Origin of the sequence: Pseudomonas sp. B21-019 (assembly GCF_024749225.1) — a bacterium.
Taxonomy (GTDB): Bacteria; Pseudomonadota; Gammaproteobacteria; order Pseudomonadales; family Pseudomonadaceae; genus Aquipseudomonas.
In genome coordinates this window covers 5,487,844-5,543,399 of sequence record NZ_CP087193.1, presented here as the reverse complement: position 1 = coordinate 5,543,399, position 55,556 = coordinate 5,487,844, and the positions used below count along the sequence as shown (strand labels likewise).

Annotated in this window: 54 protein-coding genes (2 of these 54 only partly in view); 31 read left to right on the top strand and 23 right to left on the bottom strand. The window is 60.1% G+C overall.

What is annotated here, in order from left to right:
* The 4 genes from LOY36_RS24875 to LOY36_RS24860 all read left to right on the top strand — a co-directional run.
* Positions 1 to 980, top strand: the 3' end of a protein-coding gene (locus LOY36_RS24875) for a hybrid sensor histidine kinase/response regulator (RefSeq protein ID WP_258671237.1). It extends 1,402 nt beyond the left edge of the window; only the last 980 of its 2,382 coding nucleotides appear in the window; the start codon falls outside the window, past its left edge; it ends in the stop codon at positions 978 to 980.
* 75 nt (positions 981 to 1,055) lie between these two features.
* Positions 1,056 to 2,705, top strand: coding sequence for an acyl-CoA dehydrogenase family protein (locus LOY36_RS24870; protein ID WP_258671236.1), 1,650 nt, complete (start codon positions 1,056 to 1,058; stop codon positions 2,703 to 2,705).
* Positions 2,706 to 2,823: 118 nt separating this feature from the next.
* On the top strand, positions 2,824 to 4,323 hold the full coding sequence (amn, locus tag LOY36_RS24865) for an AMP nucleosidase (RefSeq protein ID WP_018925774.1): 1,500 nt from the start codon (positions 2,824 to 2,826) through the stop codon (positions 4,321 to 4,323).
* 71 nt (positions 4,324 to 4,394) lie between these two features.
* Complete coding sequence (locus LOY36_RS24860; protein ID WP_258671235.1) at positions 4,395 to 5,030, top strand: pseudouridine synthase; 636 nt, start codon at positions 4,395 to 4,397, stop codon at positions 5,028 to 5,030.
* Here the strand turns inward: LOY36_RS24860 and LOY36_RS24855 are convergent.
* On the bottom strand, positions 5,025 to 5,234 hold the full coding sequence (locus tag LOY36_RS24855) for a DUF2788 domain-containing protein (RefSeq protein WP_007937369.1): 210 nt from the start codon (positions 5,232 to 5,234) through the stop codon (positions 5,025 to 5,027). The two genes, LOY36_RS24860 and LOY36_RS24855, sit on opposite strands and share 6 nt — an antisense overlap.
* A 279-nt stretch (positions 5,235 to 5,513) precedes the next feature.
* Entirely contained in the window at positions 5,514 to 5,993 is a 480-nt protein-coding gene (locus LOY36_RS24850) for an Lrp/AsnC family transcriptional regulator (protein WP_007937367.1), read from the bottom strand.
* A 448-nt stretch (positions 5,994 to 6,441) separates the two neighbouring features.
* Between LOY36_RS24850 and LOY36_RS24845 the strand changes: the two genes are divergently transcribed.
* Positions 6,442 to 7,539: a DUF6515 family protein gene (locus LOY36_RS24845; RefSeq protein WP_258671234.1), complete on the top strand. Its 1,098-nt coding sequence runs from the start codon at positions 6,442 to 6,444 to the stop codon at positions 7,537 to 7,539.
* On the opposite strand, the gene LOY36_RS24840 is transcribed toward LOY36_RS24845, so the two are convergent.
* Both LOY36_RS24840 and LOY36_RS24835 read right to left on the bottom strand, forming a co-directional pair.
* Complete coding sequence (locus LOY36_RS24840) at positions 7,533 to 8,429, bottom strand: cation diffusion facilitator family transporter (RefSeq protein WP_258671233.1); 897 nt, start codon at positions 8,427 to 8,429, stop codon at positions 7,533 to 7,535. The two genes, LOY36_RS24845 and LOY36_RS24840, sit on opposite strands and share 7 nt — an antisense overlap.
* Positions 8,430 to 8,458: 29 nt before the next feature.
* Positions 8,459 to 8,878 (bottom strand): polyribonucleotide nucleotidyltransferase, encoded by a 420-nt coding sequence (locus tag LOY36_RS24835; RefSeq protein WP_258671232.1) that lies wholly within the window; start codon positions 8,876 to 8,878, stop codon positions 8,459 to 8,461.
* 97 nt (positions 8,879 to 8,975) lie between these two features.
* Between LOY36_RS24835 and hrpB the strand changes: the two genes are divergently transcribed.
* Positions 8,976 to 11,495, top strand: coding sequence for an ATP-dependent helicase HrpB (hrpB, locus tag LOY36_RS24830; RefSeq protein ID WP_258671231.1), 2,520 nt, complete (start codon positions 8,976 to 8,978; stop codon positions 11,493 to 11,495).
* Between the two features lie 124 nt (positions 11,496 to 11,619).
* Here the strand turns inward: hrpB and LOY36_RS24825 are convergent, their stop codons facing one another.
* Together LOY36_RS24825 and LOY36_RS24820 are read right to left on the bottom strand one after the other, a co-directional pair.
* Positions 11,620 to 12,699: an endonuclease/exonuclease/phosphatase family protein gene (locus LOY36_RS24825; protein WP_258671230.1), complete on the bottom strand. Its 1,080-nt coding sequence runs from the start codon at positions 12,697 to 12,699 to the stop codon at positions 11,620 to 11,622.
* Between the two features lie 74 nt (positions 12,700 to 12,773).
* Complete coding sequence (locus LOY36_RS24820; protein ID WP_019581325.1) at positions 12,774 to 13,448, bottom strand: YciC family protein; 675 nt, start codon at positions 13,446 to 13,448, stop codon at positions 12,774 to 12,776.
* 177 nt (positions 13,449 to 13,625) lie between these two features.
* On the opposite strand from LOY36_RS24820, the gene LOY36_RS24815 reads away from it, so the two are divergent.
* The 3 genes from LOY36_RS24815 (at position 13,626) to LOY36_RS24805 (ending at position 15,765) form a co-directional block, all read left to right on the top strand.
* A complete protein-coding gene (locus LOY36_RS24815; protein ID WP_258671229.1) occupies positions 13,626 to 14,399 on the top strand; it encodes a DUF2076 domain-containing protein in 774 nt (257 codons plus the stop codon).
* Positions 14,400 to 14,651: 252 nt separating this feature from the next.
* Positions 14,652 to 15,131, top strand: a complete 480-nt coding sequence (locus LOY36_RS24810; RefSeq protein WP_018925783.1) for an NYN domain-containing protein — start codon at positions 14,652 to 14,654, stop codon at positions 15,129 to 15,131.
* Positions 15,132 to 15,153: 22 nt separating this feature from the next.
* On the top strand, positions 15,154 to 15,765 hold the full coding sequence (locus tag LOY36_RS24805) for a PolC-type DNA polymerase III (RefSeq protein ID WP_018925784.1): 612 nt from the start codon (positions 15,154 to 15,156) through the stop codon (positions 15,763 to 15,765).
* A 153-nt stretch (positions 15,766 to 15,918) separates the two neighbouring features.
* On the opposite strand, the gene LOY36_RS24800 is transcribed toward LOY36_RS24805, so the two are convergent.
* The gene (locus LOY36_RS24800; RefSeq protein WP_258671228.1) at positions 15,919 to 16,371 is read right to left on the bottom strand and encodes an Lrp/AsnC family transcriptional regulator; all 453 of its coding nucleotides are present in this window, start codon (positions 16,369 to 16,371) and stop codon (positions 15,919 to 15,921) included.
* 164 nt (positions 16,372 to 16,535) lie between these two features.
* On the opposite strand from LOY36_RS24800, the gene yedA reads away from it, so the two are divergent.
* Both yedA and LOY36_RS24790 read left to right on the top strand, forming a co-directional pair.
* Entirely contained in the window at positions 16,536 to 17,468 is a 933-nt protein-coding gene (yedA, locus tag LOY36_RS24795) for a drug/metabolite exporter YedA (protein WP_258671227.1), read from the top strand.
* Between the two features lie 65 nt (positions 17,469 to 17,533).
* Positions 17,534 to 18,868: a DEAD/DEAH box helicase gene (locus tag LOY36_RS24790; protein ID WP_258671226.1), complete on the top strand. Its 1,335-nt coding sequence runs from the start codon at positions 17,534 to 17,536 to the stop codon at positions 18,866 to 18,868.
* Between the two features lie 36 nt (positions 18,869 to 18,904).
* Here LOY36_RS24790 and LOY36_RS24785 read toward each other — a convergent pair whose 3' ends face one another.
* Positions 18,905 to 20,146: a TIGR03862 family flavoprotein gene (locus tag LOY36_RS24785; RefSeq protein WP_258674220.1), complete on the bottom strand. Its 1,242-nt coding sequence runs from the start codon at positions 20,144 to 20,146 to the stop codon at positions 18,905 to 18,907.
* A gap of 185 nt (positions 20,147 to 20,331) precedes the next feature.
* A complete protein-coding gene (locus LOY36_RS24780) occupies positions 20,332 to 21,252 on the bottom strand; it encodes a histone deacetylase (protein ID WP_096479508.1) in 921 nt (306 codons plus the stop codon).
* Positions 21,253 to 21,342: 90 nt separating this feature from the next.
* On the opposite strand from LOY36_RS24780, the gene LOY36_RS24775 reads away from it, so the two are divergent.
* From LOY36_RS24775 to LOY36_RS24765, 3 genes are all read left to right on the top strand, one after another.
* Positions 21,343 to 21,912: a GNAT family N-acetyltransferase gene (locus LOY36_RS24775; protein WP_258671225.1), complete on the top strand. Its 570-nt coding sequence runs from the start codon at positions 21,343 to 21,345 to the stop codon at positions 21,910 to 21,912.
* A gap of 106 nt (positions 21,913 to 22,018) precedes the next feature.
* Positions 22,019 to 22,888, top strand: coding sequence for an acyl-CoA thioesterase II (gene tesB, locus LOY36_RS24770; RefSeq protein ID WP_028938855.1), 870 nt, complete (start codon positions 22,019 to 22,021; stop codon positions 22,886 to 22,888).
* A complete protein-coding gene (locus tag LOY36_RS24765; RefSeq protein ID WP_258671224.1) occupies positions 22,885 to 23,478 on the top strand; it encodes an HAD family hydrolase in 594 nt (197 codons plus the stop codon). Before tesB ends, LOY36_RS24765 begins: the two co-directional genes overlap by 4 nt.
* A gap of 32 nt (positions 23,479 to 23,510) precedes the next feature.
* Here LOY36_RS24765 and LOY36_RS24760 read toward each other — a convergent pair whose 3' ends face one another.
* From LOY36_RS24760 to LOY36_RS24750, 3 genes are all read right to left on the bottom strand, one after another.
* Positions 23,511 to 24,473, bottom strand: a complete 963-nt coding sequence (locus LOY36_RS24760; RefSeq protein WP_258671223.1) for an alpha/beta fold hydrolase — start codon at positions 24,471 to 24,473, stop codon at positions 23,511 to 23,513.
* Positions 24,473 to 25,366, bottom strand: coding sequence for a neutral zinc metallopeptidase (locus LOY36_RS24755; protein WP_018925794.1), 894 nt, complete (start codon positions 25,364 to 25,366; stop codon positions 24,473 to 24,475). Before LOY36_RS24755 ends, LOY36_RS24760 begins: the two co-directional genes overlap by 1 nt.
* A gap of 195 nt (positions 25,367 to 25,561) precedes the next feature.
* Complete coding sequence (locus LOY36_RS24750; RefSeq protein WP_258671222.1) at positions 25,562 to 27,274, bottom strand: FAD-dependent oxidoreductase; 1,713 nt, start codon at positions 27,272 to 27,274, stop codon at positions 25,562 to 25,564.
* 173 nt (positions 27,275 to 27,447) lie between these two features.
* Between LOY36_RS24750 and LOY36_RS24745 the strand changes: the two genes are divergently transcribed.
* The 4 genes from LOY36_RS24745 (at position 27,448) to LOY36_RS24730 (ending at position 31,239) form a co-directional block, all read left to right on the top strand.
* The gene (locus LOY36_RS24745; protein WP_018925796.1) at positions 27,448 to 28,224 is read left to right on the top strand and encodes an IclR family transcriptional regulator; all 777 of its coding nucleotides are present in this window, start codon (positions 27,448 to 27,450) and stop codon (positions 28,222 to 28,224) included.
* Positions 28,225 to 28,369: 145 nt separating this feature from the next.
* Positions 28,370 to 29,425 (top strand): Gfo/Idh/MocA family protein, encoded by a 1,056-nt coding sequence (locus LOY36_RS24740; protein WP_258671221.1) that lies wholly within the window; start codon positions 28,370 to 28,372, stop codon positions 29,423 to 29,425.
* Positions 29,426 to 29,427: 2 nt separating this feature from the next.
* Positions 29,428 to 30,243 carry a sugar phosphate isomerase/epimerase gene (locus LOY36_RS24735; protein ID WP_258671220.1) on the top strand — a complete coding sequence of 272 codons (816 nt, stop codon included), beginning with the start codon at positions 29,428 to 29,430 and terminating at the stop codon, positions 30,241 to 30,243.
* A gap of 117 nt (positions 30,244 to 30,360) precedes the next feature.
* Positions 30,361 to 31,239 (top strand): DMT family transporter, encoded by an 879-nt coding sequence (locus LOY36_RS24730; RefSeq protein ID WP_019650921.1) that lies wholly within the window; start codon positions 30,361 to 30,363, stop codon positions 31,237 to 31,239.
* Between the two features lie 6 nt (positions 31,240 to 31,245).
* Here LOY36_RS24730 and LOY36_RS24725 read toward each other — a convergent pair whose 3' ends face one another.
* Both LOY36_RS24725 and LOY36_RS24720 read right to left on the bottom strand, forming a co-directional pair.
* A complete protein-coding gene (locus LOY36_RS24725; protein WP_258671219.1) occupies positions 31,246 to 32,868 on the bottom strand; it encodes a methyl-accepting chemotaxis protein in 1,623 nt (540 codons plus the stop codon).
* Between the two features lie 97 nt (positions 32,869 to 32,965).
* On the bottom strand, positions 32,966 to 34,303 hold the full coding sequence (locus LOY36_RS24720) for an MFS transporter (RefSeq protein WP_018925801.1): 1,338 nt from the start codon (positions 34,301 to 34,303) through the stop codon (positions 32,966 to 32,968).
* Between the two features lie 490 nt (positions 34,304 to 34,793).
* On the opposite strand from LOY36_RS24720, the gene quiC reads away from it, so the two are divergent.
* Entirely contained in the window at positions 34,794 to 36,695 is a 1,902-nt protein-coding gene (gene quiC / locus LOY36_RS24715) for a 3-dehydroshikimate dehydratase QuiC (RefSeq protein ID WP_258671218.1), read from the top strand.
* A 103-nt stretch (positions 36,696 to 36,798) separates the two neighbouring features.
* A complete protein-coding gene (locus LOY36_RS24710; RefSeq protein ID WP_258671217.1) occupies positions 36,799 to 37,476 on the top strand; it encodes a TetR/AcrR family transcriptional regulator in 678 nt (225 codons plus the stop codon).
* Between the two features lie 108 nt (positions 37,477 to 37,584).
* Here LOY36_RS24710 and LOY36_RS24705 read toward each other — a convergent pair whose 3' ends face one another.
* The 3 genes from LOY36_RS24705 to LOY36_RS24695 all read right to left on the bottom strand — a co-directional run bounded on the left by LOY36_RS24705 (position 37,585) and on the right by LOY36_RS24695 (position 39,927).
* Positions 37,585 to 38,439, bottom strand: a complete 855-nt coding sequence (locus tag LOY36_RS24705; protein WP_258671216.1) for a shikimate dehydrogenase — start codon at positions 38,437 to 38,439, stop codon at positions 37,585 to 37,587.
* 5 nt (positions 38,440 to 38,444) lie between these two features.
* On the bottom strand, positions 38,445 to 38,885 hold the full coding sequence (aroQ, locus tag LOY36_RS24700) for a type II 3-dehydroquinate dehydratase (protein WP_007937291.1): 441 nt from the start codon (positions 38,883 to 38,885) through the stop codon (positions 38,445 to 38,447).
* Between the two features lie 130 nt (positions 38,886 to 39,015).
* Positions 39,016 to 39,927: a LysR family transcriptional regulator gene (locus LOY36_RS24695; RefSeq protein WP_258671215.1), complete on the bottom strand. Its 912-nt coding sequence runs from the start codon at positions 39,925 to 39,927 to the stop codon at positions 39,016 to 39,018.
* 285 nt (positions 39,928 to 40,212) lie between these two features.
* Here LOY36_RS24695 and LOY36_RS24690 point away from each other — a divergent pair, with 285 nt between their 5' ends.
* The gene (locus LOY36_RS24690; RefSeq protein WP_026346000.1) at positions 40,213 to 40,641 is read left to right on the top strand and encodes a hypothetical protein; all 429 of its coding nucleotides are present in this window, start codon (positions 40,213 to 40,215) and stop codon (positions 40,639 to 40,641) included.
* Entirely contained in the window at positions 40,638 to 41,084 is a 447-nt protein-coding gene (locus tag LOY36_RS24685; protein ID WP_258671214.1) for a DUF2442 domain-containing protein, read from the top strand. The genes LOY36_RS24690 and LOY36_RS24685 overlap by 4 nt, the downstream gene beginning before the upstream one ends.
* Positions 41,085 to 41,136: 52 nt before the next feature.
* Here the strand turns inward: LOY36_RS24685 and trmA are convergent, their stop codons facing one another.
* On the bottom strand, positions 41,137 to 42,216 hold the full coding sequence (trmA, locus tag LOY36_RS24680; protein WP_019650932.1) for a tRNA (uridine(54)-C5)-methyltransferase TrmA: 1,080 nt from the start codon (positions 42,214 to 42,216) through the stop codon (positions 41,137 to 41,139).
* The gene (locus LOY36_RS24675; RefSeq protein WP_019650933.1) at positions 42,213 to 43,508 is read right to left on the bottom strand and encodes an NCS2 family permease; all 1,296 of its coding nucleotides are present in this window, start codon (positions 43,506 to 43,508) and stop codon (positions 42,213 to 42,215) included. The genes trmA and LOY36_RS24675 overlap by 4 nt, the downstream gene beginning before the upstream one ends.
* A gap of 226 nt (positions 43,509 to 43,734) precedes the next feature.
* On the opposite strand from LOY36_RS24675, the gene LOY36_RS24670 reads away from it, so the two are divergent.
* A complete protein-coding gene (locus LOY36_RS24670) occupies positions 43,735 to 44,190 on the top strand; it encodes a YolA family protein (RefSeq protein WP_258671213.1) in 456 nt (151 codons plus the stop codon).
* A 67-nt stretch (positions 44,191 to 44,257) separates the two neighbouring features.
* Positions 44,258 to 44,809 carry a DJ-1 family glyoxalase III gene (locus tag LOY36_RS24665; protein ID WP_018925811.1) on the top strand — a complete coding sequence of 184 codons (552 nt, stop codon included), beginning with the start codon at positions 44,258 to 44,260 and terminating at the stop codon, positions 44,807 to 44,809.
* Positions 44,810 to 44,818: 9 nt separating this feature from the next.
* Here the strand turns inward: LOY36_RS24665 and LOY36_RS24660 are convergent, their stop codons facing one another.
* Positions 44,819 to 46,057: an MFS transporter gene (locus tag LOY36_RS24660; RefSeq protein ID WP_258671212.1), complete on the bottom strand. Its 1,239-nt coding sequence runs from the start codon at positions 46,055 to 46,057 to the stop codon at positions 44,819 to 44,821.
* A gap of 526 nt (positions 46,058 to 46,583) precedes the next feature.
* On the opposite strand from LOY36_RS24660, the gene LOY36_RS24655 reads away from it, so the two are divergent.
* From LOY36_RS24655 to LOY36_RS24645, 3 genes are read left to right on the top strand one after another with little or no spacing between them, the layout of a single operon-like run.
* Positions 46,584 to 48,023: a cytochrome ubiquinol oxidase subunit I gene (locus tag LOY36_RS24655; protein ID WP_258671211.1), complete on the top strand. Its 1,440-nt coding sequence runs from the start codon at positions 46,584 to 46,586 to the stop codon at positions 48,021 to 48,023.
* Between the two features lie 3 nt (positions 48,024 to 48,026).
* On the top strand, positions 48,027 to 49,034 hold the full coding sequence (gene cydB / locus LOY36_RS24650; protein ID WP_018925814.1) for a cytochrome d ubiquinol oxidase subunit II: 1,008 nt from the start codon (positions 48,027 to 48,029) through the stop codon (positions 49,032 to 49,034).
* A gap of 57 nt (positions 49,035 to 49,091) precedes the next feature.
* Positions 49,092 to 49,259, top strand: coding sequence for a DUF2474 domain-containing protein (locus LOY36_RS24645; RefSeq protein ID WP_081625770.1), 168 nt, complete (start codon positions 49,092 to 49,094; stop codon positions 49,257 to 49,259).
* Positions 49,260 to 49,330: 71 nt separating this feature from the next.
* Here LOY36_RS24645 and LOY36_RS24640 read toward each other — a convergent pair whose 3' ends face one another.
* Complete coding sequence (locus LOY36_RS24640; RefSeq protein WP_258671210.1) at positions 49,331 to 50,455, bottom strand: class I SAM-dependent methyltransferase; 1,125 nt, start codon at positions 50,453 to 50,455, stop codon at positions 49,331 to 49,333.
* 172 nt (positions 50,456 to 50,627) lie between these two features.
* Positions 50,628 to 51,338 carry an autoinducer binding domain-containing protein gene (locus tag LOY36_RS24635; RefSeq protein ID WP_258671209.1) on the bottom strand — a complete coding sequence of 237 codons (711 nt, stop codon included), beginning with the start codon at positions 51,336 to 51,338 and terminating at the stop codon, positions 50,628 to 50,630.
* Between the two features lie 294 nt (positions 51,339 to 51,632).
* Here LOY36_RS24635 and LOY36_RS24630 point away from each other — a divergent pair, with 294 nt between their 5' ends.
* Positions 51,633 to 52,409 (top strand): ferredoxin--NADP reductase, encoded by a 777-nt coding sequence (locus tag LOY36_RS24630; protein ID WP_019650941.1) that lies wholly within the window; start codon positions 51,633 to 51,635, stop codon positions 52,407 to 52,409.
* Positions 52,410 to 52,453: 44 nt separating this feature from the next.
* On the opposite strand, the gene mscL is transcribed toward LOY36_RS24630, so the two are convergent.
* The gene (mscL, locus tag LOY36_RS24625) at positions 52,454 to 52,867 is read right to left on the bottom strand and encodes a large-conductance mechanosensitive channel protein MscL (RefSeq protein WP_019650942.1); all 414 of its coding nucleotides are present in this window, start codon (positions 52,865 to 52,867) and stop codon (positions 52,454 to 52,456) included.
* 285 nt (positions 52,868 to 53,152) lie between these two features.
* Here mscL and katB point away from each other — a divergent pair, with 285 nt between their 5' ends.
* The 3 genes in view from katB to radA are tightly spaced (at most 57 nt apart) and all read left to right on the top strand, a layout consistent with a single transcriptional unit that may run on beyond the window.
* On the top strand, positions 53,153 to 54,694 hold the full coding sequence (katB, locus tag LOY36_RS24620) for a catalase KatB (protein ID WP_258671208.1): 1,542 nt from the start codon (positions 53,153 to 53,155) through the stop codon (positions 54,692 to 54,694).
* Positions 54,695 to 54,751: 57 nt separating this feature from the next.
* Positions 54,752 to 55,306 (top strand): ankyrin repeat domain-containing protein, encoded by a 555-nt coding sequence (locus LOY36_RS24615; protein ID WP_258671207.1) that lies wholly within the window; start codon positions 54,752 to 54,754, stop codon positions 55,304 to 55,306.
* A gap of 45 nt (positions 55,307 to 55,351) precedes the next feature.
* On the top strand, positions 55,352 to 55,556 hold the start of the coding sequence (gene radA, locus LOY36_RS24610; protein WP_019581287.1) for a DNA repair protein RadA. It continues 1,163 nt past the right edge of the window; the window shows 205 of its 1,368 coding nt (coding positions 1–205); the start codon lies at positions 55,352 to 55,354; its stop codon lies off the right edge, out of view.

Sequence of the window (55,556 nt, the reverse complement as noted above, 5' to 3'; positions counted from 1 at the left end):
GCATGGTCAACGGCATCCTCACCCTGACCGAATTGCAGGCCGGCAAGCTCAAGGTCTATCCGGACACGTTCAGCTTGCGCAGTATGGTCGAGTCTTTGCGCGGGCAGTTCGACGGCAATGCGTCGGGCAAGTCGCTGGACTTCAAGGTCGAGGTAACGCCCGGGTTGCCGGATCGTTTGTTCGGCGACAGCGGCAAGCTGGCGCAATGCCTGGAATGCTTGCTGGACAACGCAATCAAATTCACCCGAGTCGGTGGTCTGGCGCTGCGGGTGACGGGTAAACCGGCGGCGGAGCCCGGTCGTCTGGCGCTGTCTTTTGCGGTGATCGACACCGGCATCGGTTTTACCGATTTGGGGGAGGCGACGCTGTACCAGCGCTTCTTCCAGCTCGACGGCTCGATGACCCGCGAATATGGCGGCCTAGGCGTTGGCTTGGCGATTTGTCAGCAGTTGGTCGACTTGCTCGGCGGCCGCCTGAGCCATCGTTCGGAACTGGGCCGTGGAAGCCGCTTCCAGCTCGACGTCGAATTCGAGCTGTCGGTGGTGGATCCCACCCCCTCGATCACCCGGCAAACCACCGGCCTGCGCTTGCCCCAGGAGTGCACGGTATTGCTGGTCGATGACAACAGCATCAATCAATTGGTGATGCGCGGCATGTTGCTCAAGCTTGGGTTCCGGGTACGCACCGCTGACAGTGGCCTTGCTGCGCTCGATCAATTGCAGTGTGAAGCCGTTGACGCGGTAGTGCTCGATTGCCAGTTGCCGCCAGTGGACAGCGCCTCCATCTTCCGCCGGATCCGTGCGTTGCCGGGTTGCGCCGAATTACCCGTGTTCATGATTGCCCTGAGTGCGGACCGAGTGCACTGCTCGAGTGACACCTTGGTCGACTACCTGAACAAACCGGTGAAATTCGAGGACTTGCAGGCCGCGCTCTATCGACGGGTGCTCTGTTCTGGACAAGGCGAAAGCGCCGACAGTTAGGCAGATATGCCACTTTGTTCAGCCTCGGGGCGGTGCTTAACTGAAAATCCCTTGGCTGACCAAAGGAGTCCCGTCATGAACCTGCATCAGTTCGCCGAAACCCACGAAGTCACCAACCAGCCACCGTCGCTGGACGGCACCAACCTCTATCGCATCGACCTGCCTTTGCAGGAGTGGTCGCGGCGGTTCGATGCTGGTTGGGCCGAGTCGCGGATCGACGCTTACGGCGCATTGGCCGGCGGGCCGCTGATGGAGGCCGGGTTTGCGGCCAATCAGAACAAACCGGTGTTCGTCAGCCATGACCGTTACGGCCATCGCATCGACCTGGTGGAGTTTCACCCGGCTTATCACCAGTTGATGCGCACGGCGGTGGAGCATGGCCTGACAGGGTTGCCCTGGACCGATCCGCAACCGGGCGCCCATGTGGCTCGCGCGTCCATGACGTATTTGCACAGTCAGGCTGAGGCCGGTAGCGGTTGCCCATTAACCATGACTTTCGCCAGCGTCCCGGCGATGCGCCTGCAAGCGGATTTGGCCCGGCAATGGCTGCCGAAAATCCTCGCCACCGAATACGACCCGCGCAATGTTGGTATGGCCCATAAGGCCGGGGTCACTATCGGCATGGCGATGACCGAGAAACAGGGCGGCACCGACGTGCGGGCCAACACCACCAAGGCCTATCCGGTGGGTGCCGGAGGGCCGGGCCAGGCGTATGAACTGGTGGGCCACAAATGGTTCTGCTCGGCGCCAATGTGTGACGCCTTCCTGACCCTGGCCCAGACCGACAAAGGGCTGACCTGTTTCCTGCTGCCGCGTCATCGCCCGGATGACACGCGCAATCAGTTCTACATACAGCGGCTGAAAAACAAACTCGGCAACTGGTCCAACGCCTCCAGCGAGGTGGAGTTCCGTGGCGCCCTGGCCTGGATGGTCGGCGAAGAGGGCCGGGGCGTTCCGACCATTATCGAAATGGTCGCCATGACCCGTTTCGATTGCATGGTCGGCTCCAGCGCGCTGATGCGCCAGGCCTTGACCCAGGCCAGCCATCACTGCGCCCACCGCAAGGTCGGTGGCAAGTTGCTCAGCGAACTACCCTTGATGCAAAACGTGCTGGCCGACCTGGCCCTGGAAAGCGAAGCCTCCCTGGCGTTGAGCCTGCGAATGGGGCGAGCGCTGGATCATCTGGATGACGAGCACGAAGCGAAATTCGCTCGGTTGGTGACGGCAGTGGGCAAGTACTGGATCTGCAAACGCGCGCCCGCGATGATCAACGAAGCGGCCGAATGCATGGGCGGCGCCGGTTACGTCGAAGAAAGCATCTTGCCGCGACTGTACCGTGAGGCACCGGTCAACTCGACGTGGGAAGGTTCCGGCAACGTGCAATGCCTCGACGTGTTGCGCGCGTTGTCGAAAGAACCGGGCGTGCTCGATGTGCTGTTCAACGAGTTGGGCGATGGCCATGGCGACAAACGCCTGGCCACACACATCGGCCAGTTGCAGAAGGCGTTCAAGGACACCGACGACATTCAATACCGCGCCCGCCAGCTCACCGAAGACATCGCCTTGGGGCTTCAGGCCAGGCTGTTGCTGGAGGCTGGCAATGCGGCGGTTAGTGATGCGTTCATCGCCAGCCGGCTCGGTTCGGCCGGTCGGGTGTATGGAACGTTGCCACGTGGGCTGGATGTGGAAGCGATTGTGGCCCGCTCGACACCGCAGGGCTTCTGAAGGGCGAAAAGATCGCAGCCTTCGGCAGCCTCTTACAGGTGTACGACGACCCTCTGTAGGAGTTGCCGAAGGCTGCGATCTTTTTTCACTGTTCCCGTGAAGCGATGATGCAGGCAAGATGAAGGTCTGCAAGTCAGAACACAGGAAGCTGATCGTGACCGAAGCGTTTATTGTCGTTCAAACCGCCGAGCAAGCCGTTGACCGGCTTGCTGTCTTGCACGAGCGTGCAACCACAGCGCTGAATCAAGCGCTCAAGCGTTATCTCAAGGATCGCGTCGAGCCGGACGCTGAACAGCGTGCCCTGTTTCGTTATCCCGAGTTGCGTCTGACCTACCTCTGCCAGGGCGAAGTCCCACAGACCACTCGCGCCTATGCCAAGGTTCAATTGCCGGGGACCTACAGCGTCACCGTCACTCATCCGGCAGCCTTTCGCAAATACCTGCTGGAACAACTCGTTCCGTTGATGCACGACTTCACCGTGACCGTGGAAGTCGGCGTCAGCCAGCAGAACATTCCTTATCCGTACGTGGTCGAGCAGGGCGATGAACTGGCCGGCTCCGGCGTCACGGCGGCGGTACTGGCGCGGGTGTTCCCGAGTACGGATCTGTCGGCCGCCACCGATGGCATCGCCGATGGCTTGTACGATTGGGAAAACACCGACCCGCTGCCATTGGCCCTGTTCGATGCCGCGCGGGTGGACTTCTCCCTGCGCCGACTGGTGCACTACACCGGCAGCGACTGGCGGCATGTGCAGCCGTGGATTCTGTTGACCAACTACCACCGTTACGTCGACCAGTTCATCGTTCATGGCCTGGAACAACTGCGCAAAGACCCGCGTTTTGTGCGCATGGTGTTGCCGGGCAACGTGATCATCGAAAAGGGTATGGACCATGGCGAAGCCTCGGCGATTGCCGCGGGCGTGGTCTGGCATCGTTACCAGATGCCGGCCTATCACCTGATCGCCAGCGACGGCCATGGCGTGACTCTGGTGAACATCGGCGTCGGCCCGTCCAACGCCAAGAACATCACCGACCATTTGGCCGTGTTGCGTCCGCATTGCTGGCTGATGATCGGCCACTGCGGCGGCTTGCGTCAGTCGCAGACCATTGGCGATTACGTGCTGGCACACGCCTACATGCGTCGCGACGGGATTCTCGACCGGGTGGTGCCACCGAACATTCCGATTCCGGCCTTGGCCGAAGTGCAGTTGGCGTTGCAGCAAGCGGCGGCCAACATCACCGGTGAAAAGGGCGACGAACTGAAGAAACGCCTGCGTACCGGCACCGTGTTGACCTACGACGACCGTAACTGGGAGCTGCGCTGGGCGCAGGAACGCCCGCTGATCAACCTGTCCCGCGCCGTGGCGGTGGACATGGAAAGCGGCACGATTGCCGCCCAGGGTTATCGCTTGCGGGTGCCCTACGGCACGTTGCTCTGCGTGTCGGATAAACCGCTGCACAGCGAAATCAAACTGCCGGGTTCGGCCAACGCGTTCTATGAGCGCGCGGTCAGCCAGCACTTGAAGATCGGTATCGAGGCGGTGGATCTGTTGCGCACCGAGCTCAACTCGCTGCACTCACGCAAACTGCGCAGCTTCGACGAGCCGCCGTTCCGCTGATTGTTCTCATGGTCATTTGACGGTTGGGGCACTAGCATTAGCGGCCCTGACCGTTAGATGTTCCTTTGCTCATGTCTCGTCCTCAACGTCCCGACTCTCGCCGCCCAGGCGCGAACAAACCGCAATCAGCCCCGCGCCGTGTCGCCAAAGCGCCACCGGCCGAGCCGAGGCTGATTCTGTTCAACAAACCTTTCGATGTACTGACGCAGTTCAGCGACGGCGAAGGGCGGGCGACGCTCAAGGACTTTATCGAGATTCCGGGGATTTACCCGGCAGGACGGCTGGACCGTGACAGCGAAGGCTTGTTGCTGCTGACCAACGACGGCCAGCTTCAGGCGCGGATTGCCGACCCGAAACACAAACTGGCCAAGACTTACTGGGTGCAAGTGGAAGGCGAGCCAACCGCCGAGCAGTTGCAGCGTTTGCGCGATGGCGTTGAATTGAACGACGGTATGACCTTGCCGGCCGAAGCGCGACAACTGGATGAGCCGCAACTGTGGCCACGCAACCCGCCGGTGCGCTTTCGCAAAAGCGTGCCGACGAGTTGGCTGGAATTGGTGATTCGCGAGGGGCGCAACCGTCAGGTGCGACGCATGACCGCAGCGGTCGGCTTGCCGACGTTGCGCCTGGTGCGGGTCAAAATCGGTGACTGGTCGATCGAAGGGCTCGATCAGGGCCAGTGGAAGGAAGTGCCGGCGCGTTTATAGTGTGCCGGATTCGATCAGGCCGATGACCACGCTTTTGATCACGAATGCGGCCACGCCCAACCCCAGCACAAAGAACAGAATGAACGAGCCGAAGCGCCCGGCTTTGGATTTTTTTGCCAGATCCCAGACGATGAAGCCCATGAAAATGATCAGGATGCTGACCAGGCCAGTCATCATCCACTCTTCGAAAACTGCAGGATCCATCGAATATCTCCAGCGCGGGCGGGGCTAAAAAGGCCGGAGGAGTATACGCCAAGGGGGATTGGCGGGGTATTGACCTGCGTCGGTGTGCCGCAGTCATTCGTCGCCCTGGCTGACGCCAGAACCGCTCTTGTATGAACTGTGTAGGCGCCGTAGGAGCTGTCGAGTGAAACGAGGCTGCGATCTTTTGATGTTGTATTTAAAGAGCAAGATCAAGAGATCGCAGCCTCGTTTCACTCGACAGCTCCTACACAGCTTCTACAGCCTACAGAAGGGGGTATCTCAGCTGCGCAAATGGGTTAAAGGCAACTCCGTGCTATTGAGCACCTGGTTCAACACGAAACTCGACCGTACACTCGTCACCCCTTCAATCCGGGTCAGATGCCCCAGCAGCAGCTTCTGATAGTGATCCATGTCCGGCACCACCACCTTGAGCTGATAATCCGCATCCATCCCCGTCACCAGGCTACATTCCAGCACTTGCGGTAACGTGCGAATGGCGGCTTCGAAGTTCTCGAAGCGCTCGGGAGTATGGCGGTCCATGCCGATCAGCACGTAGGCGGTCAGGCTCAGGCCGAGCATCTTGCGGTCCAGCAAGGCGACCTGGCGGGAGATGTAGCCGTCGTCTTCCAGTTGCTTGACCCGCCGCGAGCAAGGCGAAGGCGACAGGCCGATGCGTTCGGCCAGCTCCTGATTGGAGATGCGCGCGTCGCGCTGTAATTCCGCCAAAATACTCAGGTCGTATCGGTCGAGTTTGCTCATCAATCAGGCCTTTGTCATAACTATTGCGGCAGATTATCTATCCTGAGTTAAAAATTGCGCAAGTGATGTTTATTTGAGCAATCTTCGCAATCCTCTGTCGGTGCTCCGGGCCTATTCTTATCACCAGAATCACTGCTCGGACAAACAGTCCAGTGCGGCTCGCCCAATCAGGCCAGCTGCGGTCGCCACCCCCACCGGGGATGCGTCGGCCCCCGAGCTACACACTGTCCAGAAGACGGCGTGAGGTGAGCCGACGTCATAAGCGTCGAGCACGGACGAAGTTCTCAAAGGGAGGCCGACGGGTCTCCCTTTTTTCTTGCCCGCAATTTGGCATGCCCTTAATAAAAAGCCGCTCAATAAAAAAGTTACGTGACTGATAACCTGTTGCAGAACCGGCCTGCGCTTTCCCAGTCTTACGTACAGGCCCTAACCCGCCGTGAGGAAAAGCATGAAATCGCGCATCTGGCGTTTGGCCGGTGTTGGTTTGCTGTGTGTGAGTGTCACTGCACAATCGCTTGCCGATGAACCGCAGAACCGCGGCCCCGATGGCGGGCAGCATGGGCCTGATCATCGGGGCAATGAACAGGGCCAGGGCCGTGGCGGCAGCAATCAGCCACGCCCGCAGAACACCGAAATCATTCGTGGCGACAACAGTCGCAAGTTTGAGCTCCACGACCAGAATCAGGGTGGCCAGTGGCAGAACCGGGCGCCGCACGAGTCCAACAATCAGGGCGGCCAGTGGCAGAACCGTACGCCGCACGACTCCAGCGTTCAGGGTGGCCAGTGGCAGAACCGTCCGCTACACGATCCAAACGTTCAGGAGCGAGCGCCGCAACAACCGAGTAATAATCTGCCAATCCAGAGTCGGCCCGATACCGTGCGCCAGACCCAGGAACCGCGGCGTGGCTACTATCAGGACGAGCGGTGGCGTAACAATTACAACCAGCCATGGCAGACCGGGGGGCGGGAGCCGCGTCACGATGACCGTCGCTGGCCCGGTCGCCCGGATGGGCACGGTAATGGCTGGGGCCCCGGTCCGCAGTATCGTCCGGGGTACGTGATCGACCGCTTCCCGGAGGAGCGTCACTTCCGTGTGCCGTATCGTGGCCAGGATTATTTCTATTCCGGTGGGTATTGGTATCGCCCGCAAGGCCCGCGTTATGTGGTGGTTCAGCCGCCTCGAGGGATTCGTGTCAGCTATTTGCCCGATTACGCCCGTGAGGTGTGGATCGGTGGCACGCTGTTGTTCCTGGCGGCCGGCGCGTATTACGCCTACCAGGAGAGCACTCAAGATTACGTCGTGGTCGAACCGCCCGTGCAGCCGCAACCGGTGAGCAATGGTTATGACGTGGTGGCGTATCCGGCCAACGGCCAGTCGCCGGAGGAAGTCAGCCGGGACGCTTATGAATGTTATCGCTGGGCCGTGCAACAGAGCGGTTTCGATCCACGTACCGCCACCTACCGACCGGATCCGTCGGTGGTGCAAGTTTACCGACAGGCCCAGGGCAACTGCCTGAGCAGTCGCGGTTATCAAGTGAGTTACTGAGCCCTGGCGGCCTTCACCACTTCCTGCGGGTCGGCGTGCACCAGCACTTCGGCTCGCGGGTAGACGGCATGAATCGCATCGGCGGCTTGATCGCTGATGCCGTGGGCGACTGACAGGGTCAAGTCCCCCGGCAATTCCAGATGCAATTGCACGAACCACTGGTTACCGGAAATCCGCGTGCGCAAGTCGTGGGCACCCAGAACCCCCGGTACGCTGCAGGCCAGTTCGAGCATGTGCTGGCTGACATCAGTCGGTAACTCTTCATCCATCAGCACTGCAAAACTTTCCCGGGCGATCTGAATTGCGCTCCAGAGGATGTAAGCAGCGATCCCCAGACCGAACCAAGGGTCGACTTGCTGCCAGCCAAACCCGGCCAGCACCAGCGCCACGAGAATGCCGCCGTTGAGCAGCAGGTCCGAGCGGTAATGCAAGGAGTCGGCGCTCACCGCGTTGGAACCGGTAGCCTTGATTACCCGGTGCTGCAACATCAGCAGGGCCACGGTCAGGACGAGGGAGAACACAATCACCCCGATGCTGAGCCACGCTGCGCCTATCGGCTCCGGATGTTTCAACCGTTCGATCGCCTGCAAGGCAATCAGCACTGCGCTGCCGCCAATGAACAGCGCCTGAGCCATGCCCGCCAATGATTCGGCCTTGCCGTGCCCATAACGATGATCGTTGTCGGCCGGGCGCAAGGCGTAATGCACGGCCAGCAGATTGAGCAGCGAGCTGACGCCGTCGAGTGCCGAGTCGGTCAACCCGGCGAGCATGCTCACCGAGCCGCTCAGCCACCAGGCGATGGCTTTGGCGATGATCAATATGCACGCGACCGCCACCGAGGCGCGCGTCGCCAGCCGCAGCAGGCGGGCGTGGTCGGTAGGGGTAGTCATCAGTGCTGTGGTTCCTTCAAATGCACGAATTATGCAGCCGGTTGCAGGCCGAACATAGCCAGTTGCTGGGCGCTGCCCCTGTGCTGGATCAGACGCGGATCGTCCAGCGGGAAGCTGCGGCCCAGTTCACTTTCGAGAATAGTCTGCAACTTGTGGTTATCGACCTTGCCGTCGGCGCCGATGGCTTCCTTGAGTTTTTCCGGGGCCACCTGAGCGGTCCGGCCGGGCTCGAAGTAAATCGCACCCGTGGCGAAGTCCACTGCAAAGGCGATCAGGCCGGGGATGATATAGAACAGCAGGCCCACGGCATCCAGCGCGGCGATGGCCGGGTCGATCTTGCCGTCGATCTGGCCGCGGCGATCCGGATAGAAAATCGAACCGCAGGCGGTCACCTGGGTCAGCAAGGACGCGATCAATACACCGCCGATCAAGCGAAAGGGAGCACGCATTTGAAATCTCCTGGGTTATCTGGAAACGAAGCATCGTCGATATGAATTAGGACCGCGCTGAACGCCGTTATACTCGGCCCTCTGTTTGGGAGCCAGCATGATTTCTTTGCCAATTGATGAAGTTTTACCCGCCCTGCGTGAAGCCCTCGCTACACGCCACGAAGCCGTGCTCGAAGCACCGCCCGGTGCCGGTAAAACCACCCGGGTGCCGTTGGCCTTGCTCGATGAGCCGTGGCTGGCCGGGCAGACCATTCTGATGCTCGAACCGCGCCGGTTGGCGGCGCGGGCGGCGGCAGAGCGCTTGGCCAGTGAATTGGGCGAGAAGGTCGGCGAAACCGTGGGCTATCGCATTCGTCTCGACAGCAAGGTCGGCCCCAATACCCGCATCGAAGTGGTCACCGAAGGCATCCTCACCCGGCGCTTGCAGGATGACCCGGCACTGGAAGGCGTGGGCTTGCTGATCTTTGACGAGTTCCACGAACGCAGCCTCGATGCCGACCTGGCCTTGGCCCTGAGCCTGAATGGCCGGGAACTGTTCCGCGACGATCAACCGCTGAAAATTCTCTTGATGTCGGCGACCCTGGAAGGCGAACGCCTGGCCGGGTTGCTGGATGACGCGCCAATCCTGCGCAGCGAAGGTCGCATGTACCCGGTGGCGATGCGCTGGGGCCGGCCGTTTCAGCCCGGTGAGTTCATCGAGCCAAAGGTGGTGCAGACCATCCTTGATGCGCTGAACGATGAGACCGGCAGCCTTCTGGTATTTCTGCCGGGGCAGGCGGAAATTCGGCGGGTGCATCAACAATTGGTCGATGCGCTGGGCGAGGGCACGCCTGTGTTGCTGTGCCCGTTGCACGGCGAACTGGACCTGGCGGCGCAGCGTGCGGCGATTGAACCGGCGCCTGCGGGCAAGCGCAAAGTGGTGCTGGCCACCAACATCGCCGAAACCAGCCTGACCATCAATGGCGTGCGCGTGGTGATCGATGCCGGGCTGGCGCGCGTGCCGCGTTTCGACCCCGGCAGCGGCATGACCCGCCTGGATACTCAACGCATCTCCAAGGCCAGTGCCACGCAGCGCGCGGGCCGGGCCGGGCGTTTGGAGCCTGGCGTGTGTTATCGCTTGTGGTCGCAGGATCAGCACGAACAACTGGCGGCTTACGCCAGTGCGGAAATACTCTCGGCGGACCTTGCCGGGCTGGCCTTGCAACTCGGTCGTTGGGGCGTGACACCGGGGCAATTGGTTTGGCTGGATGTTCCTCCGGCAGCGGCTTATGCACAGGCTCAGGATCTGCTTGAGCGTTTGGGTGCGCTGGAGGGTGAAGCGCTGACCCGTCATGGTCAGGCCATGGCCGAACTGCCGGCCCATCCTCGGATCGCCCATTTGCTGTTGCGTGGCCAGGCGCTCGGCCTGGCTGACATGGCCTGTGATGTCGCGGCACTGCTCGGCGAGCGCGATATCTTGCGTGGTGCTGGCGCAGACCTGCACAGCCGACTGGTGCTGTTATCCGGCGAAGAGCGGGCCGCTCGCGGTGCGCAGGGCGGTGTTCAACGGGCCCGGCAACTGGCGCGGCAGTATCGCGGTTATTTGCGCGGCAAAGCGTCGGAGCCGGTCAGCGATCCCGAACATCCGCGTTGGCTCGGTGCGTTGCTGGCATTGGCTTATCCCGATCGGGTCGCCCAACAGCGGCGGGCCGGTGGCGCTGAATATCGCCTGGCCAACGGTCGTGCGGCATTGTTTGCCGAGGCGGACAGCCTGATGAAGCAACCGTGGTTGGTGATCGCCGATCTGGGCAGTCGTCAGGGCCAGCGTGAAGAACGGATTTATCTGGCGACGGATTTTGATCCGGCGTTGTTCGACTCCGTGCTGGCGGAACAGGTGCGCTGCGTCGATCAACTGGATTGGGATGAGCGCGAAGGTGTGCTGCGGGCCGAGCGTCAGCGTAAGGTCGGTGAATTGATCCTCAGTCGCGAACCGCTGACCGGGCTCGATGAAAGTGCTCGCAGCCAGGCGTTGGTGAATCTGGTGCGGCGCAAAGGTCTGGAGCTGTTGCCCTGGACGCCAGCGCTGCGTCAGTGGCAGGCGCGGGTGGCGTTGTTGCGGCAGTTGGATCTCGCGGGTAAAGGCGAGAGCGAATGGCCGGATGTCAGCGACGCAACATTGCTCAAAAGCCTCGAACACTGGCTGATGCCCTATCTGGGGAAAGTCTCGCGGCTCAGTCACTTCGCCAATCTGGACCTGTCGAGCATCGTTCACAACTTGCTTCCGTGGCCGTTGCCGCAACGGCTGGATGAGCTGGCGCCGCATCATTTGAGCGTGCCGTCGGGTTCATCGATTCGTCTGGATTACAGCGAGCAGCCGCCGATTCTGGCGGTGCGGTTGCAGGAGTTGTTCGGCCTGGCCGAGACCCCGCGGATTGCCGGTGGCCGGCAGGTGGTCAAACTGCATTTGCTGTCCCCGGCGCGGCGGCCAGTGCAGGTGACTCAGGATTTGGCGAACTTCTGGCGCAGTACGTATGCCGAGGTGAAGAAGGATTTGAAGGGGCGGTATCCGAAGCACTATTGGCCGGATGATCCGCTGGTGGCCGAGGCGACGGCGCGGATCAAACCTCGTAAAAGCTGAAGATCAAAAGATCGCAGGCTGCGCCAGCTCCTACGTTGACCGGGTGCACCCGATATTTCCCATGTGCACGCGATCCCTGTAGGAGCTGCCGAAGGCTGCGATCTTTTCCCCTGGCACCGCCAATCTACGGCACAGCCGGCAACAGAAACCGCGCAATCACCGGCAAATGATCGGAAATGCGCAACGTATCGTCCTGCCGCACCCGCGCTTCGACCCGTTTGATGCGCGGGCTGTAAAACAGGTAGTCGACGGTCCGGTCCGGCCCGTTCAAGCCGGGATCGTTCGGGTAATGGGTCAACCATTGCGCCCGGTCGATACCGCTGGCTTCGTTGTTGGTGGGGATCATCGGGTATTTGTCCCACAGCACATGCAGCGCGCTGTCGGCGGAGTAGAGCCTGCGTTGCTCGGCGGGCAGGCGTTGATACTGGCCCAGTGGCAACAGATTGAAATCTCCGCCGATCAACCACGGCGTGCCGCGGCTTTCGAACTTGTCGAGCACCTTGGCCACGGCGGTCACCTGGGTTTGCAAGGAATCGTCGAGCTGGGTGGCGCGGTCCAGATGGGTGTTGAGCACGGCCATCTGGCCACCGTCGTTCAATGGCAGGTACGTGACCAGCAAGGCGTCTTTTGGTTTGAACTGCCGGCTGATGACGTTGGCCGGCGCGACCGGCAGTTGCAGGCGTTCGGCGTGTTCGATCCGGTAGCGGCTCAGGGTTGCCAATTGCCGGCCAACGCTGCCGAAAATATGCGGTTCAGGCACGAAGTCCGCTTTCCAGTCGAAGGCCTGAGCGGTGCATGGATACAGGTCGGTGACCCGATCCTGAAGCAATTTGAACTGGTTCTGGTAGTCGCTGGCCTTGGCGCCGTCATCGAGTTCCTGCAACAGCACGATGTCCGGTTGCTCGTCGCGAATCACCCGCGCCACTTCGTCGAGGCTGAAGGCCATGTCTTCAGGTGTAGGGGATTCGTCGTCTCCTGCGGCCAGGTCGTTCCAGAACACATAGCGCTTGCCGGCCAGGTACTGGACGTTCCAGGTCATCACCTTCAGCGCCTGGCCGGGCACCAGCGTCGGCGCCTGGGCGTTGCAACTGACCGGCAGCGCTTCCTTGGCGTCGGGGCGCCAGGTCAGGCTGTAGATCAGCAATGCAATCAGGCTGATGGCGATCAACAGGCACAGCAGGGTGTAGCGCAGTAGACGGGGCATCGCTCGGCTTATCGCGTTACAAGATTGACCCCGAGCATAACCGAGAGCAGCGCCAAAGCCCAAGGGTAGAGCGGTCAGAGCCGCTCATCAGATTTCTCGGGTGCATCGGCGATCAGCATGAACAAACGGAACAGCACCACGCTGGTGAACAGCTGCAGGAAGCTGTGGGCGCTGTCGATCAGCAGCGAGATCACCGGGTTCTGCGGGTCAGGGTAAACCGCCAGTGTCGCTCCCTTGAGCACCCACAGCGGGCCCATCACGCACAGAATGCACACCAGAATGCGGATGAAATGCCCGCGGGTCAGGCGCAGGCTTTCCTTCATCGCCGCCAGCGGTGCCAAGCCGCGCAGCACCAACAGGTACTCGCCGAACGCCAGCGTCACCATCAGCCAGATGCCCGGCAGGAAATACAGCGACAGGCCGATCAGGATCAGCAACGTATTGAGGGCGGTCAGCACGGCGAAGCGCGGCCACAGGGTCGCAGCGGCTGCCAACAGGTCGCGGGTACGCGGCGATTCGCCTCGGCTGCGGGCATCGAGAAACAGGATCAGCGCGGCGGTGTACAGCGGATACACCAGCAAGCCGACAATCACACTGATGCCGGCGAAACTGTCCGGCCCGGTGGAGCGGTCGACCACTTGTTGCAGCAGCGCCTCGACAATCACCAGCGGCAGGCATAGCTGCACGATCTGGCTCAGATTGCGCTTGAAGAAATACAGAGAGTCACGCAGTACATCGAACGAATTCATCAGTCGGTATCGCAGGTTGAAAGCAGTGCCTCACTTTAACCGATCAACTCCTTCGGGGCACAAACGTAAACGTTCGGTAAAGGTCATTGAAACATCCTGTATCAGCCCCATTACTGGTGAGCACCTTATCCACTGTGGGTGAGGGCAATGATATTCCCGGCAATCTACGAGGTCGCCATGAACAGCGAAGAACAAACCCTGATCGATGGACTGTTTTCCCGGCTGCAACAGGCCGAAACGGACTCAGCCCCGCGCGACGCCCAGGCTGAGGCGCGGATCAAGGAACACCTGACTCGCCAACCAGCGGCGGGCTATTTCATGACCCAGGCGATTCTGGTGCAAGAGGCAGCCATCAAGAGCCTCGACGAACAGAACAAGCAACTCACCCAGCAAGTGCAGCAATTGCAGGCCGAACTGCAACAGGCCAAGGCGCAGACAGCGGCGCCGGCGCCAAGCGGCGGCTTTTTGTCGAGCATCTTCGGTGGCGCTTCCCGTGATCCGCAGCCTGCGCCGACGCAAAGCGCAGCCCCCTCGAATGGCGGCTGGCGTGAACCAGGACGGCCGTCGTTCAACTCGCAGCCGCAGCAAAACTTCGGTGCACCGCCTGCTCAGCAGAATTTCGGAGCGCCGCCTTCGCAGAATTACGCACCGCAACAGCCTGTCGGCAGCGGTTTCCTCGGCGGTGCGTTGAAAACGGCAGCGGGCGTGGCCGGTGGCGTGATGCTGGCGCAAGGCATCAGCAGCCTGTTCCATCACAATCAGCAGCCGGAAGTGGTTGAAGTCATCAAGGAAGAACCGGCCAAGGTCAACGATCAGAGCGATAGCAGCGGTTGGGGCAATGATCAGCGCGTAGCTGACAACTCCAGCGATCAGGGCGGTTTCACCGACGCGAATTACGACGATGACGGTTCATCGTTCTTCGGTGGCGATGACGACGACTCTTTCATCTGATTCACCTGTGGCGAGGGAGCTTGCTCCCGCTGGACTGCGTAGCAGGCCCCTTGGGTTTCAAAGCAAGGGGGCCGCTTCGCACCCCAGCGGGACGCTGCGGCGTTCCGACAAGCTCCCTCGCCACACGGCCGATTATTCGCGGAACAATCCTTCGGGCTGGCATACTGGGCGACTTTTCGGGCCTGGAGCCTGATCCTGCCCGCGCGCCAACGCGCCACGACCCCGCGCGCCAACGCGCTGAGAGGATGTACGGTGAAAAAAATCGCAGTGTTCGCCGATGTCCAGAATCTCTACTACACCGTGCGTCAGGCCTATGGTTGCCACTTCAACTACGCCGCTTTGTGGGCTGACGTCAGCAAGCAGGGGCAGATCGTCGAGGCCTATGCCTATGCGATCGATCGTGGCGACAGCAAACAGCAGCAGTTCCAGCAGATCCTGCGTAACCTCGGCTTCGTCGTGAAGCTCAAGCCTTACATCCAGCGCAGCGACGGTTCGGCCAAAGGCGACTGGGACGTGGGCATTACCCTCGACATCATGGACGCCGCCGACCATGTCGACGAAGTGGTGCTGGCCTCTGGCGACGGCGATTTCGACATGCTGCTGGAGCGCATCATCGCCAAGCACGGTGTGCAGGCGGTGGCCTACGGCGTGCCGGGCCTGACGGCCAACTCGCTGATCCGCGCCGCCAGTCGTTACGTACCGATCGAAGGCGCGTTGCTGCTCAAGAATTGATTTTTACGGAGTTGAAACAGGTTTGGAACGCATAGCAGTCATCGACTTTGAAACCACCGGGATCTCCCCGAGCAGCAGCTGCCGGGCCACGGAAATTGCCGTGGTGATTCTTGAACAGGGGCGCATCGTCGAGCGTTACCAAAGCCTGATGAATGCCGGCGTGCGGGTGCCGGCGTTCATCGAACAACTGACCGGCATCAGCAACGCCATGCTGCGCACTGCGCCCTCGGCCGAGCAGGTGATGAACGAGGTCAACGAATTTGTCGGCATTACGCCGCTGCTGGCGCACAACGCTGCGTTCGACCAGAAGTTCTGGGACTACGAGCTCGGGCGAATCAAACGTACACGTCTGCAGAACTTTGCCTGCTCGCTGTTACTCGCCCGCCGCCTGATGCCCGCTGCGCCGAACCACAAACTCGGCACCCTCACCACCTTCGCCAGCCTGCCCAATACCGGCAAGGCTCACCGGGCCATGGCCGATGCGGAAATGGCCGCCAACCTGACGGCGCATCTGGCGCAAGAGCTGCGGCAAAAGCATGGATTGCGCGAGTTGTCCCATGATCTGTTGTGCAGCCTGCAGAAAGTACCGGCGGCGAAGATCAATGAGCATTTGAAGCGGTATCGCGGGTTCTGACGGAAGCACTGCTGAACCCCTGATCCCCTGAATCACTGGCCCCCTGAACCTCTGTAGGAGCTGTCGAGTGAAACGAGGCTGCGATCTTTTGATCTAGATCTTAAAAGTCAAAGGATCGCAGCCTCGTTTCACTCGACAGCTCCTACAGGAGAACTATTTGCCATTCCCCTCCAGCTGCCCCAACGGCACCCGCTTTTCGATGGCACTGGACAACACAATCGAGGTCTTGCTGAACCCGAACGCGGCGATCCGGTTGATCAACTCTTCCAGCTCCGGCATCGAGCCCACCGCCGCTTGCATGATCACGCACGGGTCGCCGGTGACGCGATGGCACTCGGTGAGCTGTGGGATTTTGATCAGTTCGTCGTAGGTTTTCTGTTTACCGTGCTGGTTCAGGCGCAGTTCGATGACGCACTGGATCGGCAGGCCGATTTTGGACATGTCGACTTTCGCCTGGTAACCAGTGATCACCCCGCAGGCTTCAAGTTTGTCAACGCGTTCGGCCACCGCCGGAGCGGACAGGTTCACCTTTCGCGCCAGATCGGCGTAGGACGCACGACCGTTTTCCAGCAGGGCGCTGAGGAGCATGCGGTCGTATTTGTCCATCGTGGCCTACCTGAAAAGTGACTGACTTTCGAAAGCACGGTTTATAGCGTCGAACTCCGTGTTTTGAAAAGTGTACCGGCGCTATAAACAGGTTTTGTAGCTTATTTTCCGCTGTTGGCCTTTCTAGAATAGCGGCTCTCCTTGTCTTGTTCATCGAGCTGCCCATGTCTGGTCTACGCCGTTTTTCCTTACCGCTGATCGCTGCTTTTTTCGCGTTGTACGTGATTTGGGGGTCGACCTACCTGGTGATTCGCATCGGCGTGCAGTACTGGCCGCCGTTGCTGCTCGCCGGTATCCGCTTCGTGCTCGCCGGGACGTTGATGTACGCCTACCTGCGTTGGCGTGGAGCACCGGCACCGACCTGGGCACAGTGGAAAGCGGCGGGGATCATCGGGATTTTGCTGCTGACATGCGGTAACGGTGCGGTGAGCGTCGCCGAGCATACGGGCGTAGCCTCTGGCGTGGCCGCGTTGGCGGTGGCGACGGTGCCGCTGTTTACCTTGTTGTGCGGATATTTCTGGGGCGCGCGTAATACCCGTCTCGAATGGGCCGGGATTGTGCTCGGGCTGATCGGCATTGCCATGCTCAACCTCGGCTCCAACCTGCAATCGAGCCCGTTGGGCGCAGCGTTGCTGGTGTTCGCGGCGGCGTCCTGGGCCTTCGGCTCGGTGTGGAGCAAACATTTGCCGTTGCCTCAGGGCGCGATGGCCAGTGCCGTGGAGATGCTGGTGGGTGGCGTGGTGTTGCTGATCGGCAGTGCGGTGAGTGGTGAGCGTCTGGAAAGTCTGCCGCCGATCGAAGGCTGGGCGGCGCTGGCGTACCTGACCCTCTTCGGTTCGATCATCGCCTTCAACGCCTACATGTACCTGTTGAAACACGTGCGTCCGGCCGCGGCCACCAGTTATGCCTACGTCAACCCTGCGGTGGCGGTGTTGCTGGGGATCGTGTTTGTCGGCGAGACCATCGGTATCGAGGAAACGCTGGCCATGGCGGTGATCATCAGTGCCGTGGTGTTGATCGGGTTGCCGCAGTGGCGCCGTGGCACAGATCGGCCTGCCCCTGCCGTAGTGGTGCCGACAGAATCCCGCGCGAATTAGGGTAAACTGCGCGCCATTGCACACTTGTTTCGCACAATCGCGCTGAATTTTCCTACGGTACTCCCATGACTTTCGCCACCCTTGGCCTGATCGAACCCTTGCTGCGCGCCCTCGAGACGCTTGGTTACCAGACCCCGACGCCGGTTCAGGCGCAAGCGATTCCGGCGGTGCTGGCCGGTCGCGACCTGATGGCTGCGGCCCAGACCGGTACCGGCAAAACCGCCGGTTTCGCCTTGCCGCTGCTGCAATTGCTGACCATGGAAGGGCCGAAGGTCAGCGCCAACTCCGTGCGCGCGCTGATTCTGGTGCCGACCCGCGAACTGGCCGAGCAGGTTCACGAAGCCGTGCGCCAGTACGCCGAGAACCTGCCGTTGAGCACCTACGCGGTGTACGGCGGCGTCAGCATCAACCCGCAAATGATGAAGCTGCGCAAAGGCGTCGACCTGTTGGTGGCGACCCCGGGCCGTTTGCTCGACCTGTTCCGCCAGAACGCGCTCAAGTTCAACCAGCTGCAAACCCTGGTGCTGGACGAAGCCGATCGCATGCTCGATCTGGGTTTTTCCGAAGAGCTGGGGAACATTTACAAGGCGCTGCCGAAGAAACGCCAGACGTTGTTGTTCTCCGCGACCTTCTCCGATGCCATCCGCATGCTGGCCGGGCAAATGCTCAACGACCCGTTGAGCATCGAAGTCAGCCCGCGCAACGTGGCCGCCAACACCGTCAAGCAATGGGTGGTGACGGTGGACAAAAAGCGCAAGCCGGAGTTGTTCATTCACTTGATGCGCAAGGGCAAGTGGAAGCAGGTGCTGGTGTTCGCCAAGACCCGTAACGGCGTAGACGCGTTGGTGGAAAAACTCCAGGGCCTGGGCGTCAATGCCGACGGCATCCACGGCGACAAACCCCAGGCAACTCGCCAGCGGGCGCTGGATCGCTTCAAGGCCAGCGAAGTGCAGATCCTCGTGGCCACCGACGTCGCTGCCCGTGGTCTGGATATCGAAGATTTGCCATTGGTGGTCAACTTCGACCTGCCGATCGTGGCAGAGGACTACATCCACCGCATTGGTCGTACCGGCCGTGCGGGTGCAACCGGGCAGGCGATTTCGCTGGTCTGCGCCGATGAAGTGAATCAGCTGTCAGCCATCGAGATGTTGACCCGTCAGACGTTGACTCGCCAGATGGAGCCGGACTTCGAACCTGAACACCGCGTGCCGGATACCGATGCCAGCGGTCAGGTGATCAAGAAGCCGAAAAAACCGAAGAAGCCCAAAACCTCCGGTGGCGGCAAGCGCAACCTGGGTAAATGGGTCGAGAGCGGTGATGCGTCAGCGCCGGAGCCTTCGATCAAGCCGGTGCGTAAAGTGCCAGTGTTCAATACCGGGCCGCGTAAGCGTAAGCCTTGATCCTCTGAAGATCGTTCCCACGCAGTGTGGGAACGATCAGCGTCGGTGCTTCAACCACTCCACCATCCCCAACCCCGCCGCTCGCCCACTGGCGAAACACGCGGTCAGCAGATAGCCGCCGGTCGGCGCTTCCCAATCGAGCATTTCCCCTGCGCAGAACACGCCGGGTAGTTGCTTGAGCATCAAACGTTCATCCATCGCCTCGAACATCACGCCACCGGCGCTGCTGATGGCTTCGTCCAATGGTCGGGTTTTCACCAGCGTCAGCGGCAATGCCTTGATCGCTTTGGCCAGCAGCGCCGGATCGGTAAAGCACTCGGCCGGGGTCAGTTCCCGCAACAATGCTGCTTTCACGCCATCAAGCCCAAGCTGACTGTGCAGGTGTTTGGCCATGGAGCGTGAGCCGCGCGGTTTGCTCAGCGCCGCCTGGATTTTATCCACAGGCTTGCCTGGTAACAGATCGAGGTGAAGGGTTGCCGAGCCGTGTTGATTGATCGCTTCGCGGATCGCTGCCGACAGGGCGTAGATCAAACTGCCTTCAATCCCCGTGGCAGTGATCACACACTCGCCGAGTCGTGGCACGTCGTCATTGAGGCCGATGGCGATGTTTTTCAGCGGGCTGCCGGCGAATTTGCTGACCATCAATTCGCTCCAGGCCTGCACCTCGAAGCCGCAATTGCTCGGTTGCAACGGCGCCAGCCCTACACCGCGCTGTTCCAGCGGCAGCATCCAGGCACCGTCCGAGCCGAGACGCGACCAGCTGCCGCCGCCGAGTGCCAGCAGGCTCGCATCCGCGTGAACGGTTTTTTCGCCTTCGGGACTGTCGATGCGCAAATCACCGTTGGTATCCCAACCGAGCCAGCGATGGCGGGTGTGGATAACTACGCCGGCATCGCGCAGGCGTTTGAGCCAGGCACGCAACAGGGGCGCGGCTTTCATGTCGGTGGGAAACACCCGGCCGGAGCTGCCGACAAAGGTTTCGATACCCAGGTCATGAATCCATTGGCACAAGGCTTCGGCGCCGAACGAGCGTAACAGCGGGGCAATCTGCGGCGCCCGTTCGGCATAGCGTGAGAGAAATGCCGGGTAGGCCTCGGAGTGGGTGATGTTCATGCCGCCGACCCCGGCGAGCAGGAATTTTCGCCCCACTGAAGGCATGCCGTCGTACAGATCGACCTTGATCCCGGCCTGGCTCAACACTTCAGCCGCCATCAAGCCGGCGGGGCCGCCGCCAATGATGGCGACTTGAGGGGGGAGGGAAGTGGAGGGCTGGGTCATGGCGAGAGCTGCGGCGTGGCGGAATAAGCCGCGCATTCTACCAGCCCTGTTCCCTGTGGGAGGATTCGAGGGCTGGTTAAAAAACAACCACCGCTCTGTAACCTATACCCCGCATGGGCTGCAGGCCCTTTCACTCAGGTTATCCACAGGCGGTTCCACAGGCATTGTGGGTAAAGACTCACACATCAATGACAACCTGATGACTGCCACACCCGTTGGGCGCTGTGATGGAGGATGCCATGACGGCGCGCCAGGGCCTTGCGGTCCTTGCTGTAGCCGCCGCCGATCACGCCGACCACCGGAATATCCCGGCCCAGGCAATGGCGCATCACGCTTTCATCACGAGCGGCGACGCCTTCGTCGGTCAGCTTCAGATAACCCAGGGCGTCATCCTTGTGCACGTCGACACCGGCGTCGTACAGCACCAGATCCGGTTGATAGAGCGGCAGCAAATAGTTGAGCGCATCGTCCACCACCTTCAGGTAATCGGCATCGCCCATGCCCATCGGCAACGGGATGTCCCAGTCGCTTTCGGCTTTGCGTGCAGGAAAATTCTTTTCGCAGTGCAGGGAAACGGTCACCGCTTCTGGGGTGTTGTGCAGGATTCGTGCAGTCCCGTCGCCCTGATGCACATCGCAATCGAAGATCAACACCCGATTCACCCGGCCACTTTCCAGCAGGTAATGGCTGATCACCGCCAGGTCATTGAAGATGCAGAACCCGGCAGGGTGATCGTAATGCGCGTGGTGTGTGCCGCCGGCCAGGTGACAAGCCAAGCCATGTTCCAGCGCCTGTTCGGCCGCCAGCAGCGAACCGCCGACCGCCCGCACTGTGCGCCGGGCCAGTGCTTCGCTCCAGGGCAGGCCAAGGCGCCGCTGGTCTTCGCGGGACAACTCGCCATCCATGTAGCGTTCGATATACGCAGGGTCATGGGCGAGGGCGAGAATATCCGCCGGGCACAGCTCCGGGCGCAGCAGGTCGATGTCACGGGTCAGGCCACTGTCCACCAGGTGATCGCGCAGCAGGCGAAACTTGTCCATGGGGAAGCGGTGATCCGCCGGGAACTCGGGACTGTAGTCTTCGTGGTAGATCAGGGGCAGGGGCATGGCTGATTTATCGGGGAAGCCTGTAGGAATGAGTGAACGATCCTACCAGCGATGTAGACTTGCGGCATGGAAACAGAGGGGAGGGGCACGATGGAGCCGATACTGGAACTCGAAAGCGCGCGACTGTCATTACGGCAGTGGCGCGATGAGGATTTGCCGGCGTTTGCGGCGATGTGCGCCGATCCACAGGTGATGCGTTATTTTCCGGCGCCCTTGAGTCGGCTGGAAAGTGCCGCGCTGATCGGGCGGGTTCGCGGGCACTTTGCCGAGCATGGTTTCGGCCTCTGGGCACTGGAGCGCAAGGACACCGGAGCGTTCATCGGGTTTACCGGGCTGAGTGTGGTCGGCTTTGACGCACCGTTCACGCCAGCCATCGAAATCGGCTGGCGCCTGGCGCGCGAGCACTGGGGCCTGGGTTATGCCAGCGAGGCGGCATGGACCGCTCTGCGCTGTGGGTTTGATCGCTTGGCGCTGCAAGAGGTCGTGGCGTTCACCACCGAAACCAACCTGCCTTCGCAAAAAGTCATGCAGGCGATCGGCATGCACCATGCCCCCGCCGATGACTTCGAGCACCCAAGGCTTGCAGAGGATCATCTGCTGCGCCCGCACGTGTTGTACCGCATCACCCGTGAGCAATGGCTGCAAACCTTGCATGGATAAGCAGGCACGGACGTTTACAATGGCCCTCATGTTGAACCGGGCCATAAACTGAATCGACCGCCGCAGCCAAGACTGCGCGGCATTGCTTTGTGTGAGGAGAGTCTGAATGAGCCAAGTGTTGGAAGATCTGGTAGACCTGCTGACCCTGGAACCGATTGAAGAAAACCTGTTCCGTGGCCGCAGCCAGGACCTGGGTTTCCGTCAGTTGTTCGGCGGCCAGGTGCTCGGCCAGTCCCTGTCGGCGGCCAGTCAGACAGTCGAAGAGACGCGCCATGTGCACTCGATGCACGGTTACTTCCTGCGTCCGGGCGATGCGAAGTTGCCGGTGGTGTATCAGGTCGATCGGGTGCGCGATGGCGGTAGTTTCAGCACGCGCCGGGTGACGGCGATCCAGAAGGGCAACCCGATTTTTACCTGCAGCGCCTCGTTCCAGTACGACGAAGAAGGCTTCCAGCACCAGAGCGAAATGCCGCAAGTGGTCGGCCCGGAAAATCTGCCGTCAGAATTGGAACTCACCCAGCAACGGGCGCACCTCATCCCAGAGCACATGCGCGAAAAGCTGCTGTGCCCGAAACCGATCGAATTCCGCCCGGTGACCGAGAAAGATCCCTACAACCCGCAGCCTGCCGATCCGGTCAAATACGTCTGGTTCCGCGCCGATGGTGCGTTGGCTGACACTCCAGCGCTGCACAAATACCTGCTGGCTTATGCGTCGGACTTCGGCCTGCTGACCACCTCGATGCTGCCCCATGGCAAATCGGTCTGGCAGAAAGACATGCAGGTCGCCAGCCTTGATCACGCGTTGTGGTTCCACGCCGACCTGCGCGCCGATGACTGGTTGCTGTACGCCATGGACAGCCCGTGGGCCGGCAACTCGCGTGGATTCTCCCGTGGCAGCGTGTTCAACCGTGCCGGGCAACTGGTGGCCTCGGTCACTCAGGAAGGCCTGATTCGTCATCGCAAGGACTGGATATGAGCCTGGCCGAGGTGCGGCACTGGGTGTTCGACATGGACGGCACCCTGACCGTGGCCGTGCATGACTTCGCGGCGATCCGCGTGGCGTTGGCGATTCCTGCAGAACACGACATCCTCACTCACCTCGCTGGGCTGCCGGCCGAAGAAGCGTCGGCCAAACATGCGTGGCTGCTGGAACACGAGCGGGATCTGGCGCTGGGTTCGAAACCGGCTCCGGGCGCGGTGGAACTGGTGCGTGAGTTGGCCGGGCGCGGTTATCGCCTGGGTATTCTCACGCGCAATGCCCGTGAGCTGGCGCATGTCACGCTGGAGGCGATTGGCCTGGCCGATTGCTTTGCGGTGGAGGATGTACTGGGTCGCGATGAAGCGCCGCCCAAACCGCATCCTGGTGGTTTACTGAGACTGGCCGAAGCCTGGAAGGTGCCGGCGAGTGAAATGGTGATGGTCGGTGATTACCGCTTCGACCTGGATTGCGGCCGGGCGGCGGGGACGCGGACGGTGCTGGTGAACCTGCCGGATAATCCGTGGCCGGAATTGACCGATTGGCATGCGCGCGATTGCGTGGAGTTGCGGCAGCTGCTTTCGGCTTGAGAGATTGGGCGTCCGATCAGACGCCCCAAAACTCACTGCCCGAACAACGCCTTCTGCCCCTCAGGCGAGGTAAACATCCCGTCGCCATTGTGTCCAACCCCGGGCACTTCAATCAGCTGCTGACTCAACCCTTGAGGATGGCGCCGTTTCAGATAATTGAAATAATTGCGCCCGCGAATCAAACGAGAAGCGCCCTGGGCTTTGGCTTCGCAACTTTTATCCAGCGCCGGGTGATTCGGGTCGATGTCCTGCTGCCCGAGCAAATAAACGATGTCGCGTTTGATGTAGTTTTCTTCCAGCTGCGCAGGCGTTTGTCCATCGGCATAGGCGGGCAAGTCCGCCAGTCCATACTTCCAGCGATTGAAGTTCGGACACCCCGCATGACTGAACGCCACCGGCCGTTGCTCATTGAAATAGGCATACGACGAAGGATTGGCGATCACATAGCGCACCTTCACCCCTGCTGTGTCGAGGGCTGGCTGAGGGTGGCTCAACATGGCGTAACGCTGAACCACCTGAGCGCCGCCCGAGTGACCGGCAATGACGATTTGCTTCACGTCCGGAAACTGTCGCCGATCACCCAGGCGAGCGATGATTTCGTCGAGCGCCGCGTAGGAGCTCAGCGTAAATGGCGCGGTGGATAAGCCGCCGGCCATCCAGTCATTGCCGTGCCAGCGTAAAACGCTGTCAGGCACCGGGTGGCTCGCGATGTCGGTTTCATTGAGAAACTGCGGGGCGAGCACCAAGGTGTTATCGCTTTGCCCGGCTTGCTGGGCCGCGTGCTCGGCGTTCTGGCGGTAGGTTTCAGCGTTGCGCAAACGACCATGAATGATGATCAGCACCCGTTCGATGTTCTTCGCCGGTGTCGGGCCGATGCCCACCGCGATTTCGCCGGCGCTCAACAGCAGGCGCCCGGAACTGATCTCCTTGACCCCCTGCTCGGCAGCCTGGGCGCTTGTGCAGGTGATCAACAGAGCTAACAACCACTTGTGCATTACAGATTCTTCGCGGCAAAGGTATCGCACTGGCCAACCTGGCCTTGTGCAAATCCGGCTTTGAACCAGCGCACCCTTTGCGCTGACGTACCATGAGTGAATGAGTCCGGTACCACGCGGCCCTGACCTTGCTGCTGCAAGCGGTCATCGCCGATGGCGTTGGCGGCGTTCAAGGCTTCTTCGATGTCACCGGGTTCCAGCCAGTTCAGGCGCTTCTGCGCAATGTTGGCCCAGACCCCGGCCAGGCAATCGGCCTGCAGTTCCTGACGCACCAGCAAACCACCGTCGCCCTCCATTTGCCGGCCCTGCTGCCTAGCGGTCTGAATCTTCGCCGAAACGCCGAGCAAGGTCTGCACGTGGTGTCCGACTTCGTGAGCGATCACGTAGGCCTGGGCGAAATCACCTGCGGCGGAAAAACGCTGGGACATTTCCTGGAAGAAACCCATGTCCAGGTAGACCTTCTGGTCTGCCGGGCAATAGAACGGACCAGTCGCCGATGTCGCCAATCCGCACGCCGAGTTCACCTGATTGCTGAACAGCACCAGGGTCGGGTCTTTATATTGCCGACCGGCCTGCTGGAAAATCTGGCCCCAGGTGTCTTCGGTGTCGCCGAGGATCGAGCGCACGAATTCGGCGTTTTCATCATTGGCCGGCGGTGCCTTGCGGGTGTGGGTGGTGGCCGGAGCCGATTGCTCGCTCATTTGTCCGGTCAATTGACCGAGGATCTGCATCGGGTCCTGGCCGGTGATCCAGCCGATCCCGACGATCAACAGGATCGCGGTCAGGCTCAGGCCCTTGCCCCCGCCGAAGCGCATCCCGCCACCCCCACCGCCGACATCATCGCCACGGGCATCGACCACGTTGTCGCTGCGTCGGCCTTTTTTCCATAGCATGGGGGTGAGTCCTCGTTTGAATATGGTGATGAGTGTTGCTGGTCAGTGAGAGCGGCGCCAGTCCGGTCGTCTGTCTTTTACTGCGCACGGAACATTTCAGACTTGTATTGAACACGGATAGCCCAGCGAATTCCTTCAGGGCGACAGGTTTTTACCGAGTGGGCGAATGCTTGTCTCGAGAATCACTGATCAAACTCACTCTATATCGGCGATATGCCGGGCAGCGATGTAGCCGAAGGTCAGCGCCGGGCCGAGATTGATACCGCCGGCGGGATAGTGCCCGCCCATGATACTGGCCATGTCGCCGCCCGCTGCATACAACCCGGCGATGGCCTGCCCCGACTCGCCAAGAACCTGGGCATGTTCATTGACCTTGAGCCCGGCGAAGGTGCCAAAGCAGCCAGGCTGGACCTTCACGGCGTAGAACGGGCCTTGTTCAATCGGCGCGACGCACGGGTTGGGTTGCTGCAACGCATCGCCCTGTTTGCGGTTGTAGGGCGTCGAGCCACGACCGAACAACGGATCTTCGCCGTTGCGCGCACACCGGTTGTATTCATCCACCGTGCTGCGCAATCCGTTTGGGTCGATGCCGCAGGCCAGGGCCAATTCCTCGACAGTGTTGCCGGTTTTCAGATAACCGCTGCGGATAAAGGATGACAGCGGCACCGGAAACGGCCGAGAAATTCCCAGGCCATAACGCCGTTGAAAACCATGAGTGCAGATCAGCCAGGAGGCGACTTCTTCGCCCAGCGGTGCGGCGGCGACCATGGCCGTCACGTAGTCGTAGTAGCCGTCGGCTTCGTTGACGAAGCGCCGGCCGTTGCTCAGCACACCGATGATCCCCGGTTTGCCGCGTTCGATGATGTGCGGGAAGTGGCCGATGCTGCCGTCACTGTGCGGCACTTGCGAAACCGGCGCCCAGGCCACGGGCGATGCCATGTCGGTGTTGACCCGCGCACCGGCGCTTTCGCCCAATCGCAAACCATCACCGGCGACGCCGAGAGGCGGCAGCGCCAGGTGTTCGTTGCCGGTTGGTGTGCGGGGGAACAGCGCCTTGCGCCGCTCGATATCATTGGCGAAACCTCCGGTCGCGAGCACCACGGCCTTGCGTGCATGGATGCGGATTTTGCCTTTGGCGGTACTGACGATCGCGCCTTGCACCTGATCGCCTTCGCGAAGCAACTCGGTCACCGGTGCCGATTCCCAGAGCAAGACGCCCAGGTCTTCGGCGGACTTTGCCAACCGCGCAACCAGCGCCACGCCGTTGACCAGTTGCATCGCCCGGCCATGAACAATGAGGTCGAACAAGTGCCGAGTGAAGCGCCGGGTCACGTGCCATGCAGCGGGCAAAGAGCGCGTCAGGTTGAGAAATGCGCTCAGGTCCGCCCCCGCCATGATCGGCATGCCCATGAACGAAGTTTCCCGCATGGTTTTGCGAAGGCGCTTCAGTAGCTTGCCGACTTTTCGTCCGTCATAAGGCGCAGCGATCACCGACCGTCCGCCGGTGCCGGCGCCCGGCGTGTCGCCATGAATGTCGGCGATGGCGTTGCCATCGGCGAATTGCAGGGCAGTGTGTTGCTCGAAGAACGCGACCATTCGCGGGCCAGCCTCAAGGAACGCGTCGATCATCGCCGGATCGTAACGCTCACCCAATTCGTGCTTCAGGTAAGTGCGCGGTTGCTCGACGTCTTCAACGATGCCGGCACGACGCGCCAGAGGATTGCACGGCACCCAGGCCCATCCGCCGGACCACGCCGTGGCGCCGCCGAACACCGGGTCTTTCTCGACCACGATCACTTTCAAGCCATGCCAGGCTGCGGTTACAGCTGCGGACAATCCGGCCGCACCGGAGCCGACGATCAGCACATCGCATTCGATGTCCGCAAGGAGGGGAGAGTCGGCAGGCATCGTTTAAAAGCTCCAGGTTGTTTTTGGAATTTGATTCCAGAAAATATAAAGGCTTGATTGATCCCGGCAACCATTCACTGCGTAAAGAGGGCGGTTATCGGACAGCGGGTTCCAGATTTCGCATTACGTGGTTTGTCTTTTAGAATCGGCAAAATTTCGAGTGGAACCCCCCCATGGCCGGCAGTCAGATCGAACGTGTTTTCAGCGTGCTGGAAAGCCTCACCAGTGACCCTCGCGGCCTGCCGATGCAGACGTTGGCGGAGCAACTGGACATCCCCAAAAGCGCGACCCACCGTCTGCTCACCGAGCTGATTCGGCTGGGTTACGTGCGACAGAATCCGGAGAACCTGCGCTATCACCTGTCGACCAAACTGGTGGCGATGGGTTTCCGTTACCTGTCGAGCAGCGGCGCCGATATCGTGCAACCGGTGCTCGATCGCCTGGCCGAGGAAACCGGCGAGCTGGTGCGCCTTGGCGTTATTGAAGGCGAGCGCCAGGTCTGGATCGCCAAGTCTCAGGGTGCCCGCTCGGGCCTGCGCTACGACCCGGACATGGGCCGTGATGCGCCCTTGTTCTACACCGCGTCGGGCCATGCATGGCTGGCGTGCATGAGCGATGCCGAAGCGTTGTCGCTGGTGGAGCGTCAGGGGAGCGAACGGCCGAAAGACCTGGGGCCGAACGCGCCGCGTTCCAACATTGAGTTACTGGAGCGCCTGCGTCTGGCGCGAGAGCAGGGCTACGCCTGGGTCGAAGAGAGTTCGGCAGTGGGCACCTCGGCGATTGCGGCGGTGGTGCGCCACCCAGGCGACGGTCGAGTGATCGGTGTGCTGAGCATTGCCGGGCCAAGCGCGCGGATGCCGGGGGCACGGTTGCATGAACTGGCGCCGCTGTTGTTGAAGTTCACTGAGGAGCTGTCTGCCGCAAGCCTGGCTTCGGAGTTGTTCGTCTAATTCTGCCCGCACAAACCCATATGTGGGCTATGCGAATCTGTGCGTTGTTCGAACACAAGTTGCCGTTACTCCTGTAAGAATCTGGAACCAGGTTCTAAATTATTGGAATTCATCCCTCCGACAATAATCACAAGAGGACCGCAGCATGACTTCGCCCCTTCGCATCGCCCTGATCGGTGCCGGCAACATGGGCCAGCAGCATTACCGGCATCTGCAAACCCTGACGCAAGCGACGTTGTGTGCGGTGGCCGATCCCGGGCCACAAGCGGCAGGCCTCGCGGGCGAATGGGGCGTGGGGTATTTCGCGGATCACCGTCAGATGCTGGACCAGGCGAAGCCAGACGCAGTGATCGTCGCCAACCCGAACACGCTCCACATCAGCACGGCGCTCGATTGCCTCGCCGCCGGCGTGCCGGTGCTACTGGAAAAACCGGTCGGTGTGCACCTGGATGAAGCGCGCGAACTGGTGGCTGCGTCGAAAGCCACCGGTGTTCCCGTGCTGGTCGGCCATCATCGCCGGCACAATCCGTTGATCGTCCGCGCCCATGAACTGGTGCAGGGTGGCGCTTTGGGGCAGCTGACGACGGTGACGGCGCTCTGGCAGTTGCGCAAACCCGACAGCTATTTCGAAACGTCATGGCGCCGCGAGCCCGGTGCGGGGATGTTGCTGACCAACCTGATTCATGACCTCGACCTGCTGCGTCATCTTTGCGGCGAAGTGCGGCAGGTGCAGGCGATCACCAGCAATGCGGTGCGCGGGTTTGCCAACGAAGATTGCGCGGCGGTGTTGCTGCAGTTCGACAATGGCGCACTGGGCAGCCTGACCGGTTCCGACGCGGTGGCGGCGCCCTGGAGTTGGGAGCTGGATTCCGGGGAGAACCCGGTCTATCCGCGCCAGGCCGATCAGCCGTGTTACTTGCTGGCCGGGACGGGCGGTGCGTTGAGCATTCCGCAGCTCAAGCGCTGGCATTACGCCGACGTCGATGGCGGATGGCATCAACCGTTGCTGGCGGAGCAGGAAAGCTTCTGCGCCGATGAAGCATTGCGTTTGCAGTTGCAGCATTTCGTGCGCGTGGCGCGCCGGGAAGTCGAACCGTTGGTGAGCGCTGCCGATGCTGCGCGCACCCTGGCGCTGGTTGAAGCGATTCGCGAGGCCGCCGAAACCGGTCGTGCCTGCACCCCGATGTTGATCGAGGAATGAACATGAGTGAGCGGATCTTTTCCCTGGCCAGCCTGACCGTGCTGGAGTTGTCTCCGCCGCAGATGGTGGACGTTGCGGCGCGTGCCGGTTACAGCCATGTCGGATTACGCCTTGAACCGGCGACACCCGAAGAACATCACTTTGCGCTGGTAGCCGATGTCGGTTTACGGCGTGAGACACTGGCGCGGCTGCGCGATACCGGCATTCGTGTGCTGGATGTTGAAATCCTGCGTCTTAAACCGCAAACCGTCGTCGCCGACTTCGAGAAGATTCTGGCGGTCGGGGCGCAATTGGGTGCCAGTGAATTGCTGGTGGCCGGTAACGATTCCGACGAACAACGACTCACCGAGAACTTCGCCCGGCTGTGTGATCTGGCGGCACCTTATGGGCTGCATCCGCATCTGGAGTTCATGCCGTGGACCGATGCGCGCGATCTTGAACAAGCGGTGCGCATCGTCGAAAACGCTGACCGTGAAAACGGCGCGGTGTTGGTGGACGCGTTCCATTTCGACCGATCGGGTTCGCGGCTGGAAGATCTGGCCAAAGTTGCCCCGTCACGGTTACGGTATGCACAGCTGTGCGATGTTGCGGGACCACGGCCAACGGACATGGCGGAGATTTTGCGTCAGGCGCGTAACGAACGGCGTTTTCCGGGCGATGGTGATTGTGATCTGGCGGGGTTGTTGCAGGGTTTGCCGGCCGATATCCCGTTAAGCCTGGAGATTCCCACCGTGAAGTTGCTGGAACAGGGCGTGAGCGGGTTGCAGCGGGCGCAGATGGCGTTGGATAAAACCCGGGAATTGTTGGCGCGGCGGTAAGCGGTGCTGCGCACCTATCGCGGGCAAGCCACGCTCCCACAGGTTATCCAGTGTTCATGTAGGAGCGAGGCTTGCCGGCGAAGCCTTTGACTTTCGATGTAAAAAAAAGGATCGCTCATGACCGTCAGCACACCGCTCTCCGGCGTAAACCAACCCTTCAAAGGGATTCTGCTGATCGTCGTCGCGACCTTCCTGTTTTCCAGTCACGACGCCTTGTCGAAATATCTATCGGGTTTCTATCCGATCGTCATGGTGGTTTGGGCCCGCTATGTGGTTCACACCTTGCTGATGGCCGGGATTTTCCTGCCGCAATCGGGGTTGCGCGTCCTGCGCACCAAACGTCCGTTGCTGCAGTTGTTCAGGGCGTTGTGCCTGTTGGGCACCAGTTTGTTCTTCACCACCGGTTTGCAGTACATCCCATTGGCCGAAGCCACGGCGGTCAACTTTCTCGCTCCGGTTCTGGTCACCGCGTTGTCGGTGCCACTGCTGCGTGAGCGGGTCACTCGTGGCCAATGGATCGCAGTGATTTGCGGATTTGTCGGCGTGTTGATCATCGTCCATCCCGGCGGTGATCTGTTCACGCCAGCAGTCTTGCTGCCACTCTGCTCGGCGCTGTTTTTCTGCTTCTATCAATTGCTCACCCGCAAGCTCAGTGAAATCGACAGCCCGACCACCAGTAACTTCTTCGCCGGCCTGTGCAACACCCTGGTGATGAGTGCTCTGGTGCCGTTCTTCTGGAAAGTGCCAAGCCTTGGGCATGGATTGATGATGGTTGCACTGGGCGCCTGCGGGATGACGGCGCACCTGTTTTTGACCCAGGCGTTCCGCCATGCCGCCCCCGCGCTGCTGGCACCGTTCGGCTATTGCCAGATTGTCTTTGCCGGTTTGCTCGGCTGGTTGCTGTTTTCTCACACGCCGACCCTGACCACGGTGGTCGGGATCGCGGTGATTTGCTGCAGCGGGTTGGCGGCGGCGTGGCAACAAAGCCGCCGCTGAACCCGGTCAAAATTTGAAACGCACCACCAGGTTTTGCAGGCCTGCCGCCAGTCGCGACAACTCCTGGCTGGTGGCGCTGGTCCGGGTCGCGGCGTCGGCGCTTTCCAGCGACAGGTCGCGGATGTTCAGCAGATTACGATCCACCTCACGGGCCACCTGCGCCTGTTCTTCCGAGGCGCTGGCGATCACCAGGTTACGTTCATGGATCTGCTCCATCGCCCGGGTGATTTCTGCCAGTGCCAGCCCGGCCTGTTCAGCAATCGACAAGGTTTCGGCGACACGCTGACTGTTGTCGTGCATCGACATCACCACACCGTTGGTATCGCCCTGAACCCGGCCAATGATCTGTTCGATCTCCCGGGTTGATTGCTGAGTGCGATGCGCCAGCGCCCGAACTTCATCGGCCACCACCGCGAAGCCACGTCCGGCTTCACCGGCCCGCGCAGCCTCGATGGCGGCATTGAGCGCGAGCAGGTTGGTCTGTTCGGCGATGGCGCGGATCACGTCCAGCACCTTGCCGATTTCCCGGGACTGCTCGGCCAGGGTCTGAACCTGTTGCAGCGCGATGCCCGCATTGCCGCTCATCGCCTGAATCGAATCCAGGGTTTCAATCACCCGGGCCTGGCCCTGATTGGCTTGCTGTGTGGACTGTCTGGTGCTGTCGGAAGTCGACACCGCGTTGCGTGCCACTTCTTCCACCGCGACGGTCATTTCGTTGACGGCCGTGGCGGCCTGCTCGATTTCATTGTGTTGCTGTTGCAGCCGACTGGAATCCTGTTGAGTGCTTTGATTCATCTGCAGGGCGGCGGCCGCCAGTTGAGTCGACGTGCCGCTGATTAGTTGCAGGGTTTCCCGCAGGCTGGTCTGCATGGCCGACAGGGCCTTAAGCAAGCGTGCGGTTTCATCGGCGCCGTGGCTGCGGATCGGTTGACTCAGGTCACCGGCGGCCACTTGCTCGGCCACGTCGACCGCCTGACGGATCGGCATGACGATGCTGCGTATCAACAGCCAGGCAAGGCACAGGGTCAGGAGCGCGACGGCTATCAGCGCACCGATCACGGTGATTTTTACCTGATTGTAGAGTGAGTCAGCCTGGTTGGCCGAGAGGCTGACTTCGTTGGCGGAAAGCGCCATCAACTCGGCGAACTGGTCACCGGTCTGGGTCGAGTAGTCCTGGATTTTTCCATTGAGCAACGCGGTCATTTCTTCGCTGCGGTTTTCCCGCGACAGCGCTTCGTATTGCGCCAGCGCCTGGCGGTAACTGGTGACGGTGGTGACGAACTTTTCGTACGGCCCCCGGTTGTAATCACCGACCAGCGGAGTGAATTTTTCCAGCGTCTCTGCAAGCCAACCCTGCACTTGGTGCAGACGTGTGACGGTGGCATCGAGCACCTTTGGATCGCGGTTGAGCGCCATGCGCAGGCTGAGCACGCGAATGCTCAGGATGTAGTCGCGGATTTCACCCAGGTGGCGAATGCTGGGCAGGGAGACGTTTTCAGTGTGCTGGCCGGTGGCGCGGACTTGCGCGACCTGTTTAAGGGCGAACAGCCCCTGCAACAGGACCAGCAGGGCGATGACGCCGAAGCTGATCACGGCACGTTTGGCGATGCTCAAGTTACCTGGCGACATGGTGTGCCTCTGTGGCTGTGAGAAAAAAAGGGTGAAATGGATAAATCGCGGCCATAAAAAAACGCAGGCCCGGGATCAGGCCTGCGTTTGTGGTGTATCAATCTTTTACGGTCGGAATCTTGCGCGGTGCCATGAAGTACATCCAGGTCAGCGCGATGAAGTACATCGCCGGAATGATGGTGAACAACACGGTGTAGTTGTTGTTGGTGATGGTCAGAATGTGGCCGACCAACTGGGTCATGAACATCCCGCCGATCGCCGCGCACATGCCACCGAAGCCGAACACCGTACTCATCATGTGTTTAGGCGTGTAGTCCATCACCAGGCTCCAGATGTTCGCGGTCCAGGCCTGGTGCGCGCCAATGGCCAGGGAGATGGCGAAGACTGCGAGCCACAGGCTGCTCGAACCGGCGGCCATGACCACGCCGATGATGCAGCAGGCGAACAGGAACATGGACATCAGTCGGGCCTTGATCGGGTTGATCCCGCGACCGATCAGGAACGAAGACAGGATCCCGCCGCCGACGCTGCCGAAGTCAGCCGTGAGGTAGATGATGATCAGCGGAATTCCCATCTGGGTCACGTTGATCCCCAGGTTGTATTGCTGATTGAGGAACGGCGGCAGCCAGTACAGGTAGAACCAGAACACCGGCGCGGTGATCGAGTAGGCGAGGGCGAAGGCCCAGGTGCCACGCATGCGCAGGATTCGCGAGAACGGTACGCGGGATTGTTCCGGTTCGACTTCCTTCTGGATGTAGTCCAGTTCCGATTGTTTAACGCTCGGGTGATCTTCCGGGTTGAAGTACTTCAGGCCCCAGAACAGCAACCAGATGCCGCCCAGCGCCGCCATGCACAGGAACGCGGCTTGCCAGCCCCAAGCGTGAAGAATCAGTGGCAGCAGCATCGGTGTGAACATCGCACCGACGTTGGTCCCGGCGTTGAAAATACCGGTGGCCACGGCGCGCTCGCCAGCCGGGAACCACAACCGGGTGGTTTTCACGCAGGCCGGGTAGTTGGCGGCTTCGGTCAGACCGAGAATGAACCGGCAGACCATGAAGCCCGCCGCCGAAGTGGCCAGGCCATGAGCGCCGGTGGCCAGGCTCCAGAGCAGTACCGCGAAGAAGAACACGCGCTTCACGCCGACCCGGTCGATCAACCGGCCTTGCAGCACGAAACCGACGGCATAGCCGACCTGAAACCAGAAGTTGATGTTGGCGTAGTCCATCGCCGTCCAGCTCAGTTCCTTGGCCAGGATCGGCTGCATGACGCCCAGGGCGGCGCGGTCGATGTAGTTCAGGGTGGTGGCGAAAAATACCAGCGCCAGCATTCCCCAGCGGGTTTTGCCGACGGCCATGGCGCCGCGGATTTTGTCGCCGATGCCGCCAGTGGCGACGCTTTGGGCCGAAGCCACGCGAGAGCTTTGAGAAGGAAACATGTGTGTGCCATCCGTTCAATGACTGACAAGCGAGGCTTGTCGGGACTTCAAGGGCGCGTGATCAATCGATGGCGACGGGCGCGGATGAGATTGATCGGCTGAGGTGTTTTCGTCAGGCGACGACAACGTTTTATTCAGCGAGCGGCGCAGTTCGGCCGAGTGGGCGCAAGGTTCGGATGGACACCAGGTCTGGCGTGAGATCGGTGGAGCAAGCAAACAAGGCGTTGAATGAGCGCATGAGCGTGTACCCGTTTTTTGAAATTTTTATGTGGTGTTCAGGGTCTTTGGTAACCGAGTCCATGGGGTCGTGACCGGACTCAATGTGGTGTCGATGGTGCGCAGTGGACGAAAAATCGTCAATTCGCCAACCGCCATTGTGTTCGATAATCGCCCGCAAAACTAACCGGGTAGTACACTTTGAATTGCTGTGCGGATTCGTCAAGCCAATAATTTGCCCAACAAGAATGTCCCCACCACCGGGAGTCGACACATGCTGCGTTCCATTGCCACCGTTTCCTTGAGCGGTACCCTGCCGGAAAAACTAGAAGCCATCGCCGCCGCCGGATTTGACGGGGTGGAAATTTTCGAGAACGACCTTCTCTACTACGACGGCAGCCCACGGGAAATCAGGCAGATGTGCGCTGATCTCGGGATCGCGATCACACTGTTCCAACCCTTTCGGGATTTCGAAGGTTGCCGCCGCGATCGCCTGCCGCGCAATCTGGAGCGGGCCGAGCGCAAGTTCGATTTGATGCAAGAGCTGGGCACCGACCTGGTGCTGGTGTGCAGCAACGCCTCGGCCGACTCCATCGGCGATGAGCAGATCCTGGTCGACGACTTGCGCCTGCTCGCCGAACGGGCCGGCGCTCGTGGTTTGCGGATCGGTTACGAAGCGCTGGCCTGGGGCCGCCACGTGAACACATATCAACAGGTGTGGAACATCGTTCGCCAGGCCGACCATCCGAACCTCGGCGTGTTGCTGGACAGTTTCCATACGCTGTCGCTCAAGGGCGACCCGAAGGCGATCGCCGAGATTCCCGGTGACAAGATCTTCTTCGTGCAAATGGCCGACGCGCCGATCCTGGCCATGGACGTGCTGGAGTGGAGCCGGCATTTCCGTTGTTTCCCGGGGCAGGGCGAATTCGATCTGCCGGGGTTCCTCGCGCCGATCATCAAGAGTGGCTACACCGGACCGCTGTCACTGGAGATCTTCAACGACGGTTTCCGCGCCGCGCCACCCCGGGCCAACGCCGCCGACGGCTTGCGTTCGTTGCTGTACCTGGAAGAGAAAACCCGCGAGCGTCTGGAGCAGGAAGCCACGCCTGTGGCCAATCGCGACATTTTGTTCGACACCCCAGGCGCCAGCGAATACAACGGCATCGAGTTTCTTGAGTTCGCCGTGGACGAAAGCCTCGGCGCGAAGTTGTCCCATTGGCTGGAGCGGCTGGGTTTCGTCAAGGCTGGGCAACACCGTTCCAAGAGTGTCAGCCTGTTGCGTCAGGGCGATATCAACCTGATCCTCAACTCCGAACCTTATTCCTTCGCCCACAGTTTTTTCGAGGCCCATGGGCCATCGCTGTGCGCCACCGCCGTGCGGGTCAAGGACAGCGCCAGTGCGTTGGCCCGAGCCGTGGCTTACAAAGGCCAGCCGTATCGTGGGCTGGTAGGCCCCAATGAACTTGAACTGGCAGCCGTGCGTGCGCCGGACGGCAGTCTGATTTACCTGGTGGACCAGGATGCCGACGTCTATGGCACTGACTTCAATCTGCAACCCACAGCCGTGGCCAGCGGCGGCCTCAAGCGTATCGACCACATGGCCATGGCACTGCCCGCCGACAGCCTCGACAGTTGGGTGCTGTTCTATAAGAGCCTGCTGGATTTCGAAGCCGACGATGAAGTGGTGCTGCCCGACCCGTATGGTCTGGTGAAGAGCCGTGCCTTGCGCAGCCGTTGCAGTTCGATCCGCTTGCCGCTGAACATTTCCGAAAATCGCAACACCGCGATCTCACACGCACTGTCGAGTTATCGCGGTTCCGGCGTGCATCACATCGCTTTCGATTGTGATGACATCTTTGCCGAAGTCAGCCGCGCCAAGGAGGCGGGCGTGCCGCTACTGGATATCCCGCTCAACTACTACGATGACCTCGCCGCACGCTTCGATTTCGATGACGAGTTCCTCAGCGAGCTGGCGTATTTCAACGTGCTCTACGACCGCGATGCCCAGGGCGGCGAGCTGTTTCACGTGTACACCGAGCCGTTCGAAGGGCGGTTTTTCTTTGAAATCATCCAGCGCAAAAACGGCTATGCGGGTTACGGCGCGGCCAACGTAGCCGTGCGACTGGCGGCCATGGCCAAATCCCGAAGTGGTGGCGTACGTCAGACAAAGTTGTAGGAAAATCGTAAACACGGGTACAAAACCGCTGCCGCGTGGCTTCCTTCACTGTGCGCAGCGGCCCATAATCGCCTACTTGTGCAGTGATGGCCGTGAGCCCGCAATGACAATAATTTCAGAACTCTCCGTAGCGCCCGAAAAGCCAATTGCCGAGCCTCGCAAGAGTCGCAAGAACAACCCGGAAAAAACCCGCGAGAACATCCTTCAAGAGGCTATTGTCGAGTTCGTCCAGCAGGGGCTTTCCGGTGCGCGCGTCGATGCGATCGCCGAGCGCATCCACACCTCCAAACGCATGATCTATTACTACTTCGGCAGTAAGGAACAGCTCTACGTCGAGGTTCTGGAAAAGCTCTACGGGGATATCCGCAGCACCGAAAGTCGCTTGCACCTGGCCGAGCTGGCGCCGGTGGAGGCGATTCGACGGTTGGTGGAATTCACCTTCGATCACCATGATCGCAACGTTGATTTCGTGCGCATCGTCTGCATCGAGAACATTCACAACGCCGAGTATGTGAAGCGCTCCGATGCGATCAAGGCGATGAACAACACCATCCTCGATTCACTGGGCGAGATTTTGCGTCGCGGGGCCGCAGAGGGTGTATTCCGCGCCGGCCTCGATCCGCTGGATGTGCACCTGCTGATCAGTTCGTTTTGCTTCTATCGCGTGTCGAACCGTCATACCTTCGGTGAGATCTTTCAGATCGACTTGCCGGACGAAAGTATCAAGCAGCGTCATCGGGAGATGATCTGCGAGTCGGTGTTGCGGTATCTGCAGGCCTGATTTTCAGGACCTTAAAAGATCGCAGCCTCGTTTCACTCGACAGCTCCTACAGGGGTATGGGTACTTGTAGGAGCTGTCGAGTGAAACGAGGCTGCGATCTTTTGCATTTCAACCATTCATGCTTTGAAAATGCGCCAGCATCCGCTGGGCATCCGGCGCCACGCCGCTGAATAATTCAAACGCCTTCACCGCCTGAAACACCGCCATGTTGCCGCCGTCCAGGGTTCGGCAACCCAACGCACGAGCGTTGCGCAGCAGTTCGGTTTCCAGCGGGAAGTAAACGATCTCCGCTACCCACAACTGCGCCCGAAGCAGCTCTACCGGCACCGGCATGCCCGGTAGTTTTTTCATGCCCATCGGCGTGGTATTTACCAGCCCGTCAGCCTGACCCAGCGTGCCTGGCAAGTCGTGACCGGCCACGGCGCGGCCAAAACCGAAATGCTGATTGAGGTTGTTCGCCAGTGACTGAGCCCGGCTGTGATCCACATCGAAAATGCTCAGCAGTTGTACGCCTTCGCTCAATAACGCGTGGGCCACCGCCGCGCCTGCGCCACCGGCGCCCATTTGCACCACACGCTCACGGGCAACGTCTTGCAGGCCACGACGAAACCCTTCGGCGAAGCCCAGGCAATCGGTGTTGTGGCCGATGCGTTTGCCGTCCTTCAGCACCACCGTGTTCACCGCGCCAATGCCGCGGGCTTCCGGCGACAATTCGTCGAGCAACGGGATGATTGTCTGCTTGCACGGGAAGGTGATGTTCAGCCCGGTGAAATTCATCCGTTCGGCGGCCATCAGCAGATCGGGCAGGGCGCCGCTGTCGAGTTTCAGCTGATCCAGATCGATCAGTCGATACAGGTAGCGCAGACCCTGCGCATCACCTTCGTGCTCGTGCAGCGCCGGAGTGCGGGAAGCCTGAATGCCGGCGCCGATCAGCCCGGCCAATACCACGGTGTTCTGTGTCATCACGCTTAACCTTTCAAACGTTGGCTGAAATGCTCCAGCGCCAAACGATAGCCGTGGCTGCCGAAGCCGCACATCACCGCCGTGGCGATGGACGAGACAAAGGAGTGATGCCGGAAGGGTTCGCGGGCATGGACGTTGGACAGGTGCACTTCGATCACTGGCAGTTCGCTGGCGACCAACGCATCGCGAATGGCGACCGAGGTGTGAGTCCAGGCGGCCGGGTTGATGACGATCCCGGCGCAGCGGCCACGGGCGGCATGAATCCAGTCGAGCAGTTCGCCTTCATGGTTGGTCTGGCGAAACTCCACCTTCAGGCCGAACTCTTCAGCGGCGCGACCGCACAGCGCTGAAATATCCGCCAGGGTTTCGTGGCCATAAGTCGCCGGTTCACGGGTGCCGAGCAGGTTCAGGTTCGGGCCGTTGAGCACCAGAACGATAGGGGACATTGGGTCTCTCCACTTATTATTTTTGGCATTGGCCGAGGGTCTCAGCCTGTGGAGATAAATTGTACTAACTGGTTAATAAGGTCAATTGAAGAGGCGCCGGCCCTGGATTATCTGTGCGGTGATCGAACATTCAGCGCGGAAGACGCTCAACCAGAAAATCGATAAACGCCCTGAGCCGCAACGGCACATGGCGGCTTTGCGGATACAGCAACGTGAAGGGGCGGGAGCGCCCGCCATAGGGCTTGAGCACTTCCACCAGCGAGCCATCCGCCAGTTCGTTTTCGACGATGAAGCGATAGGTTTGAAACAGCCCGGCGCCGTGTTTCGCCAGCGTCACACCGCCCAGTACGTCATCGGAGCAGCAGTAATTGCCCTCGGCCAGAATCTCCAAAGGCACGCCGTTATCGTTGAACAGCCAGGCAATCCGCCGCCCGCTGCTGGGTAGCTCGAACTGGATGCATTCGTGGTGCGCCAGGTCGTCGAGGGTCTGTGGCGTGCCGGCACGCTTCAGATAGTCAGGGCTGGCAATCATCACCAGCGCGGCGTCCTCCAGTGGCCGGGCAATCAGCCCGGAGTCGGGAATCGCCCGCACACGGATGGCCATGTCATAGCCTTCGCCGACGAAATCGATGTTGCGATTGCTGATGTGCGCCTCGACTTTCACGGCGGGAAAACGCGCCCGGAACGCCGGCAGCAGCGGCAGGATGCGGTGGTGGGCATAGGTGGTGGGAATGCTGATACGCAAGGTGCCGGAGGGTTCCTGCTGTTGGCCCATGACCTCGCGTTGAGCCTCGACCAATTGCGCAAGGGCCAGGCGACACTCCTCGAAATAGCGCCGGCCACTGTCGGTCAGCTTGACGCTGCGGGTGGTACGCGCGAACAGCCGCACACCCAGACGTTCTTCCATCCGCGACACCGAGCGGCTGACCGCAGCCGGGGTCACACCCGCCACCAGGGCCGCAGCGGTAAAGCTGCCGGCTTCGGCGGCCAGGCAAAACAGTTCGATGCTGCCGAGCTGAAGATCGTCGAAATGTCGCTGCATGATTGATTACACCAAGAATCAAATGGGATGCCCGAGGTGGTATTTATCAAATGCAGACGTACAAATACAGGGTTCGTTTCAACCACCAGCGCCGTTGAGTTCATCACCGACCAGATATTGGCAGTGAAAGGATTGCTTACTCTTTTTTGCCCTGATTGGCAGGGGGCGGTCGACCTGAAACGCTAGGCTCAAACGTGGTCAGCTGATCGAACGGTTAGCGCCAGTTATCGGATTTTTCAAGGAATGGCGAATCTTCGGATTCTATAACCTAACGGATGGGTTAGCATGAATGTATGCCGCTACAAGGGGTTGTCACTGGTAGTCATGTTGCGTGATGAGCATTGCCCGCCACATGTTCACGTCGATGGAGGCACATGGAGCGCACGCTTTCGGTTCAGCTTCTGGCACAACGGCGTAGAGCTCTGGGATGTCATTCCTCATTCGCATCGACCTCCTCTGGCCATGCTGGAGGGGTTACGCCAGGCGCTCAGGCAACCTGCCCATTTGCGGCGAGCCCGTGGCATCTGGTGGAGCAAATTGCAGACGGCCTGCCTCGACAATCAGTTATGGGATTGGCAGGGCAATGAAGTGGTCGTGATGAAGAGGGTTGCCAGCACGACTTACATGATTGGTTCGGCTCGCTATGAGCCTGAAGGAAACAAGACCTTATTGACGCTGATGGGAGCACCGGAGGGCGTGGAGATCGAATTATGAAAACGATAAGCGCAAAAATGCAGGTAGATCACCCTGTGACCGAAGGCGTTTTGGACGAAGCGATCGAGAGTGGCGAGTTACGCCGTCGCAGTGGATTGAATGCAACGACGGTGATCTTCCTTGATCCATGCCTCGCCGTCGGTTTCGAAGATGGCAGCAGTGTGTTGTTGCCAGTGAAAAACTACCCGGAATTCGATGGTTTCGAGGCCGATGATTTCGCCGGCCTGAAAGTCGGTTTCGCCGGCGCCGCGCTTTTTCATGAAGACAAGGATCTGCAGGTGTCCATCGCCGGTTTGATTTCGGCGAGCAAGCCGCTGATGGATATGGCGGCCTCGGTGATCGCCTCGCGCAATGGTCGTCAGAGCAGCGCCGCCAAGGCCGAGGCAGCTCGGGCCAACGGCAAGAAGGGCGGTCGCCCACGCAAGGTCGATGCGGCTCTTTGATCGCCTACAAAAAAGCCGTCCCAAGGACGGCTGATTTGTATAACGACTGCATTCAACGACGGGTCAACAACACTCCGGATTCCATGTGATGGGTCCACGGGAACTGGTCGAACATCGCGCATTGAGTAATGCGGTGAGTGTCGTTTAGTTGGGCGATGTTGGCCGCGAGGGTTTCCGGGTTGCAGGAGATGTAGAGGATGTTGTCGAAGCGCCGGGTCAGTTCGCAAGTATCCGGGTCCATTCCGGCGCGGGGCGGATCGACGAACACGCTACCGAACTCGTAGCTCTTGAGGTCGATGCCGTGCAGGCGACGGAACGGGCGAACTTCGTTCAGGGCTTCGGTCAATTCTTCGGCAGACAAACGCACCAACGTGACGTTATCCACCGCGTTTTCGCTCAGGTTGCTGAGCGCTGCGTTGACCGAGGTCTTGCTGATTTCAGTGGCCAGCACTTTGCGCACGCGGGTAGCGAGCGGCAAAGTGAAGTTGCCGTTGCCGCAATACAGCTCCAGCAAATCGTCGGAACGATCGCCAAGGGCGTCATACGCCCAGTTGAGCATCTTCTGGTTCACCGTGCCGTTGGGCTGGGTGAACGCGCCTTCCGGCTGGCGATAGCTGAAGGTACGGCCGCCGACTTCAAGTTGCTCGACCACGTAATCGTGACCGATCACTTCGCGTTTGCCCTTCGAGCGACCGATGATACTGACGTTCATGTCGGCTGCCAGCTTCGACGCCGCCGTGTGCCAGTGCTCGTCCAGCGGGCGGTGGTAGCACAGGGTGATCATCGCATCGCCGGCCAGCGTGGTCAGAAACTCCACCTGAAACAGTTTGTGGCTCAGGGCTGCACTCGCTTGCCACGCCGCCTTGAGCTGCGGCATCAACTCATTGATGCGCAGGCTTGCGATCGGAAATTCTTCGATCAGGATCGGTGTGCGTTTGTCTTCCTGGGAAAACATTGCGTAGTGGCGCTCGCCGGCTTCACGCCACAGGCGGAATTCGGCACGCAGGCGGAAGTTTTTCAGCGGCGAATCAAACACCACTGGTTCGGGCGCATCGAACGGGGCCAGCAGGTCGCGCAGGCGCGTGACCTTTTCTTCGAGCTGAACGGCATAAGCCTGGGAATCAAAAGTCATGCGTTGAACCAACCCAACTTGATCACGAACAGAATCGACAGAATCACCAGCGCCGAATTCAGTTCACGGCCGCGACCGGACAACAACTTGGTGGCGGTCCAGGAGATGAAACCGAAGGCGATGCCGTTGGCGATGGAGTACGTGAATGGCATGGCCAGGGCGGTGACCACGACCGGTGCGGCGACGGTGATGTCGTCCCAGTCTATTTCCGCCAGGCCGGATGTCATCAATACGGCGACGAACAGTAATGCAGGCGCCGTGGCGAAGGCTGGAACGCTGGCCGCCAATGGCGAGAAGAACAGCGCCAGCAGGAACAGAATCGCCACCACGATGGCCGTCAGGCCGGTGCGGCCACCGGCACTCACGCCGGCTGCGGATTCGATGTAGCTGGTGGTGGTCGAGGTGCCCAGCAACGAACCGGCCATGGCCGCGGTGCTGTCGGCGATCAGGGCGCGGCCCATTTTCGGCATGTGGCCGTCCTTGCCCATCAGGCCGGCGCGCTTGGCGACGCCGATCAGGGTGCCGGAGTTGTCGAACAGATCGACGAACAGGAACGCGAAAATCACGCTGACCAGACCGATGTCCAGTGCGCCTTTGATGTCCAGTTGCAGGAAGGTCGGCGCCAGCGACGGTGGCATCGACATCACGCCGCCGAACGGGCTGAAGCCCAACAGGATGGAAACGATGGTCACCGACAGAATGCCGATCAGCACCGCACCGCGGACTTTCAGGGCTTCAAGCGCGACGATCAGGGCAAAACCCAGGGTCGCGAGGATCGGCGCCGGTTGCTTCAGGTCACCGAGGCCGACCATGGTCGCCGGGTTGCTGACGACGATGCCGGCGTTGTGCAGGGCGATCAGTGCCAGGAACAGGCCGATGCCGGCGGCAATCGCCGAACGTAGCGCCAACGGGATGCTGTTGATGATCCATTCACGGATGCGAAAGATCGACAGCAGGAAAAACATCACCGCCGAGAGGAACACCGCGCCGAGTGCCACTTGCCAGGTATGGCCCATGTGCAGGACCACGGTATAGGTGAAGAAGGCGTTCAGGCCCATGCCCGGTGCCAGGGCGATCGGGTAGTTGGCGATCAGGCCCATGGTTGTCGAGCCGATGGCAGCTGCCAGACAGGTGGCGACAAACACCGCGCCTTTGTCCATGCCGGTCTCGCCGAGGATGCTCGGGTTGACGAACAGAATGTAGGCCATGGCCAAAAAGGTCGTGACGCCCGCCAGAATCTCGGTCCGCACGTTGGTGTTGTGTGCCTTGAGTTGAAACAGCCTTTCCAGCATGTCTGCTCCCCGTGGCGCGCCCGGCGCCGTGAATGTATCGACCTCAACAGCAAAGCACAGACCGCCGTAGGCGCCTGGGAATTTTCTGTGGGTCGGAAAAAGCCGCGCATCATACCAGCAGCGTGGAGCCATGGCTGCTTATGGCTGCGATCGTCGTCGATGTTTTGCCAAAAAGGGAACTGCGCCATACTGCGCGCTGTTTTTTTAGGGCGGGGAAGGGCGGAATATGAAGTACATGAGCACGCGCGTGGTTGCCGCATTCGCAATGTTGATCGCGTTGTTCCTGGGTGCCCAAACCGCCTCGGCAGCGTCGGCTCCACCACTGAGTCAGGTCAAGGTGCTCAAGGTCGAGTCGCCCAACTGTGGCTTTGAAGATATTGCGGACAAGCAGGAGCAGACCCGTTGCGATCACCAGGGGCCGAACATCAAGGTGTACGTGCTGGAAGTCGGTTACGGTCGCGAAGCCCATGTTGCCCTGGACGGTTTCGAAGTGGATGGCACCCGGACCCCTGTCTGTGCTTTTGATACCGGCAACCTGACCGAGTGCTCAGCCGGGAAAAAAACTGTCGGCTATCTGTACATCTTCAACCTGGCAGGCAAGCAGGACGGCATCTTCACATTCAGCAACACCTCCATCAACGCGCCGGGCAACACGATGTCGACGCAGCTTTACATCAAGTAACGGCCAGGCTCGAACAAGGGGCAGGAAAGCTGACTACGCTTTAAAGATCATTCTCTGGACCGCGCCCATGACCTTTAGAGCCCTGATTACCCTCGCCGAGGGCATCGACGATCTGCAAACCGTGACCCTGATCGATGTTCTGCGCCGCGCCAAGGTTGAAGTGGTGGTGGCCAGTATCGAGTCGCGGCGCATGCTGACCTGCGCTCGCGGCACCCGCCTGACCGCCGATGCGATGCTGGTCGATTTGCTGGCCCAACCCTTCGACTTGATCGTTTTGCCCGGCGGCGCCGTGGGGGCGCAGCATTTGGCGGCCCACCAACCCCTGCAACAATTGATCAAGGACCAGGTCGCCGCCGGGCGCTTGTTCGCCGGCATTGCCGAAGCGCCGGCGCTGGCGCTGCAGACTTTTGGCGTGCTGCGTCAGCGGCGCATGACGTGCCTGCCTTCCGTCAGCCATCAATTGTCGGGCTGCAACTTCGTCGATCAACCGGTGGTGGTCGATGGCAACTGCATCACCGCCCAGGGTTCGGGCGCCGCACTGGAGTTTGCGCTGACGCTGGTGGAGCAACTCTGCGGCAAAGCCACGCGGTCGGCGGTGGCGGGGGAATTGCTGGTGTAGAAGACTGCTTCAGGCCCTGACCTCTTCCACTGGCACATGCATGCGGTCGCGGTTGGCCAGGGTCGGGAACAGTCTGACCCAGGCCCCGGTCACTATCAGTGTGCCGATGCCGCCCATCACCACGGCCGGTACGGTGCCGAACCAGTGGGCCGTCAAGCCAGACTCGAATTCGCCGAGCTGATTCGAAGCACCGATGAACAAGCCATTCACGGCACTGACCCGGCCGCGCATCTCGTCCGGGGTTTCCAGCTGCACGAACGAGGCGCGGATCACCATGCTGATCATGTCTGCCGCGCCTAAAACCACCAACACAGCGAGAGAGAACCAGAACGAAGTCGACAGGCCGAAAGCGATGGTCGCCACGCCGAATACACCCACGGCGGTAAACATCACCCGTCCGACGTTGCGTTCCACGGCAAATCGCGCCAGAAACAGCGACATCAGCAGTGCGCCCACCGCCGGGGCCGAACGCAGCAGGCCCAGACCCCAAGGGCCGGTCAGCAGAATATCTTTGGCGAACACCGGCAGCAGCGCAGTCGCGCCACCCAGCAAGACGGCAAACAGATCCAGGGAAATCGCCCCGAGAATATCCGGACGGCTGCGAATGAAGCGGATGCCTGCGAGCAGCGAATCCAGGGTTGCCTTGCCCTTGTTCAACGGTGTCTGCCGAGCCGGTAGGTTAAGCATCAGCGCACAGGCGATGAGGTAGAGGATCACCGTCGGGCCATACACCCAGACGCTGCCGAAGGCGTAAAGCAAACCGCCCAGCGCCGGGGCAACGATGGTGGCCGATTGCTGCGCAGATTGCGCGGCAGCAACCGCGCGCGGGAATAAGGCACTGGGCACGATGCTCGGCAGCAAGGCCTGGGTGGTTGGCATCTCGAAGGAGCGGGCGGCGCCGAGCAGGAATGCGAGGATGAAGATCATCTCCCGGGTGACATGGTCAGTCGCGCTGCCGATGGCCAGCGACAGGGCGATCAGCGCTTGCACGGACTGACAGATCGCCGCGACCTTGCGCCGGTCATAGCGATCCGCCACATGCCCGGTGTGCAGCATGAACAACACCCGCGGGGCAAATTCCACCAGACCCACCAGACCCAGATCGAGCACATTGCCGGTCAGTTGATACAGATTCCAGCCGATGGCCACGGTCAGCATTTGAAAACCGCTGGCGGTAAATACCCGAGCCAGCCAGAACGCAATAAAAGGGCGGTGATGACGTAACAGCAGGGGCGCTTGGCTGGGCATCTGAAGGCAAGTCTGGGTGAGGGGAAGGGCGAGATTATCACCAACCTGTAACCAGAGGTTGCGAGCGCGGAAAATTTAGTTAGCTAGACACCGATCCCACAGAACATACAAATACCCTGTGGCGAGGGAGCTTGCTCCCGCTGGGATGCGAAGCAGCCCCGAACCTGCTACCCCACACCACAGGCACATCGCGTTACCCGATTTTACGACTGCTGCGCAGCCGAGCGGGAGCAAGCTCCCTCGCCACAGGGAATGCATTGCAACGCATGACCAAACCCGTGAGGCAACCTGTCACGCGGCAATAGACCACACCGTCCATCGGCAAAAATGCGACTACTCTTTCAACGTTGCTTGATCCAGATCAAGACCCTTCGTGGAAATGATCCGGCGGCCAGATGGCCAGATTCCCTACGTTGTGATGATGGTAGAAAAAGAACGAGTTCAAATTCGCCACACTCCATAACCGTGGGGGCAGTGGGTGCAGGCCGCAAGCCTTCAGCCAGTATTACCTGACAGAGGAAGACTTATGTTCGGTTTGGAGGCACTTGATCTCGCCCGGATTCAGTTCGCGTTCACCATTTCGTTCCACATCCTGTTCCCGGCCATCACCATTGGCCTGGCGAGTTACCTGGCGGTACTCGAAGGCCTGTGGCTGAAGACGCACAACGACACTTACCGCGATCTGTACCATTTCTGGTCGAAGATCTTTGCCGTCAACTTCGGCATGGGTGTGGTGTCCGGCTTGGTCATGGCCTATCAGTTCGGCACCAACTGGAGCCGCTTCTCGGATTTCGCCGGCTCCGTGACCGGGCCGTTGCTGACCTACGAAGTGCTCACCGCGTTCTTCCTGGAAGCCGGTTTCCTCGGCGTCATGCTGTTCGGCTGGAACAGGGTCGGGCGCAAGCTGCACTTCTTCGCCACGGTCATGGTCGCCATCGGTACCTTGATTTCGACCTTCTGGATTCTCGCCTCCAACAGCTGGATGCAGACCCCGCAGGGCTACGAGATTGTCAATGGGCAAGTCATCCCGGTGGACTGGCTGGCGGTGATTTTCAACCCTTCGTTCCCCTACCGCCTGATGCACATGGCCACGGCGGCATTCGTCGCTACCGCTTTCTTCGTCGGTTCGTCGGCGGCCTGGCATTTGCTGCGCGGCAAGGACAACCCGGCCATCCGCACCATGCTCTCGATGGCCATGTGGATGGCGCTGATCGTGGCGCCGATCCAAGCCGTCATCGGTGACTTCCACGGCCTCAATACCCTCGAGCACCAGCCGGCGAAAATCGCTGCGATTGAAGGTCACTGGGAAAATGTCGGCGATGAACCAACCCCGTTGATCCTGTTCGGCTGGCCGGACATGAAAGCCGAAAAGACCAAATTCGCGGTCGAGATTCCGTACCTGGGCAGCCTGATCCTGACCCACACCCTGGACAAACAGGTACCGGCGCTCAAGGAGTTCCCGCCTGAAGACCGGCCGAATTCGACCATCGTGTTCTGGTCGTTCCGGATCATGGTCGGCCTGGGGTTCCTGATGATCTTCACCGGTTTGTGGAGTCTGTGGCTGCGCAAGCGCGACACGTTGTATACCTCGCGTCCGTTCCTGTACCTGGCGCTGTGGATGGGCCCATCCGGCCTGATCGCGATTCTCGCCGGCTGGTTCACCACTGAAATCGGCCGTCAGCCGTGGGTGGTCTACGGCTTGATGCGCACGGCGGATGCGTCCTCCGGGCATAGCTTCGTGCAGATGAGCATCACCTTGATCATGTTCGTTGTGGTGTATTTCGCGCTGTTTGGTGCCGGTCTTGGCTACATGATGCGCCTGGTGCGCAAAGGGCCGAAGATCGACGAAGGCAAGGAAACCAACGAAGGCGGTCCTGGCCAGAAGCGCACGCCGGCCCGTCCGCTGTCCGCCGCCGACGACAACGGTGACGGCGATCACAACCACAGCCTGACCAAGGAGATTTGAATCATGGGTATTGATCTTCCGCTGATCTGGGCCGTGATCATCATCTTCGGCATCATGATGTACGTGGTCATGGACGGCTTCGACCTGGGGATCGGGATTCTTTTTCCGTTCATCAAGGGCAAGACCGACCGTGACGTGATGATGAACACCGTCGCCCCGGTCTGGGACGGCAACGAAACCTGGTTGGTATTGGGCGGCGCGGCATTGTTCGGCGCCTTCCCGCTGGCCTATTCGGTGGTGCTCTCGGCGTTGTACCTGCCGCTGATTTTCATGCTGATCGGGCTGATTTTCCGTGGCGTGGCCTTTGAGTTTCGCTTCAAGGCCAAGGACGCCAAGCGCCACTTGTGGGACAAGGCATTCATCGGTGGTTCGATCGCCGCGACCTTCTTCCAGGGCGTGGCATTGGGTGCGTTCATCGATGGGCTGCCGGTGGTCAATCGTCAGTTTGCCGGTGGTTCACTCGACTGGCTGACGCCGTTCACGATGTTCTGTGGCGCGGCGCTGGTCGTGGCTTATGCGCTGCTCGGTTGCACCTGGCTGATCATGAAGACCGAAGGCAAGCTGCAGGAGCAGATGCATGACCTGGCGCGACCATTGGCCTTCGTGTTGCTGGCGGTGATTGGCATCGTCAGCGTCTGGACACCGTTGGCCCACGCCGAGATCGCCGCACGCTGGTTCACCCTGCCGAATCTGTTCTGGTTCCTGCCAGTGCCGATTCTGGTACTGGTGACTCTGTACGGTCTGATTCGCGCGGTGGCTCGCAATGCGCATTACACGCCATTCCTGCTGACCCTGGTGCTGATCTTCCTCGGCTACAGCGGTCTGGGTATCAGCCTGTGGCCGAACATCGTGCCGCCGTCGATTTCGATCTGGGACGCTGCCGCACCGCCGCAGAGCCAGGGCTTCATGCTGGTGGGCACGCTGTTCATCATCCCGTTCATCCTGGGTTACACCTTCTGGAGCTACTACGTGTTCCGCGGCAAGGTCACCCACGAAGACGGTTACCACTAGCCCATACGAATACGGCGCAAGGTTGATACCTGCGCCGTTGCAGAGGAGAACGCGATGATGGCTGGCAAACCTGATTTGCAGGAAATCGAAGCCGCAGAGAAAAAGCCGCTTTGGCAACGACTCGGCTGGCTGGCGTTGATCTGGGCAGGCAGCGTTGGGGCACTGTTCATCGTGGCCACGCTGATGCGCATGTTCATGAATGCCGCGGGCCTGAGTACCCACTGAAATTCCCATCCCGTTGCCTTGCGGCACGGATTTATAACCCTCCTGCGACGGAGGGTTTTTTTTGCCTGCTTTTATTTGCGAGCCTTGAGAATCACGAACTTGGGGGTAGCGGCCACTTGTTCGACGCCGCGGAACAACCGCGCAAGCTTGCTGTGATAGCCCAGATGACGGTTGCCGACGATGTACAGTGCGCCGCCCACCACCAGCGCTTCGCGCGCTTGCTGGAACATCCGCCAGGCCAGGAAATCGCCGACCACTTGCTGTTGGTGGAATGGCGGATTGCACAGCACCACGTCGAGGGATTGGGGTTCCTGCCCCGCCAACCCATCGCCGGCACGTACGATCACGTCACGATCACCCAGCGCCGCGCGCCAGTTTTCAGCGGCCGATTGCACGGCCATGAATGACTCGTCCACCAATGTGTAATGGGCCTCGGGGTTTTGCAGGGCGCTGGCGATCGCCAGCACGCCGTTGCCACACCCCAGATCGGCGACCCGCGCTGTGCCGAGGTTGTTCGGCAAATGCGGCAGAAAGGCTCGCGTGCCGATATCCAGCCCTTCGCGACAGAACACGTTGGCGTGATTGAGCAGTTCGATTGCAGGCGTGTCGAGTCGATAGCGCGTCGGGTATGGAGAGACAGCGGGGGCTTTGGCTTCGGGCGTGGCGATCAGCAGCCGAGCCTTCTTCACGGCCAGCGAGGCTTGCACCGGGCCGATGTAGCGCTCCAGCAGATCGCCCGCGGCACGTGGCAGGTGCTTGACCATCGCGGCGGCAATCACTTGAGCACCGGGAGCCAATTGACCCTGTAGCCGGATCAGTTGCTCTTCCAGCAGGGCCAGGGTTTTCGGTACCCGGATCAATACCCGGTCAAACGGTCCGACGAAGGCTTCGCTGGCAGGTACGCTCGGCACCGCATCAAACGCCTGGCCGTTGCGCATGAGGTTTTTTTCGAGCCCCTGAAAGGCCAGAAATGAATCGCCGCTGCTGGTCACCCGGACCTTGCCCGCCAGGCTAGCGGCCAATGCGCCGAAGCTGTCGTTGAGTACCAGTACGCGAGTATCTGCTGTCGGTTGTTGCCCGGCCAGATGATTGAGCAGGTATTCGTCTGCGGCATCAAACGCTTGCAGCGGTTCGTTCTGCTGTTCTGGCTGGCGGATCAGGTCGAGTTGAGCGAAGGGGGTTTCGAGCAGGGGCATGAGGCGGGGCTCTGATAATCAACGGGGGGCCGCCGCTTCGGGGCGTTGTAGCGGGCGGAACCATCCGAGCGGACAGCGTCGTGGAACTTTCCACGGCATCACTCAGAACGGATCGCAATGGTACGTTTTTTTCGTCCGGATTACTCGCAGGGATTACCTGATTCGAACAGTTTCAGATAACCCCCGATCTTGCTGCGCTGATCACCGCTGCAATCTTGTTGTTGACGCCAAATTTGCGGATAGCGCCCTTTATATGGAAATTTACTGTGCTTTCGCTCAGGCTGAGGATGATTGCGATCTCGCAGGCTGTCTTGCCTTCGGCTGAATATTTCAGCACTTCAACTTCTCTGCATGATAAATGCGCCGTAGCCGGCTTCAGCGAGGAGACACGCAGGTCTTTCGCGACAAGCCCGTGCAGGTGACGGCTAATAAACGTCGCGTAGCCCAGATTTTTGTACAGTTCATATGCGGTAATCGGGCTATGGGTTCTGGCCACGCTCAGCATGCTGCAAAGCCCGTTCTTATCATGAACGGATTGCGACCAGCCAAACTGCAAACCCTGATTTTTTTGGGCTTGCCACAACGTCTGTGTCTTTGAAAAGATCTCATCCTGCCAGAGAATCGGCCATTCGGAATGATTGCAATGGGCTAGTACTGGATCAATCTCACTGAAATGTTCTTTTTCATATTTCGCATTCCATCCGCTAGGGTAATTATTCAGATTTATCTTATGGTGGCGTGTCCCTGTTGTTGGGGATGTTATTGAAAATGCACAGAAATTAAAGCCCATATTTTTGACGAAATTAAGCGACATCTCATATGCAGTCTTTATTTCTTGAGCGCAAGAAAGCTGTGTTAACTGTGACTCCTTCCACACTTTCATTGGGTAACTCCATGCGGACTTTCTTCGGGGGTGCCGATTGGATCCAAGATCCGGCACGTCCCAGAGTGTAGGAGAATTCTTACAAGCATGCTGAACTATTTTGCTCTTTAAAAAAGCGTGCAGCGACATAACTGGTTCTTAGCTATTTTCTATGGAAAGACAAAATCCAACGTTCATGTATTTATTTTTATTGTTGTACTGTTTTGTTGCCTGGATGAAAGACATTACAATTCATCGGTGTTTACACAGAGCGCTTTGCGGGACACTGGGGTCATCTGTTGAATGGAGCGACCCATGACTGCCAGTGCAGAAAAATTCACTCGCCAGACGCTGCTTGACGTCCAGCCATTGACTCCCAATCTGTTTACCCTGCGCACTACCAGGGATCCGGGCTTTCGTTTTCGCGCGGGGCAATTCGCCCGTTTGGGCGTGACCAAAGCAGACGGCAGCACGGTGTGGCGAGCTTATTCCATGGTCTCTTCGCCTTATGACGAGTTCCTCGAATTCTTCTCCATTGTTGTGCCGGGAGGGGAATTCACCAGTGAACTGAGTCGGCTGGAAGCTGGCGATACGCTGCTGGTCGACCGTCAGGCCTTCGGTTATCTGACGCTGGATCGCTTCGTCGATGGCCGTGATCTCTGGCTGTTATCCACAGGCACGGGCGTGGCGCCGTTTCTGTCGATCCTGCAGGACTTCGAAGTTTGGGAGAAATTCGAACGAATCATCCTGGTCTACAGCGTGCGCGAAGCGCGGGAGCTGGCGTACCAGGCATTGATTGCGGAGCTGGCGCAGCGTGACTACCTGGCCGAGTACGCGCACAAACTGCAATTCATTCCCACCGTCACCCGCGAACAGCATCCGGGTGCCTTGAACGGGCGGATCACCAGCCTCATTGAGAATGGCGAACTGGAACAGACGGCTGGTGTAGCACTGACAGCCGAGCATTCACGGGTGATGCTCTGCGGTAACCCACAGATGATCGATGAGACGCGCAAGCTATTGAAACAACGGGACATGCACTTGAGCCTCAGTCGCCGACCTGGCCAAGTGGCGGTGGAAACCTACTGGTAAACAAACGGCGCCTCGAAGGCGCCGTTTCTTTGGGCAATCAGCGATCAGGGCCGATTGTTCTGAGCCTTGAGCAGATCGCGGATCTCGCTCAGCAATTCTTCTTCCTTGGTCGGAACCGGCGGCAGGGTTGGCGCAACGGCCTCTTCGCGTTTCAGACGGTTGATGGCCTTGACGCCCATGAAGATCGCGAAGGCAACGATGATGAAGTCGATCATGCTCTGGATGAACTTGCCGTACGCCAGCACCACTGCCGGGACACTACCGTTAGCGGCCTTGAGCGTAATGGCCAGATCACTGAAGTCCACCCCACCGATCAGCAAGCCAATTGGCGGCATCACCACATCGCCGACAAACGAAGAAACGATTTTTCCGAAGGCAGCGCCGATGATGATACCGACGGCCATGTCGACCACATTACCTTTGACCGCGAAGGCCTTGAACTCACTTATCACGCCCATAGGTTATTTCCTTGTTACAGATGAGGTTGGTGAACGCAGTGTAAATCAGCAAAGCGCCCCTTGCTTGAAACACCTTCTTACAATGCCCGTGTCTATCGACACATCTTCCTGCAATTAGTTTACAAAATGCCACTCTTCGCGCGCGTCTACCCGCTCTAGACCGGGATTTCCAGAACCTTTTTGCTATCGGCCCGGTACGGGATTTCTATTTATGTTTTGGCCTTTGGGTCACTAGCCTCTGTGGTGCGCACCAGGATGCGCTTAATAAAACCAGAGGAAACTTCCATGACAACTCCCCTTGGCCTCGGGGCTTTTCCCCTCCGTCGTACCTTCGGCGTTCTGACCGTCAGCCTGCTGTCCTTCTCCATCAACGCTGCGACGTTGACCCGTGATAATGGTGCCGCAGTCGGCGACAACCAGAACTCGCAAACCGCCGGCGCGACCGGGCCGGTGCTGTTGCAAGATGTACAGTTGATTCAGAAGCTGCAGCGTTTCGACCGTGAACGCATTCCTGAGCGTGTGGTGCATGCCCGTGGCACCGGCGCCCATGGCACGTTCACCGTGACTGACGACCTCAGTGACTTGACCAAGGCCAAGGTATTCGCCGGCGGCCAGAGCACGCCGGTATTTGTGCGCTTCTCCGCAGTGGTCCATGGCAACCACTCACCGGAAACCCTGCGTGACCCACGGGGGTTCGCCACCAAGTTCTACACCGCAGACGGTAACTGGGACCTGGTCGGCAACAATTTCCCGACCTTCTTCATCCGGGACGCCATCAAGTTTCCGGACATGGTCCATGCCTTCAAGCCGGACCCGCGCACCAATCTTGACGATGACTCCCGTCGTTTCGATTTCTTCTCTCATGTTCCGGAAGCCACTCGCACCTTGACCGAGTTGTACTCCAACTCCGGCACCCCGGCCAGCTATCGGGAGATGGACGGCAACGGTGTACATGCCTACAAGTTGGTTAACGCCCAGGGCGAAGTTCACTATGTAAAGTTTCACTGGAAAAGTTTGCAGGGGATAAAAAATCTCGACCCCAAAGAAGTTACCAATGTTCAAGGTCAAGACTACAGTCATATGACTAACGACTTGGTCGCTCATATTAACAAGGGTGATTTTCCGAAGTGGGACTTGTACGTCCAGGTTCTAAAACCTCAAGACTTGTCCAAGTTTGATTTCGATCCATTGGACGCCACCAAGATCTGGCCTGGTGTTCCTGAGCGAAAAGTTGGACAGATGGTATTGAACCGTAATCCGGCGAATGTATTCCAGGAAACCGAACAAGTGGCGATGGCCCCGGCCAACTTGGTTCCGGGTATCGAGCCTTCGGAAGATCGCTTATTGCAGGGGCGAGTGTTCTCGTATGCCGATACCCAACTGTATCGCCTGGGGGCCAATGCGCTGCAGTTGCCGATCAACGCACCGAAAATCGCCGTGAACAACGGTAATCAGGATGGTGCGATGAACATCGGCGCCAGCAGCACGGGGGTGAATTACCAGCCGAGCCGTCTGCTGCCCCGTGAGGAGCCGCAAACTGCGCGTTACAGCCAGTCGACCCTGTCGGGCAGCACGCAGCAGGCGAAGATTCAACGTGAGCAGAACTTCAAGCAGGCCGGCGATCTGTATCGCTCGTTCACACAGAAGGAGCGTCAGGACCTGATCGACAGCTTCGGCGGCTCCCTGGCCACCACCGATGACGAGAGCAAGCACATCATCTTGTCCTTCCTCTATAAGGCCGACCCGGAATACGGGACGGGAGTAACCAAAGTGGCCAAGGGTGATCTGGCCCGGGTCAAGACGCTGGCGGCCAAGCTGGTCGATTGATCTATCTGTCCGAAGCGGGGCCTCACGCGAGGTCCCGTCTGATCAAGGAGCGCTGCCATGCGTCTTTATTTGTCTGTGTTTCTGGCGTGCTGGTCACTCAGTGTGCTCGCCGGGGCTGAGCCGCAAATCTCGAAGGACCCCGAGGCGCTGAAAGCGCAATTACAGGATTACTATTTCGATGCCGCTCGACGGGGTGATGTGCCGATGCTCGAGACCTTCATCGAAGCCGGCTATTCCCTCGACACCCGCGACAGCAAGGGTTACACCGCGTTGATACTGGCCGCCTATCATGGTCAGGGTGCCGCCGTGGAGCGTTTGTTGGCGGCCGGGGCGGACGCCTGCGCTCAGGATCAACGCGGCAATACCGCGCTGATGGGCGCGATTTTCAAAGGCGAAGTGCAGATCGCTCGAACCCTGCTGGCCGCCAATTGCAGCCCCGACCAACGCAACGGCGCCGGGCAGACTGCCGCGATGTATGCCGGATTGTTCAAGCGCGTCGAGTTGCTCGACGCACTCAAGGCCAAAGGGGCGGACCTGAACGCCGAGGATCCGTTGGGCAACAGTGCCGCGCGTCTGGCCAGCGGTGAAATCCGCACGGCGGCGCCGCGCTGATCCGCGTCAGCTGAGCTATCATCGCGGTTTTTGCCGGGAGTTCAGATGGCCAAGGCCAAGCGCATGTACGGCTGCACCGAGTGCGGTTCAACCTTCCCCAAGTGGGCCGGCCAGTGCGGCGAATGCGGGGCCTGGAACACGCTGACCGAAACCATGGTGGAGAGTGGCGGCGCCGCGGCCCCCAGCGGTCGCACCGGTTGGACCGGCCAGCAGGCACAGATCAAGACCCTGGCCGAAGTCAGCGTCGAAG

Excerpts from the sequence above, each read along its gene's own strand:
- LOY36_RS24870 (WP_258671236.1), top strand. The coding sequence starts at position 1,056 with ATGAACCTGCATCAGTTCGCCGAAACCCACGAAGTCACCAACCAGCCA.
- amn (WP_018925774.1), top strand. The coding sequence starts at position 2,824 with ATGAAGGTCTGCAAGTCAGAACACAGGAAGCTGATCGTGACCGAAGCG.
- LOY36_RS24860 (WP_258671235.1), top strand. The coding sequence starts at position 4,395 with ATGTCTCGTCCTCAACGTCCCGACTCTCGCCGCCCAGGCGCGAACAAA.
- LOY36_RS24855 (WP_007937369.1), bottom strand. The coding sequence starts at position 5,234 with ATGGATCCTGCAGTTTTCGAAGAGTGGATGATGACTGGCCTGGTCAGC.
- LOY36_RS24850 (WP_007937367.1), bottom strand. The coding sequence starts at position 5,993 with ATGAGCAAACTCGACCGATACGACCTGAGTATTTTGGCGGAATTACAG.
- LOY36_RS24845 (WP_258671234.1), top strand. The coding sequence starts at position 6,442 with ATGAAATCGCGCATCTGGCGTTTGGCCGGTGTTGGTTTGCTGTGTGTG.
- LOY36_RS24840 (WP_258671233.1), bottom strand. The coding sequence starts at position 8,429 with ATGACTACCCCTACCGACCACGCCCGCCTGCTGCGGCTGGCGACGCGC.
- LOY36_RS24835 (WP_258671232.1), bottom strand. The coding sequence starts at position 8,878 with ATGCGTGCTCCCTTTCGCTTGATCGGCGGTGTATTGATCGCGTCCTTG.
- hrpB (WP_258671231.1), top strand. The coding sequence starts at position 8,976 with ATGATTTCTTTGCCAATTGATGAAGTTTTACCCGCCCTGCGTGAAGCC.
- LOY36_RS24825 (WP_258671230.1), bottom strand. The coding sequence starts at position 12,699 with ATGCCCCGTCTACTGCGCTACACCCTGCTGTGCCTGTTGATCGCCATC.
- LOY36_RS24820 (WP_019581325.1), bottom strand. The coding sequence starts at position 13,448 with ATGAATTCGTTCGATGTACTGCGTGACTCTCTGTATTTCTTCAAGCGC.
- LOY36_RS24815 (WP_258671229.1), top strand. The coding sequence starts at position 13,626 with ATGAACAGCGAAGAACAAACCCTGATCGATGGACTGTTTTCCCGGCTG.
- LOY36_RS24800 (WP_258671228.1), bottom strand. The coding sequence starts at position 16,371 with ATGGACAAATACGACCGCATGCTCCTCAGCGCCCTGCTGGAAAACGGT.
- yedA (WP_258671227.1), top strand. The coding sequence starts at position 16,536 with ATGTCTGGTCTACGCCGTTTTTCCTTACCGCTGATCGCTGCTTTTTTC.
- LOY36_RS24790 (WP_258671226.1), top strand. The coding sequence starts at position 17,534 with ATGACTTTCGCCACCCTTGGCCTGATCGAACCCTTGCTGCGCGCCCTC.
- LOY36_RS24785 (WP_258674220.1), bottom strand. The coding sequence starts at position 20,146 with ATGACCCAGCCCTCCACTTCCCTCCCCCCTCAAGTCGCCATCATTGGC.
- LOY36_RS24780 (WP_096479508.1), bottom strand. The coding sequence starts at position 21,252 with ATGCCCCTGCCCCTGATCTACCACGAAGACTACAGTCCCGAGTTCCCG.
- LOY36_RS24775 (WP_258671225.1), top strand. The coding sequence starts at position 21,343 with ATGGAGCCGATACTGGAACTCGAAAGCGCGCGACTGTCATTACGGCAG.
- tesB (WP_028938855.1), top strand. The coding sequence starts at position 22,019 with ATGAGCCAAGTGTTGGAAGATCTGGTAGACCTGCTGACCCTGGAACCG.
- LOY36_RS24765 (WP_258671224.1), top strand. The coding sequence starts at position 22,885 with ATGAGCCTGGCCGAGGTGCGGCACTGGGTGTTCGACATGGACGGCACC.
- LOY36_RS24760 (WP_258671223.1), bottom strand. The coding sequence starts at position 24,473 with ATGCACAAGTGGTTGTTAGCTCTGTTGATCACCTGCACAAGCGCCCAG.
- LOY36_RS24755 (WP_018925794.1), bottom strand. The coding sequence starts at position 25,366 with ATGCTATGGAAAAAAGGCCGACGCAGCGACAACGTGGTCGATGCCCGT.
- LOY36_RS24750 (WP_258671222.1), bottom strand. The coding sequence starts at position 27,274 with ATGCCTGCCGACTCTCCCCTCCTTGCGGACATCGAATGCGATGTGCTG.
- LOY36_RS24745 (WP_018925796.1), top strand. The coding sequence starts at position 27,448 with ATGGCCGGCAGTCAGATCGAACGTGTTTTCAGCGTGCTGGAAAGCCTC.
- LOY36_RS24740 (WP_258671221.1), top strand. The coding sequence starts at position 28,370 with ATGACTTCGCCCCTTCGCATCGCCCTGATCGGTGCCGGCAACATGGGC.
- LOY36_RS24735 (WP_258671220.1), top strand. The coding sequence starts at position 29,428 with ATGAGTGAGCGGATCTTTTCCCTGGCCAGCCTGACCGTGCTGGAGTTG.
- LOY36_RS24730 (WP_019650921.1), top strand. The coding sequence starts at position 30,361 with ATGACCGTCAGCACACCGCTCTCCGGCGTAAACCAACCCTTCAAAGGG.
- LOY36_RS24725 (WP_258671219.1), bottom strand. The coding sequence starts at position 32,868 with ATGTCGCCAGGTAACTTGAGCATCGCCAAACGTGCCGTGATCAGCTTC.
- LOY36_RS24720 (WP_018925801.1), bottom strand. The coding sequence starts at position 34,303 with ATGTTTCCTTCTCAAAGCTCTCGCGTGGCTTCGGCCCAAAGCGTCGCC.
- quiC (WP_258671218.1), top strand. The coding sequence starts at position 34,794 with ATGCTGCGTTCCATTGCCACCGTTTCCTTGAGCGGTACCCTGCCGGAA.
- LOY36_RS24710 (WP_258671217.1), top strand. The coding sequence starts at position 36,799 with ATGACAATAATTTCAGAACTCTCCGTAGCGCCCGAAAAGCCAATTGCC.
- LOY36_RS24705 (WP_258671216.1), bottom strand. The coding sequence starts at position 38,439 with ATGACACAGAACACCGTGGTATTGGCCGGGCTGATCGGCGCCGGCATT.
- aroQ (WP_007937291.1), bottom strand. The coding sequence starts at position 38,885 with ATGTCCCCTATCGTTCTGGTGCTCAACGGCCCGAACCTGAACCTGCTC.
- LOY36_RS24695 (WP_258671215.1), bottom strand. The coding sequence starts at position 39,927 with ATGCAGCGACATTTCGACGATCTTCAGCTCGGCAGCATCGAACTGTTT.
- LOY36_RS24690 (WP_026346000.1), top strand. The coding sequence starts at position 40,213 with ATGAATGTATGCCGCTACAAGGGGTTGTCACTGGTAGTCATGTTGCGT.
- LOY36_RS24685 (WP_258671214.1), top strand. The coding sequence starts at position 40,638 with ATGAAAACGATAAGCGCAAAAATGCAGGTAGATCACCCTGTGACCGAA.
- trmA (WP_019650932.1), bottom strand. The coding sequence starts at position 42,216 with ATGACTTTTGATTCCCAGGCTTATGCCGTTCAGCTCGAAGAAAAGGTC.
- LOY36_RS24675 (WP_019650933.1), bottom strand. The coding sequence starts at position 43,508 with ATGCTGGAAAGGCTGTTTCAACTCAAGGCACACAACACCAACGTGCGG.
- LOY36_RS24670 (WP_258671213.1), top strand. The coding sequence starts at position 43,735 with ATGAAGTACATGAGCACGCGCGTGGTTGCCGCATTCGCAATGTTGATC.
- LOY36_RS24665 (WP_018925811.1), top strand. The coding sequence starts at position 44,258 with ATGACCTTTAGAGCCCTGATTACCCTCGCCGAGGGCATCGACGATCTG.
- LOY36_RS24660 (WP_258671212.1), bottom strand. The coding sequence starts at position 46,057 with ATGCCCAGCCAAGCGCCCCTGCTGTTACGTCATCACCGCCCTTTTATT.
- LOY36_RS24655 (WP_258671211.1), top strand. The coding sequence starts at position 46,584 with ATGTTCGGTTTGGAGGCACTTGATCTCGCCCGGATTCAGTTCGCGTTC.
- cydB (WP_018925814.1), top strand. The coding sequence starts at position 48,027 with ATGGGTATTGATCTTCCGCTGATCTGGGCCGTGATCATCATCTTCGGC.
- LOY36_RS24645 (WP_081625770.1), top strand. The coding sequence starts at position 49,092 with ATGGCTGGCAAACCTGATTTGCAGGAAATCGAAGCCGCAGAGAAAAAG.
- LOY36_RS24640 (WP_258671210.1), bottom strand. The coding sequence starts at position 50,455 with ATGCCCCTGCTCGAAACCCCCTTCGCTCAACTCGACCTGATCCGCCAG.
- LOY36_RS24635 (WP_258671209.1), bottom strand. The coding sequence starts at position 51,338 with ATGAAAGTGTGGAAGGAGTCACAGTTAACACAGCTTTCTTGCGCTCAA.
- LOY36_RS24630 (WP_019650941.1), top strand. The coding sequence starts at position 51,633 with ATGACTGCCAGTGCAGAAAAATTCACTCGCCAGACGCTGCTTGACGTC.
- mscL (WP_019650942.1), bottom strand. The coding sequence starts at position 52,867 with ATGGGCGTGATAAGTGAGTTCAAGGCCTTCGCGGTCAAAGGTAATGTG.
- katB (WP_258671208.1), top strand. The coding sequence starts at position 53,153 with ATGACAACTCCCCTTGGCCTCGGGGCTTTTCCCCTCCGTCGTACCTTC.
- LOY36_RS24615 (WP_258671207.1), top strand. The coding sequence starts at position 54,752 with ATGCGTCTTTATTTGTCTGTGTTTCTGGCGTGCTGGTCACTCAGTGTG.